At 69.8% G+C, this 54192-nt stretch carries 57 protein-coding genes; 18 read left to right on the top strand and 39 right to left on the bottom strand.

Annotated features, from left to right (window positions below):
• On the top strand, positions 1 to 457 hold a 457-nt coding region (locus Apa02nite_RS45675; RefSeq protein ID WP_203830723.1), incomplete at its 5' end, for a hypothetical protein.
• 261 nt (positions 458 to 718) lie between these two features.
• The gene (locus tag Apa02nite_RS45670; protein ID WP_203830722.1) at positions 719 to 1252 is read left to right on the top strand and encodes an ankyrin repeat domain-containing protein; all 534 of its coding nucleotides are present in this window, start codon (positions 719 to 721) and stop codon (positions 1250 to 1252) included.
• 119 nt (positions 1253 to 1371) lie between these two features.
• On the opposite strand, the gene Apa02nite_RS45665 is transcribed toward Apa02nite_RS45670, so the two are convergent.
• The 7 genes from Apa02nite_RS45665 to Apa02nite_RS45635 form a co-directional block, all read right to left on the bottom strand.
• Positions 1372 to 2007, bottom strand: a complete 636-nt coding sequence (locus tag Apa02nite_RS45665; RefSeq protein WP_203830721.1) for a hypothetical protein — start codon at positions 2005 to 2007, stop codon at positions 1372 to 1374.
• Positions 2008 to 2012: 5 nt separating this feature from the next.
• A complete protein-coding gene (locus Apa02nite_RS45660) occupies positions 2013 to 3338 on the bottom strand; it encodes a hypothetical protein (RefSeq protein ID WP_203830720.1) in 1326 nt (441 codons plus the stop codon).
• Positions 3335 to 4090 (bottom strand): ATP-binding cassette domain-containing protein, encoded by a 756-nt coding sequence (locus Apa02nite_RS45655; RefSeq protein ID WP_203830731.1) that lies wholly within the window; start codon positions 4088 to 4090, stop codon positions 3335 to 3337. Before Apa02nite_RS45655 ends, Apa02nite_RS45660 begins: the two co-directional genes overlap by 4 nt.
• Before the next feature lie 97 nt (positions 4091 to 4187).
• On the bottom strand, positions 4188 to 4547 hold the full coding sequence (locus tag Apa02nite_RS45650; RefSeq protein ID WP_203830719.1) for a hypothetical protein: 360 nt from the start codon (positions 4545 to 4547) through the stop codon (positions 4188 to 4190).
• 698 nt (positions 4548 to 5245) lie between these two features.
• A complete protein-coding gene (locus tag Apa02nite_RS45645; protein WP_203830718.1) occupies positions 5246 to 5491 on the bottom strand; it encodes a hypothetical protein in 246 nt (81 codons plus the stop codon).
• Positions 5492 to 6064: 573 nt separating this feature from the next.
• Positions 6065 to 6259 (bottom strand): DUF397 domain-containing protein, encoded by a 195-nt coding sequence (locus Apa02nite_RS45640; RefSeq protein ID WP_203830717.1) that lies wholly within the window; start codon positions 6257 to 6259, stop codon positions 6065 to 6067.
• A gap of 11 nt (positions 6260 to 6270) precedes the next feature.
• On the bottom strand, positions 6271 to 7113 hold the full coding sequence (locus Apa02nite_RS45635; RefSeq protein WP_203830716.1) for a helix-turn-helix domain-containing protein: 843 nt from the start codon (positions 7111 to 7113) through the stop codon (positions 6271 to 6273).
• A 422-nt stretch (positions 7114 to 7535) separates the two neighbouring features.
• On the opposite strand from Apa02nite_RS45635, the gene Apa02nite_RS45630 reads away from it, so the two are divergent.
• Both Apa02nite_RS45630 and Apa02nite_RS45625 read left to right on the top strand, forming a co-directional pair.
• The gene (locus Apa02nite_RS45630) at positions 7536 to 7823 is read left to right on the top strand and encodes a hypothetical protein (protein WP_373873097.1); all 288 of its coding nucleotides are present in this window, start codon (positions 7536 to 7538) and stop codon (positions 7821 to 7823) included.
• Positions 7820 to 7987, top strand: coding sequence for a hypothetical protein (locus Apa02nite_RS45625; protein ID WP_157441881.1), 168 nt, complete (start codon positions 7820 to 7822; stop codon positions 7985 to 7987). Before Apa02nite_RS45630 ends, Apa02nite_RS45625 begins: the two co-directional genes overlap by 4 nt.
• Before the next feature lie 43 nt (positions 7988 to 8030).
• On the opposite strand, the gene Apa02nite_RS45620 is transcribed toward Apa02nite_RS45625, so the two are convergent.
• The 11 genes from Apa02nite_RS45620 to Apa02nite_RS45570 form a co-directional block, all read right to left on the bottom strand.
• A complete protein-coding gene (locus Apa02nite_RS45620; RefSeq protein WP_203830715.1) occupies positions 8031 to 8900 on the bottom strand; it encodes a replication-relaxation family protein in 870 nt (289 codons plus the stop codon).
• Positions 8901 to 9055: 155 nt separating this feature from the next.
• Positions 9056 to 11329 carry a type IV secretory system conjugative DNA transfer family protein gene (locus tag Apa02nite_RS45615; protein ID WP_203830714.1) on the bottom strand — a complete coding sequence of 758 codons (2274 nt, stop codon included), beginning with the start codon at positions 11327 to 11329 and terminating at the stop codon, positions 9056 to 9058.
• A 35-nt stretch (positions 11330 to 11364) separates the two neighbouring features.
• Complete coding sequence (locus Apa02nite_RS45610; protein WP_203830713.1) at positions 11365 to 13116, bottom strand: VirB4 family type IV secretion system protein; 1752 nt, start codon at positions 13114 to 13116, stop codon at positions 11365 to 11367.
• On the bottom strand, positions 13113 to 13985 hold the full coding sequence (locus Apa02nite_RS45605) for a PrgI family protein (RefSeq protein ID WP_203830712.1): 873 nt from the start codon (positions 13983 to 13985) through the stop codon (positions 13113 to 13115). Before Apa02nite_RS45605 ends, Apa02nite_RS45610 begins: the two co-directional genes overlap by 4 nt.
• On the bottom strand, positions 13982 to 15106 hold the full coding sequence (locus Apa02nite_RS45600; protein ID WP_203830711.1) for a hypothetical protein: 1125 nt from the start codon (positions 15104 to 15106) through the stop codon (positions 13982 to 13984). The genes Apa02nite_RS45605 and Apa02nite_RS45600 overlap by 4 nt, the downstream gene beginning before the upstream one ends.
• Positions 15106 to 15447: a pilin gene (locus Apa02nite_RS45595; RefSeq protein WP_239165031.1), complete on the bottom strand. Its 342-nt coding sequence runs from the start codon at positions 15445 to 15447 to the stop codon at positions 15106 to 15108. Before Apa02nite_RS45595 ends, Apa02nite_RS45600 begins: the two co-directional genes overlap by 1 nt.
• Before the next feature lie 145 nt (positions 15448 to 15592).
• Positions 15593 to 16408 (bottom strand): hypothetical protein, encoded by an 816-nt coding sequence (locus tag Apa02nite_RS45590; RefSeq protein ID WP_203830710.1) that lies wholly within the window; start codon positions 16406 to 16408, stop codon positions 15593 to 15595.
• Positions 16409 to 16563: 155 nt separating this feature from the next.
• Positions 16564 to 16872, bottom strand: a complete 309-nt coding sequence (locus Apa02nite_RS45585) for a hypothetical protein (RefSeq protein WP_203830709.1) — start codon at positions 16870 to 16872, stop codon at positions 16564 to 16566.
• A 305-nt stretch (positions 16873 to 17177) separates the two neighbouring features.
• Positions 17178 to 17942, bottom strand: coding sequence for an ABC transporter permease subunit (locus Apa02nite_RS45580; RefSeq protein WP_203830708.1), 765 nt, complete (start codon positions 17940 to 17942; stop codon positions 17178 to 17180).
• Positions 17939 to 19408 carry an ABC transporter permease subunit gene (locus tag Apa02nite_RS45575; RefSeq protein WP_239165030.1) on the bottom strand — a complete coding sequence of 490 codons (1470 nt, stop codon included), beginning with the start codon at positions 19406 to 19408 and terminating at the stop codon, positions 17939 to 17941. Before Apa02nite_RS45575 ends, Apa02nite_RS45580 begins: the two co-directional genes overlap by 4 nt.
• A gap of 59 nt (positions 19409 to 19467) precedes the next feature.
• Entirely contained in the window at positions 19468 to 20403 is a 936-nt protein-coding gene (locus tag Apa02nite_RS45570; protein ID WP_203830707.1) for an ATP-binding cassette domain-containing protein, read from the bottom strand.
• A 183-nt stretch (positions 20404 to 20586) separates the two neighbouring features.
• Between Apa02nite_RS45570 and Apa02nite_RS45565 the strand changes: the two genes are divergently transcribed.
• Together Apa02nite_RS45565 and Apa02nite_RS45560 are read left to right on the top strand one after the other, a co-directional pair.
• Entirely contained in the window at positions 20587 to 21249 is a 663-nt protein-coding gene (locus Apa02nite_RS45565; RefSeq protein ID WP_203830706.1) for a response regulator transcription factor, read from the top strand.
• A 337-nt stretch (positions 21250 to 21586) separates the two neighbouring features.
• Positions 21587 to 22681 (top strand): sensor histidine kinase, encoded by a 1095-nt coding sequence (locus Apa02nite_RS45560; RefSeq protein WP_239165029.1) that lies wholly within the window; start codon positions 21587 to 21589, stop codon positions 22679 to 22681.
• A 26-nt stretch (positions 22682 to 22707) separates the two neighbouring features.
• Here Apa02nite_RS45560 and Apa02nite_RS45555 read toward each other — a convergent pair whose 3' ends face one another.
• The gene (locus Apa02nite_RS45555) at positions 22708 to 23136 is read right to left on the bottom strand and encodes a hypothetical protein (RefSeq protein ID WP_203830705.1); all 429 of its coding nucleotides are present in this window, start codon (positions 23134 to 23136) and stop codon (positions 22708 to 22710) included.
• A 63-nt stretch (positions 23137 to 23199) separates the two neighbouring features.
• On the opposite strand from Apa02nite_RS45555, the gene Apa02nite_RS45550 reads away from it, so the two are divergent.
• The gene (locus Apa02nite_RS45550; protein WP_203830704.1) at positions 23200 to 23547 is read left to right on the top strand and encodes a hypothetical protein; all 348 of its coding nucleotides are present in this window, start codon (positions 23200 to 23202) and stop codon (positions 23545 to 23547) included.
• On the opposite strand, the gene Apa02nite_RS45545 is transcribed toward Apa02nite_RS45550, so the two are convergent.
• The 3 genes from Apa02nite_RS45545 to Apa02nite_RS45535 form a co-directional block, all read right to left on the bottom strand.
• Complete coding sequence (locus tag Apa02nite_RS45545) at positions 23523 to 23942, bottom strand: NUDIX hydrolase (protein ID WP_239165028.1); 420 nt, start codon at positions 23940 to 23942, stop codon at positions 23523 to 23525. The genes Apa02nite_RS45550 and Apa02nite_RS45545 overlap by 25 nt on opposite strands.
• On the bottom strand, positions 23939 to 24148 hold the full coding sequence (locus Apa02nite_RS45540) for a hypothetical protein (RefSeq protein WP_203830703.1): 210 nt from the start codon (positions 24146 to 24148) through the stop codon (positions 23939 to 23941). The genes Apa02nite_RS45545 and Apa02nite_RS45540 overlap by 4 nt, the downstream gene beginning before the upstream one ends.
• Positions 24149 to 24241: 93 nt before the next feature.
• Positions 24242 to 25210 carry an NmrA family NAD(P)-binding protein gene (locus Apa02nite_RS45535; protein ID WP_203830702.1) on the bottom strand — a complete coding sequence of 323 codons (969 nt, stop codon included), beginning with the start codon at positions 25208 to 25210 and terminating at the stop codon, positions 24242 to 24244.
• 48 nt (positions 25211 to 25258) lie between these two features.
• On the opposite strand from Apa02nite_RS45535, the gene Apa02nite_RS45530 reads away from it, so the two are divergent.
• A complete protein-coding gene (locus tag Apa02nite_RS45530) occupies positions 25259 to 25654 on the top strand; it encodes a winged helix-turn-helix transcriptional regulator (protein WP_203830701.1) in 396 nt (131 codons plus the stop codon).
• A 123-nt stretch (positions 25655 to 25777) separates the two neighbouring features.
• Here the strand turns inward: Apa02nite_RS45530 and Apa02nite_RS45525 are convergent, their stop codons facing one another.
• Together Apa02nite_RS45525 and Apa02nite_RS45520 are read right to left on the bottom strand one after the other, a co-directional pair.
• Complete coding sequence (locus Apa02nite_RS45525) at positions 25778 to 26416, bottom strand: response regulator transcription factor (protein ID WP_203830700.1); 639 nt, start codon at positions 26414 to 26416, stop codon at positions 25778 to 25780.
• Positions 26413 to 27468, bottom strand: a complete 1056-nt coding sequence (locus Apa02nite_RS45520; RefSeq protein ID WP_203830699.1) for a sensor histidine kinase — start codon at positions 27466 to 27468, stop codon at positions 26413 to 26415. The genes Apa02nite_RS45525 and Apa02nite_RS45520 overlap by 4 nt, the downstream gene beginning before the upstream one ends.
• 87 nt (positions 27469 to 27555) lie before the next feature.
• Here Apa02nite_RS45520 and Apa02nite_RS45515 point away from each other — a divergent pair, with 87 nt between their 5' ends.
• A complete protein-coding gene (locus tag Apa02nite_RS45515; RefSeq protein ID WP_203830698.1) occupies positions 27556 to 28137 on the top strand; it encodes a hypothetical protein in 582 nt (193 codons plus the stop codon).
• 201 nt (positions 28138 to 28338) lie between these two features.
• On the opposite strand, the gene Apa02nite_RS45510 is transcribed toward Apa02nite_RS45515, so the two are convergent.
• Entirely contained in the window at positions 28339 to 28788 is a 450-nt protein-coding gene (locus Apa02nite_RS45510; RefSeq protein ID WP_203830697.1) for a hypothetical protein, read from the bottom strand.
• A 541-nt stretch (positions 28789 to 29329) separates the two neighbouring features.
• Here Apa02nite_RS45510 and Apa02nite_RS45505 point away from each other — a divergent pair.
• Entirely contained in the window at positions 29330 to 30997 is a 1668-nt protein-coding gene (locus Apa02nite_RS45505) for an ATP-binding protein (protein WP_203830696.1), read from the top strand.
• 12 nt (positions 30998 to 31009) lie between these two features.
• Here the strand turns inward: Apa02nite_RS45505 and Apa02nite_RS45500 are convergent, their stop codons facing one another.
• From Apa02nite_RS45500 to Apa02nite_RS45485, 4 genes are all read right to left on the bottom strand, one after another.
• Positions 31010 to 32122 carry an FAD-dependent monooxygenase gene (locus Apa02nite_RS45500; protein ID WP_203830695.1) on the bottom strand — a complete coding sequence of 371 codons (1113 nt, stop codon included), beginning with the start codon at positions 32120 to 32122 and terminating at the stop codon, positions 31010 to 31012.
• A gap of 231 nt (positions 32123 to 32353) precedes the next feature.
• Positions 32354 to 33004 (bottom strand): TetR/AcrR family transcriptional regulator, encoded by a 651-nt coding sequence (locus Apa02nite_RS45495; RefSeq protein ID WP_203830694.1) that lies wholly within the window; start codon positions 33002 to 33004, stop codon positions 32354 to 32356.
• 235 nt (positions 33005 to 33239) lie between these two features.
• Complete coding sequence (locus Apa02nite_RS45490; RefSeq protein ID WP_203830693.1) at positions 33240 to 33521, bottom strand: hypothetical protein; 282 nt, start codon at positions 33519 to 33521, stop codon at positions 33240 to 33242.
• Between the two features lie 99 nt (positions 33522 to 33620).
• Positions 33621 to 34475, bottom strand: a complete 855-nt coding sequence (locus tag Apa02nite_RS45485; RefSeq protein ID WP_203830692.1) for an NmrA family NAD(P)-binding protein — start codon at positions 34473 to 34475, stop codon at positions 33621 to 33623.
• 127 nt (positions 34476 to 34602) lie between these two features.
• On the opposite strand from Apa02nite_RS45485, the gene Apa02nite_RS45480 reads away from it, so the two are divergent.
• The gene (locus Apa02nite_RS45480) at positions 34603 to 35007 is read left to right on the top strand and encodes a winged helix-turn-helix transcriptional regulator (protein ID WP_203830725.1); all 405 of its coding nucleotides are present in this window, start codon (positions 34603 to 34605) and stop codon (positions 35005 to 35007) included.
• Between the two features lie 130 nt (positions 35008 to 35137).
• On the top strand, positions 35138 to 36109 hold the full coding sequence (locus Apa02nite_RS45475; protein ID WP_203830691.1) for a GNAT family N-acetyltransferase: 972 nt from the start codon (positions 35138 to 35140) through the stop codon (positions 36107 to 36109).
• 109 nt (positions 36110 to 36218) lie between these two features.
• Here Apa02nite_RS45475 and Apa02nite_RS45470 read toward each other — a convergent pair whose 3' ends face one another.
• On the bottom strand, positions 36219 to 38798 hold the full coding sequence (locus tag Apa02nite_RS45470; RefSeq protein ID WP_203830690.1) for a DUF6493 family protein: 2580 nt from the start codon (positions 38796 to 38798) through the stop codon (positions 36219 to 36221).
• Between the two features lie 418 nt (positions 38799 to 39216).
• Positions 39217 to 39372, bottom strand: coding sequence for a hypothetical protein (locus tag Apa02nite_RS45465; protein WP_203830689.1), 156 nt, complete (start codon positions 39370 to 39372; stop codon positions 39217 to 39219).
• 173 nt (positions 39373 to 39545) lie between these two features.
• Between Apa02nite_RS45465 and Apa02nite_RS45460 the strand changes: the two genes are divergently transcribed.
• Positions 39546 to 40802 carry an MFS transporter gene (locus Apa02nite_RS45460; protein WP_203830688.1) on the top strand — a complete coding sequence of 419 codons (1257 nt, stop codon included), beginning with the start codon at positions 39546 to 39548 and terminating at the stop codon, positions 40800 to 40802.
• A gap of 63 nt (positions 40803 to 40865) precedes the next feature.
• Here Apa02nite_RS45460 and Apa02nite_RS45455 read toward each other — a convergent pair whose 3' ends face one another.
• The 4 genes from Apa02nite_RS45455 to Apa02nite_RS45440 form a co-directional block, all read right to left on the bottom strand.
• Positions 40866 to 41081 carry a hypothetical protein gene (locus Apa02nite_RS45455; protein ID WP_203830687.1) on the bottom strand — a complete coding sequence of 72 codons (216 nt, stop codon included), beginning with the start codon at positions 41079 to 41081 and terminating at the stop codon, positions 40866 to 40868.
• A 45-nt stretch (positions 41082 to 41126) separates the two neighbouring features.
• Positions 41127 to 43601: a hypothetical protein gene (locus tag Apa02nite_RS45450; protein ID WP_203830686.1), complete on the bottom strand. Its 2475-nt coding sequence runs from the start codon at positions 43599 to 43601 to the stop codon at positions 41127 to 41129.
• 521 nt (positions 43602 to 44122) lie between these two features.
• Positions 44123 to 45787 carry an AfsR/SARP family transcriptional regulator gene (locus tag Apa02nite_RS45445; protein WP_203830685.1) on the bottom strand — a complete coding sequence of 555 codons (1665 nt, stop codon included), beginning with the start codon at positions 45785 to 45787 and terminating at the stop codon, positions 44123 to 44125.
• On the bottom strand, positions 45769 to 47610 hold the full coding sequence (locus Apa02nite_RS45440; RefSeq protein ID WP_203830684.1) for an Hsp70 family protein: 1842 nt from the start codon (positions 47608 to 47610) through the stop codon (positions 45769 to 45771). Before Apa02nite_RS45440 ends, Apa02nite_RS45445 begins: the two co-directional genes overlap by 19 nt.
• A gap of 469 nt (positions 47611 to 48079) precedes the next feature.
• On the opposite strand from Apa02nite_RS45440, the gene Apa02nite_RS45435 reads away from it, so the two are divergent.
• The 4 genes from Apa02nite_RS45435 to merT all read left to right on the top strand — a co-directional run bounded on the left by Apa02nite_RS45435 (position 48080) and on the right by merT (position 50311).
• Positions 48080 to 48778: a hypothetical protein gene (locus tag Apa02nite_RS45435; RefSeq protein ID WP_203830683.1), complete on the top strand. Its 699-nt coding sequence runs from the start codon at positions 48080 to 48082 to the stop codon at positions 48776 to 48778.
• A gap of 510 nt (positions 48779 to 49288) precedes the next feature.
• Positions 49289 to 49624 carry a hypothetical protein gene (locus Apa02nite_RS45430; RefSeq protein WP_203830682.1) on the top strand — a complete coding sequence of 112 codons (336 nt, stop codon included), beginning with the start codon at positions 49289 to 49291 and terminating at the stop codon, positions 49622 to 49624.
• A complete protein-coding gene (locus Apa02nite_RS45425) occupies positions 49621 to 50061 on the top strand; it encodes a MerR family transcriptional regulator (RefSeq protein ID WP_203830681.1) in 441 nt (146 codons plus the stop codon). The genes Apa02nite_RS45430 and Apa02nite_RS45425 overlap by 4 nt, the downstream gene beginning before the upstream one ends.
• On the top strand, positions 50045 to 50311 hold the full coding sequence (gene merT / locus Apa02nite_RS45420) for a mercuric ion transporter MerT (RefSeq protein WP_203830680.1): 267 nt from the start codon (positions 50045 to 50047) through the stop codon (positions 50309 to 50311). Before Apa02nite_RS45425 ends, merT begins: the two co-directional genes overlap by 17 nt.
• A 278-nt stretch (positions 50312 to 50589) precedes the next feature.
• Here merT and Apa02nite_RS45415 read toward each other — a convergent pair whose 3' ends face one another.
• The 4 genes from Apa02nite_RS45415 to Apa02nite_RS45400 all read right to left on the bottom strand — a co-directional run bounded on the left by Apa02nite_RS45415 (position 50590) and on the right by Apa02nite_RS45400 (position 53506).
• On the bottom strand, positions 50590 to 51117 hold the full coding sequence (locus Apa02nite_RS45415; protein WP_203830679.1) for a GNAT family N-acetyltransferase: 528 nt from the start codon (positions 51115 to 51117) through the stop codon (positions 50590 to 50592).
• A 292-nt stretch (positions 51118 to 51409) separates the two neighbouring features.
• On the bottom strand, positions 51410 to 51631 hold the full coding sequence (locus Apa02nite_RS45410; protein ID WP_239165027.1) for a helix-turn-helix transcriptional regulator: 222 nt from the start codon (positions 51629 to 51631) through the stop codon (positions 51410 to 51412).
• Between the two features lie 160 nt (positions 51632 to 51791).
• Positions 51792 to 52016, bottom strand: a complete 225-nt coding sequence (locus tag Apa02nite_RS45405) for a hypothetical protein (protein WP_203830678.1) — start codon at positions 52014 to 52016, stop codon at positions 51792 to 51794.
• Between the two features lie 353 nt (positions 52017 to 52369).
• Positions 52370 to 53506 carry a helix-turn-helix domain-containing protein gene (locus Apa02nite_RS45400; RefSeq protein ID WP_203830677.1) on the bottom strand — a complete coding sequence of 379 codons (1137 nt, stop codon included), beginning with the start codon at positions 53504 to 53506 and terminating at the stop codon, positions 52370 to 52372.
• A 107-nt stretch (positions 53507 to 53613) separates the two neighbouring features.
• Between Apa02nite_RS45400 and Apa02nite_RS45395 the strand changes: the two genes are divergently transcribed.
• The coding region (locus tag Apa02nite_RS45395) for a hypothetical protein (RefSeq protein WP_203830676.1) at positions 53614 to 54192 on the top strand (579 nt) is incomplete at its 3' end.

Raw genomic sequence — 54192 nt, 5'->3', positions numbered from 1 at the left:
CAGACGGTGCACCCCGGCGAAGGAGGACCAGATGGTCGTTCAACCACCACTCACCAGACCCGGACCACAGGGTTTTCTCCGGCGGCTCCTCACCGCGGCGGCGATCCTGGTAGCGCTCACCGTCGGCCTGCTCAGCCCGGCGGCCGCCGCGCAGGCGCAGGCGCAGGCGCCGTCCACTGTCGCAGCGACGGCCGCACAGCTCCAGATCACCCAGTTCGACTGCGACACGGGCGCAAGCCGGTTCTTCTGCGTCATGCACTACAGCGGCGGCACCGGACCGTTCACGATCCGGTGGCGGGTCAACAACGTGATCAACTCGAATCTGAACGACCGTGAGGTAGTTCAGTTCGGCTGTCGATCCGGCGCCGGCACGAGAATCGGTGTCGAGGTCAGGGACTCTCAGGGCTTCCTCGCCTCGATCACCGTGGCATGTCAGTGCAGCCTCAACCAACAGTGACACCAGGCCGCTGCCCCGCCCGGGGCAGCGGCCTGCCGGCGACACGACAAGGATCCACAACGATCACCGGGGGGGCATCGCTGATCCGCCGAGAATGCCCACCAGTCGCGAGCGGGCAACCGCACCCACCGGTCAGGTTCGAGGAACGGGCGAGCGTCAACGGGCCGTACCCCGGCATAGGCACAGCAGTACTCGACAGCGTGATGCTGGTACAGGAAATCGCGCAGGACCTCGCCGCTCGAGTTGTCGGCAGCCATGCCCGTGGCGCCGCCCGTCCCCCAGGCCCCGCCCGTCCGGCAGGCCCGGCTGCCGCGCCGCCTGCAGGAGCAACGCCGCGAACTGATGCGGTTCGCGCTGCACGGCGACACCGACGCCGTGGTGACGCTGCTCGACGCCGGAGTCTCCGCCCACACGCGCGACCACCGGGGCCGCACCCTGCTGCACTTCATGGCGCACCTCCGTGATCCCACCCTGCTGGAACGGCTGCTCGCCGAAGGCCTCGACATCAACGACGCCGACGTCGCCGGCGTGACCCCGCTGGTCGCCACCGCCTACGGCATGGCCGACATCCCGATGATCCGCGCCCTGATCACCGCCGGCGCCCGCCTGGACGCCACCCTGGAACGCACCGGCGAACCGATCACGTCCTGGCTGGAAAAGGCCCGACCGGACGTCTTCGCCGCGATCACCGACCTCCAGGACAGCGCTGTCATCACCGCCCGCCTCGACTGGAGACGCCAGGCGGACGAGGCAGCCCGCGCCCTCGACGAATGGCTCAGCAGCCGCAACCCTTGACCCCCTTCTCGAGCACGGAAGGCGAACAGTCCGGCCGACACAGCCGCACCCGAAGCGTCGGCTGGACGCCTTACGTGCTCCTGAAAGCTGAGGCAGCGGAACAACGACAAATGGCAGCGTCAGGAGGCATTCAACTCGCTACGCCATGTCCGCATTGTCGACCCGAGCGTCCGGATCTGCACCACGAGCGCAGCCGCGGCAACAATCCAGGCCAGTACCACTTTGCCCAGTGGTGCCCCGCTCACGGTCGGCCAGGTGACCGCGACCAAAGGAGACCAAAGGCGAACATCGTGGCTGATCTGTGAAGCGAGAACAAGCCCGACATAGAGCGTCAGAACAACACCGGTCGCCCGCAAAGCCCCGGTATAGGGCGCAAGCAGAAGCCCCAGACCGGTCAGGAACAGGACCGTCGTGGCTGACGGAGGCCACGTCCCGGCGGGCAGCGCCACCACATCGGCACCGGCAAGCACCAATTGCGGGCACACCAGGCTCAACACGGTCACGCAGGCCGTCGGGATCCACCGCCGTCGGGTCACACCGAGCCGGTCAACTGACCACAGTCGTGGCCTCATGACGATCAAGCCGGTGCACGCGAGCGCCAGCGCTGCCAGTTCGGCCAGCCCGACGACCACGACTGGGTTGCTCTGCGCCATTTCGATCTTCAGCGAGAACGGTGCGCACAGAGCGCCGGCGACGCCACACAATATGGCTGCCAGCAGATACCGAATCCCTGAACGCGAAAGGACAATGATCACCGGATTCACGGCAACAGGTCGTCAGTGATAGCGCAACCGCGGATCTGGTTCCGATGGGAGTTCAGCCACTGGTGGACCTGCTTGTCGGAGAGCTTGCCAAATCTCTTGTCAGCGCCGCTCTCGCGGTCCCCGGACAGACGCAGCGTCAGCATGAAAGCGTTATAACCTGGTGCGCTCTGCTCCCATCCCGGCCGCACGAAACACGTCTCGGAACCGGCGATCAGGTTGGCGATGATGTCACGGTCACCGGTTGCGCCGTACCGCGGCGACACGTCGGCGTAGTACACCGTCGGATCGAGGTGCGGATTTGCCCCGTCATGCAATGCCGTATCTTCGACGCGGGTGAACGGCAGGTTTTCCTGGCCCACAAGCACGACGATCGGTTCCACTTCGGCCACCAAGTCGTCAAGGTCGCGCTCATGCGCCTGGTGCACGCAGAAACTCATTCCGACCGCTTCCTTGCAGATCTTCGGCGGGTTTACCTCCCGCACCGCAGGGCTTGGCGGCCGCACCATTCCTACCGCCAAAAGGACAGCCGGCAGGATCCACCACGCAAATACTCGCACGGGTGGCAGGCGTCGCTGGAATCCTCTCGTGCGAAGAACGCCGGCTGCGGTTGCCAATGCGGCGACGAGGACAATCGCGAAGAATGCTCCACGGAAAAGTGCGAACGCGAGGGTCTCCACTCGGCCCGCCGTGCTGACATCTCCGACAACCGGTGTCACCGAATTCCAGGCTCCGATGCCATAACCACAGAGCGTTGCGGCAAATCCGGCAGCGAACGCGATCGGTGCGGCGAAGGCCGATTGCGCCACCACCCCGAACAGCCAACCGAGGACCAACAAGGTATTGAGGATGACAATACCGATCACAAATCCCAGCGGCGCGAGGGAACCTGTCGTCGCGGTGCTGTAGGTCTTCACCACGATCGGCACCAGACCGAGAACGTAGCCGGCAGTGACCACCGTGGCCGCGGGCAACAGATGATGCGCGAGGAACTCAGCCTTGCTCCTGGCGAAGCGCGGCAACGCATACGGTCGGCTCGGCGGGGTCAGCCGTCCGCTCAGGTAGGCACCGAATGCCGCAGCCAGGGGCCCCGTGATGTCCAGTGCCGACCGCTGGAAAAGGCCATTGGTGTGCGCCCATTCCTCATAAGCGAAGCTGAGCTCCAGGCTTGTCCGAACCAGGGTCACCCCGGCGATCACCACGAAGGCGGCGAGGAAGTACCAGACGCCCAGCGGCCAGAAGAACCCTGTTCGGGGTGCGGTCGATTTCGGTGCCCGAGGCAGCACCTGCTCGACAGAGTGACCCTCCCGCGCGGTGTCGGTCACGCCTCACGCCCCAGCCGCGCAACGATCCCGGCGTACGCCTGCTCGAACGCGGAGCCGAAGCCGTGGCCGGCATCCTCATCGACCAGTTTGGCCAGCTCGTCGATCGTGTCATCGAACGCCATCTTGCCCGCTGCCAGCACACCGACGCGGTCACACATGTAGGTCACGTCCTCGATCAGGTGGGTGGAGATCACCACTGTCCGACGTGCCCCGATCGACGTGATCGCCTCACGGAGCCTCAGCCGTTGCGCGGGGTCCAGGCCGACCGTCGGCTCGTCCAGAATGAGCAGGTCCGGTTCGTGCGCCAGCGCGGTTGCCAGGCCGAGACGTTGCCGCTGGCCACCCGACAACGATTTCACGCGATCGCGCGACTTGCTGTGCAGGTCGACCTGCTCCAGGGCCGCCCACGCGGCCGCCGGGCAGTCCCGCTTGGGAACGCCGTTGACCCAGGCCGCATAGGTGGCCGTGTCCAGTACCCGCATCTCCTCAGCAAACGTGAAATGCTGCGGAAGGAATCCGACGCGCCGCGAGTATTCCTTGCCGGTACTCAGAACCGACGCGGATCCGTCACGCGCGGTAATAGCCCCCTGCCAGGGCCTCGTGATCCCCGCCAACAGATGCAGCAGTGTCGTCTTTCCCGCACCGTTCGGACCAAGCAACCCGGTCACGCCGGGCGGAATCCTCCAAGACAACTCATCCAGCACCCGCACGTGGCCATAACCAGCTGAAACGCGTTCAACCGTGAGATTCATCAGATCCAAACTCCAAAAGGTGGGCCCGGGATGCGCATCCCGGGCCCACCGCAGGCAACCTTTAGGCAGGCAAAGCTACTACAAAATCAGCTGAAAATCAGCATTGCGTAACGCGCGGCGACTCAACCGCGCTGCTGCCATTCTGCAGGACCCAGGTGTAGTACTCACCGTTCCCGGCACCGCAGTTACCGGTGACCGAGAGGCTGCCGTTCTGGAAGGTCGTGTACGTGTACGCGACCGGCAGGTCAGGCAGGAAGGCCACGTCCTTCTCGAAGCGCACCTCGAAGTTGACGGCCGCACCGGCGCATCCACTACGCGTGCCCTTAGAAACGTGACCCGAGGTCGGCTTAGCGGCCGACACGGAACAAGCGGCCCAAGCAGGAGCGGAGACGACAAGAATGCCGCCAACCGTTCCCAGACCCATTGCTCCAACCGCGAGAGCTGCACGCAGATTCATAGAACCTCCCCGAATAGGTTCCGCGTTTCAAAACGGCGGAAGACGCAAAAAAATTGCCCACACAATAGGAGTCGCATGACACTCCATCGCTGGCAACGATCAAAAGCCTAATCGATCACCTTAAGTGCGTCAAACCTAGGTCCGAACGGTTACGTTTTCCCTGCTAGCACCTAGTGGACCATTCCAGGCAACGATGCCACGGTTACTGACCGTTGCCAGGAGGTCCAATCATGGACCAAACAGGGAATGACCAAGCAGCACCGGGCATATCCCCTGGCCCGGAAAGCGCTTCTGAGCAGGGATTTTCTGCGTTTCACCGACTGCTCGCGGACTGTTGCGGTCGTTGTTGACCCGCTGGCGGCAGTGACGTGCCCACCCTTTATGCACTCGGGAGTGCCCCCGGCCGACGAAGGGTACTTCGAACCGCGCACCGCAGCCGACGATGCTGGCTGCGATCACCCGGAAGACTCGGCCTCGCGCCGAACACCGTGGACTGGGTTCTCGGCTGATCCGCAGGCCACGGAGATCGTGCGCGCGGGTGCCGCCCGCGAGGCGTCTACCGATCGCTGCACCGAGCAGGAGAAGAGCCCCGGGGGTGCGGCGGCTGCCGATCCTGTAATCGCAACAGACGCTGGAAGTCGGTGCCTCCGGCTGACCGACGGCGCGCCCAGACCCGGGTGGCCCATCGTGTTTACAGCCTAAGAACCGGCCAGCCAGGCTTCCCCGGTGACGGCATCGAAGCGGTACGTCCACTCCTCATCGGTGACGAACAGCGCCCACCGATCGCCGACCGGCAACGCACAGATGTCCTGAACAGGGTTGTTCACGCCGAGGACCGGCAGCTCGGAGAGATCGGGCCCGCCGTACCGCCGGACCTTCTCCCTCTGACCCGCGACGACCAGCAGATCGGCGCCGGCCGGCACGGCGCACACGGCATACGGCATACGGCATACGGCATACGGCATACGGCCGGTAGTCCACGTCGGTCGTGGTGTCCGCCGACAGGTAGCCCGTCCCACCCAGGATCAAGCCGTCCCGGCCGGTACGCGGATCCGGCACCAACTCCCACACCCGCCCCGGCCGCGGCACGCATGAACGACCTCCACTGGCGGCTGTTCGACGGTGACATCCGCGCGGCGTACCCCGGCTCGTAGCACGATCCCCTCAGTCCCCCCGGGACCGATTTCCGGTAACATCCATTCCCACGTCGTCGCACGTAGGTGGGGTGCTCCGGCCCCACTCAACCGGATCGAGGCCGTGACGGCGATCGTCCCCACGCAGGTGGGGGTGCTCCGGGCGCAGGGAGCGCGCCTAAATTTGACCATCAGGTCGTCCCCACGCAGGTGGGGGTACTCCGGGGCCGGGCACCACGCAGTCGTTCTAGGCCCGAACCAGCCCGACGCGGGTGAGGGTGCTCCGACCGTGTCGATGCCGGACTGCTTCTTGAGCCGGCCAGTTCCACGTACGGGGTGCTCCGCAGTCCAACTACCACGCTGCGGTGATGCTGCCGGCTGCGATCAGGCCGGAAGGTCGAACTCGCCGTTCTTGGCGCCGGCCAGCAGCGCGTCCCACTCGCCGGGCGTGAAAGCGAGGACCGGACCGTTGGGGTCCTTGCTGTCGCGGACCTCGACAGTGTCGGCTACGAGCCGGACCTGGACACATTGGCCGTTGCTGCCGCTGCGGGTGCTGGTGCGCCACGTGTGATCGAGCATGCGAACTCCTCCTACGGTTGGTGCTCGGCATCGCGGATCTGTTGGATCATCTCGAGCGAGGCGCTGGGCGACATCGCCGACGATCTGAGGTTGGTGAAGACGGTCAGGCAACGACGCAGGTCCTCGCCCTCAGCGTAGAGGTCTCCGGTGAGTCCTTCGATGTAGACGACGCCGGGACCATGGGGAAAGTTCAGGATGGCGAAACTCGACAGCATCGAGGCGTAGGCGCCGTCGCGGAACGGGATCACCTGCAGGGTGACGTTGCGCAACGCCGCCGCCTGGAGCAGGGCGGCCAGCTGGTCCCGCATCACCTGCGGTCCGCCGATCTGGCGGTGCAGGACCGCCTCGTCCATGACCGCGACCAGCTGCAGCGTGCCCTGGCTGATCAGCTTCTGCCGCTCCATCCGGGCGTCGACGCGTTGCGCGATGGCCTCCGGCCCAGGGTCGAAGGCATCCTCGCTCGTCATCGCGTGGGCGTACGCCTCGGTCTGCAGCAGACCCGGGACCACGATGGTCTCGAAGTTGAGCATCTCGTCAGCCGCGGATTCCAGCCCGATGTACTGCCGGTAGACCTCCGGCAGGTCGCCGTATTTCGCCCACCAACCACGCCGTTTGCCCTCGCGAGCCATCGTCAGCAACGTCTCGCGCAGTTCCGTGTTGTCGACGCCGTACGCGGTGAGCAGCGCGTTCAACGCCGGGCCCTTGATGCCGACACGGCCGGTCTCGATCCGGCGCAGGGTGCTCGGGGAAACCTTGATGACGGCGGCGGCACGCTCGGTCGGCACCTTGATCGCCTCCCGGAGCCGGCGGAGCTGCGCGCCGAGCTGGAACCTCACGAAGGTCGGGCTGTCCACTCGCACTCCCCCCACCGATGGCCGGATGGTCTCAGCTACTTAACACATCCGGCGGAAAATTGGGCACCTGCCCAGCTTGACCGTTCAAAACTGCGCGCGCAGACTCGAAGCGCGAGCATGGCGACACGGTCACTGCCGGTCGCCCTTCCCTCCGGGGGAAGGAGCCGCATGCGAATTCACCGGCCAGCACCACCATGCTGCGGGCCGCAGCGAGAAAACCCTGCGCGTACCGCTCTACGCCGCGACATACCGGCCCTGGCGGTGCCGACGTTGACGGAACTCGACCACGCCGCGGCTGGTCCGCTGGGGCAGGAACCGGTCACGGATCTCGTGGAACCGTTCCTACGGTGGATCCCGGTACCGGGCGGTCGGCCATGACGCCGCGAGCGGGTGATGTTCTGCTGGTCGATCGACGGGCCAGTGTGCAGTTCTTGACGCCGATCGTGGTGCGGGTCATCCATGTGCACGACTGGACGACTCACCTCGGCTGGGTGTGGCTGCTGGTCTACGAGCTCAACCCCGCCGGTGAGGCGGTCGAGCAGCGGGACATCTTCGTCCAGGTCGACGGACTGCTGGTGATCGGCCGGGGGTCAGAGGTGCAGCCCGATGCGGGAGGCAGCCCTGACCGCCGGGCGGCGCACGCCTGCGGTCGATTCCGATCCGAGCGGCCGGCGCGGACGTCGGCCCCTACCTCGAGGAGCGTCCGGTGACAGAGATGACGTACGGGAGCATCGCTGAAGCGATCGCGGACATGATGAGCGATCACGGTTTCGCCTTCGTGGAGAACGACAAGCTGCCCGCGCTGGCGGTGACCCTGCGCGGCTTCTTGGAGGCTGCTGGGCTGCCGATCAACCCGCCGCAGGCGGACAGCTGACCGCACGACCCCGGGGCCCGGACGTCAGGAGGCCCCGGGGATCTCACGGCAGCAGCGGCACGCCCGTCATCAGGGCGAGCGGGTGGTGGTCGGGCATCGCGGGGCCCGGGTTGAGCGGACCGGCCGGGCCGTCCTCGGTGGCGAGCTCCGCCAGGCTGCGCCGCCGCGGTCCGTTGCCGGCCAGCCACCACACCCGACCGGCGGGGCTGACGCCCGGCCGGGTCACGCACGTGGCGACCGGCAGGCCCGCCAGCAGCTGGTCGGCGAGCTTGGCGTGTAGGTGTTGCTCGCGGGCCTGGTTGGGCAGGGCGAACAGCACCGGGTAGCCGGGGCCGCCGTCGGCGCGCAGGCGCCGGTAGGCGGCGAGTTTGTCGACCAGGCGGGTCAGGGATTCGGTGCCGCGGTCGAGTTCGAGGAAGAAGCCGGTCTCGGTGGTGCCGTCGGTCCAGATGCCGTGCCCGTCGGGGTGGATGCGCCGGCCGAACGCGGAGGCCGTGGTCCGTTCGGACCACCAGCGGATCAGGTCCGGTCCGGGTTGCCGGCGGGCGTGGGCCAGCAGGCTCACGAAGAAGTCGTTGACCCCCAGCAGGTGATCGAGGTACGGGCTGGTGTACGCGCGGTCCTGCCGGTCGCGCAGCGCCCGGGCGCTCGGCGGAGCCTCGCCGCGTGCCAGGGCGACGTACCGCGCGGACAGGAATCCGGCGACCCAGCAGACCGGGTAGCGGCCACCGGGCCGGTGGCGCACGAACCGGTCGATGAATCCGAGGGTTCGCAGGGTGTGCAGCCGGTGGCGGCAGGTGGTGCGGTGCGCGAACAGCATCGCGGTCAGCTGGTCGGTGGTCAGGGCGGTGTGTTCGTCGAGCAGCTGGGCGATCGTGTAGTCGCGGACCTGCAGGCGGCGGGAAATGGTCAAAAGGCTGCTCCCCCGTTCGGGAGCTTCCCCTACAGGAAGCTGTCGGGGTGGCATCGCTGCGCGCATGAGGGCCTCCTAGCTGCGGTGTTGGGCGGTTCAGGGCCTGCTTGGCCCGGTCTTTCGAGGCGGGGGTGGGGCCGGGGCGCGGGCCGGGGTCAGGGCCGAGGCGGGGCCAGGGCGGCGCGCAGTTCGGCAGCGCTGCCGATCACCGGTCGTGGGCCCGGGGTGCGCACCGTGAACGCCGGTGTCTCGCGGCCCGCGACGACGAGCCGGCACGCGGCGGTGAACGCGTCCAGGTGCGCCAGGTCGTGCTCGTCGAGTTCGGGGCTGGTGTGCCGGGCCAGCTGGCCGGCGTCCTCCGGCGCGCAGCTGAAGATCAGCTTGTTGCGGGCGTTGGCGGAGACGGCCAGCTGGGTCTCGCGGGGCATCTGCGACAGGTTCTGGTGCGCCAGGACCAGGCCGAGGCCGTAGCCGCGGGCTTCGGCGAGCATGTCGGCGATCGAGCCGGGCAGGTTGAGGAAGTTGTGCGCCTCGTCCAGGTACACGGTCGCGTCGCGGCGCTGCTCCTGTGGGAGCCGGGCGCGGGCGGTCGCCGCCTGCCACGCGCTGGCCAGCACGAACGAGCCCATCAGCCGGGCGGTCTCCTCGCCGATCTGGCCTTTGGGCAGCCGGGCGAGCAGGATGCCGCCGTCGAGGACGCGGCGCATGTCGAAGCTGGAGCGCGGGGCGCCGAAGGTGTGCCGTACGAAATCGCGCAACAACAGTGATCGCAAGCGGGCTAGGACCGGGCCGATCACCGTGGCCCGCAGCTGCGCCGGGGTGGTTTCGAACCAGGACCAGTAGCCGCCGAGACCTACCGGGTCGTCGAGGTCGCGGGTGTATTTGAGGCGGAACGCGCGGTCGTTGAGCAGTTCCGGGATGCTCGTCAGGGTCGCGCCGGGCTGGCGCAGCAGGGTCAGGCAGGCCACCCGCAGGGTGTCGTCGATGCGCGGGCCCCAGTGTTTGGCGAAGATCCGGCCGAAGATGCTGACCACGTTGTCGACGAGCAGGTCGTGGTCGTCGCCTTGGAGCGGGTTGAGGGTGGGCCCGTCGCGCTGGTCGGGATCGAGCAGGACCAGGCGCCGGGCGTAACCGGCCGGGATCCGGTCGAGCAGGTCGGTGACCAGGTCGCCTTTCGGGTCGATGACCACGGTGCCGCGCCCGGCGTGGATGTCGTCGAGGATCAGGTTGAGCAGCAGGGTGCTCTTGCCGGAGCCGGTGGAGCCGAGCACGTGCAGGTGGTGGCGGGCGTCGGCGGCGCGCAGCGCGACCGGGTGGCCGCCGACTTCGGCGCGACCGAGGCGTTTGGTGTCGCGTCCGCCGGTGGGCACGCCGACCGGGGCGGGGACGGCTTTGGCGCGGGCCCGGTCCAGGCCGGGCACGGCGACGTCCTGCGGCAGGGCAGCGAGCATGGCGAGTTCGATCGGGGTGAGCAGGAAGCCGTGCCGCAGCCGCCGCTGGTTGAGCAGCGTGGCCGGGTCGTTCAGGCGGCGGGCGCGCAGCCGGTTGCGGGCGGTGAACGGCCCGAACGCGGTGGTGATCCCGCGGGCCAGCACGGTCATCCGGGCTTGCACCGCGTCGCGGTCACCGCGCGCCTGTTCGCGCACGACCGCGGTGCGCATGGCGATCTCCCAGTGCGGGCCGGCGAGCTGGTCGAGGGCGGCCCGGGCGTCGCGGTCGCGCTGCGGGTCGAGGCGCGCGGCGGGCCGCCCAGTCGGCCGGGGCGCGGTGCCGACGAACAGGTCGAGGACGGCGAGCAACCAGCCGGCCGGGTCGAGCAGGCCGCGCGGTGGCGTGTCGCCGCGCAGGGCCCGCACGCCGTGGCGCAGCCGGGCCTGGGCGCGCGCGGTGGCGGGCCGGGCGAGGATCTGCACGCAGGCCTGCTCGCCGGTTTTCAGGCCGGCGGCGGCGCTGATCAGGGTGCGCAGCGGGTCGTTGCGGTGCTCGGTGCGCAGCGGGTACCAGGCCGGCAGCATCGGTGCCAGCGCGGAGCCGGCGGCGGCGGCCGGTGCGGGTAGTGGTGCGCTCGCCGGCGCGACGTGGCAGGCGGCGCCGGGCCAGGCGCCGCGGATCGCGGCGAGGACCGGTTCGACGGGCACGGTTCGCGGTAACCACACGGTGATCTGCAGCTGACGACCGTTCCACCGATATTCGTACGCGGTGAAGGCGCGGCCGTGCCGCAGTCGCTGGCGCCATCCGGTGCGCAGCACTTCGGCGAGCGTGGCCCAGAAGACCGCCGCGCCGGCCGGGTCGACCACGGCGGGCGGGATGATCAGTATTTCCCGGCCGCCGGTGGCCAGCCGGCGGCGGCGCCGTTCGCCCCACAGCAGCCAACAGCCGCACACCAGCGCGGCCAGCAGTACCAACAGCCCGACAATAAGAATGATCATGGTGGCCTCCTTGAGCCGATAGAGGGTGGCGGTGATCAGTCGTCGAGGTCGAGCTCGCCGGTGCACAGCCGATGTTCGGCGGGGGCGGCGACGATCTGGAACCCGACGCGGTGCGTGCCGGACAGCAGCAGCGCTTCGCCGCGCCGGGCGGTGAGCAGCGCGCGGGCCTCACCGGTGCTCAGGGCGAACGCGTCGGTGATCAGGTCGATCGCCTGGGGTGCCTGGCGCAGCAGCACCTGGGTGGCGGCGTTGGCGATCACGATCTGGCCGAGGTCGCTGCCGAGCACGTCAAGGACGTCCTGGGAGCAGACCAGCAGCCCGGCGCGGCGTTTGCGGGCCTGTTTGGCCAGCCGGGCCAGGAAGCGGGCGCCGTCGCCGTCGCGCATCAGCGTCCACGCCTCGTCGACGACGACCAGCCGGCGCGGCGGGTCGGCGGCCGGGTTGTCGATCTCGCGCCAGATCGCGTCGAGGGCGAGCAGCATGCCGGCGGCGCGCAGTTCGTCGGCGAGCGCCCGGGTCGACCAGCAGACCAGCTGCCCGGCCGGCACGGTGCTGGTGGGCCCGTCGAACAGCTCGCGGAACGAGCCGTGCGTCCATGGCGTGAGCCGGGCGGCGAGCATCTGTCCCGCCGGGCCGTCCTGGTCGGTGAGTGCGGCGGTCACGTCGCGCAGCAGCGGCGCGGGGCGCTGCCAGGTGTCCGGGTCGGTGGTGATGCCGGCGGTGTCGTAGGCGGTGAGCACCGCCCGGTCCAGCGCGGCGCGTTCGGCCGGTGGTGGCTGTTCGCCGAGCAGCACCGCGACCAGGGTGTGCAGGAACAGCGCGCGCCGGGTGCGGGCCTGGTCGCGGCGGTCACCGGCCGGGATGTCCAGCGGGTTGAGGCGTACGCCGCCGGTGCCGAGCACGATGGTGGCGCCGCCGACGGCGTCGGCCAGGCGCAGGTACTCGTTCTCCGGGTCGATCACCGCCACGTGCACGCCGTCGGACAGCTCGCGCAGGATGTCGAGTTTGACGAAGTACGACTTGCCGCTGCCGCTGCGGGCCAGCACGACGCCGTTGGCGTTGTCCTGCGACCAGCGGTCCCACCAGACGACGCCGTGCGAGGCGCGGTTGAGCCCGTACAGGATCCCGCCGGCGGGTCCGGGCCGGCCCGGCAACGGTGCGGGCAGGTCCGCGCCGGCCAGCGGGAACGCGGCGGCGAGGGCGTCGGTGTCCATGACCCGGCGGGTGTGCAGCCGGTCGGTGGCGAGGGGTAGCCCGGACTGCCAGCCCTGCAGGTGGCGCCAGGTGGCCGGTTGGGTGTCGAGCAGCACCGACGCGGCGGTGGCGCGCACGTGGGTGACGGCGTCGCGCAGCTCGGTCGGGCTCGCGGCGGTCACGCACAGGTACAGCCCGACGCGGAACAGTGTGGACTCGCCGCGGGCGACCCGTTCGGCGAGTTCGGCGGCGTCGTCGGCGGCCGCGTCGGTCAGCGGGTCACTGACCCGGCCGCGGCCGGCGTCGTCGAGCCGATGGGATTCGAGCCGGGCGCGCTGGCGGCGCAGCCGGGCCGCGGCCGCCGGTGCGGACAGCGGGTCGACGTAGAGCACCACGTCGAGGCGGCCCGGCCAGGACAGCAACGGTTCGAGCCAGGCCGGGCCGACCTCGGCGGGATAGCCGGTGACGATCAGCGTGGCGGTGTAGCCGTCGGCGACCTGCACGTGGTCGGGATGCGTGTGCACGGCGGCGGGGCCGGGCAGCGCGGCCATGGTCGTACCCTCGATGGGGTTGGGGTCTTGGCGCGGTCTCATGCCGGACCGCCTGCGGTGACCGGCTGATCCGGCAGCGCCCGCGGCCAGCCGGTGTCCGCCGGGGTGTAGGCGTCGACCGCGCAGGTCAGCACGGCGAGCGCGGCACCACCGTCGAGGACCGCGGTGCCGGCGCCGAGAGTGGCGAGCGTGGCGGCGGTGTGCTCGGCCTGCCGGCGGGCCTGTGCGGTGCGCGCGGCCGGTTCGCCCGCCGCCGGGTGGGCGACGGTGACGGTACGCCAGAGCGGGTCGCGGTGCGCGGCGAGATCGTCGAGGAAGTCGGCGTAGTCGCGGGCCAGCGCGGCCAGGCCGGGGTCGGTGATCGTTTCCGCGGTGTCGCTGACCCGCTGCGCCTGCCGGGACAGATCCACGCGGCGGGTAGACACGACGATCTGCACCGGGGTGGACAGGCTGTTGAGCCAGCGGCCGTAGCCGGCGATCTGCGCGGCCTGCTCGTCGGCGGTACGCAGTCCGATGTTGACGGTGGTGCAGGCGACCAGGGCGACCGCGTGGGTGCCGGTGTCGAGCACGCCGTCGTCGGTGATCGCGATGGCGGGCTGCAGGTCGGGGGCGGTGTGCACGCGCGGGTGACGGCGGTGGCGCAGGGCGGCCCAGAGCCAGGCGTCGAGGCTGATCCCGTCGCGGCGGCCGATGGCCAGGGCGATCGCCGCGCCAGCCGGTGGGATCAGGATCGCGATGGCGACCGGGGTGGGCAGCACGGTAGCCAGCAGCGTGAACAGGCCGTAGCCGAGGACGGCGGCGACGGCCAGGATCGCCAGTTGGCGGGCGGTCAACCCGTAGGCGATCTTGTCGGGGGTGTCGATGTCGGCCGGGATCCGCGCCCGGACCGGCATCTCGAAGTCCTCTCTCATGGCTGGCCTTTCCTCTTCATTGCCTGGGTGTAGAGGTCGACTCCGTCGCGCAGCTGGTCGGCGGTGTACGGGCTGACCGGTGCGCGGCGGCTCGCCGGGCGGCGGACGCTCGGCGGCGTGCCGCCTGGGCGCGGGGTGCTTCCTGGCGGGAGCGGGGTGTACCCGGGTGCCGGGCTGCGGCGCGCCGCCGCACCGCCTGCGGCTGCCCGGCCCGCTTTCGCCGGCACCCGCAGCATCCGGGCGAGCTGTTGTACGGCCACCACCCGCACCAGACCCGACATCCGGCCGGGCCGGGTCTGCATGACCAGGCGGCCCACCAGGCCCGGGATCCGGATCACACCCCACAGCAGGCACGCGACGACCAGCAGTTTCATCGCCGCGCCCGGGGTGCCGGACAGTCCCAGCGCCGGGAACGTGGTGCGGGCCTCGATCAGGATCTGCAGGGTGGTGTGCAGCGCGACCGCTTGCAGGACCACGGTCGCAGGCGCCCCGAGCACCACCCGCCACCACAGTTTCGCGATCGGTTCGGTCAGCGGGGTGCCGTGCAGGGCCAACGCGATCGGGGCGAGCCCGACCAACAGGATCAGCAGCCCGGCCCGGCCGATCCACTGGTAGACCAGCAGCACGGCGAGGATCGCGACGAACACCCCGATGATCAGCAGCAGGAAGTCTTCGGGCCGGCTGGTCGCCCACTGACCGCGTGCGTCAGCGGTCGCCGCTTGCAGCCCGCGCACCGGCGACGCCCCGCGCGGCCCGGTCATCGCGACCGTCAGCGCGTTGGCCGTCTGGGTGATCGCCGAGCAGATCGCCGGGGCGCTGTTGGCCGCGATTAGCCCGATCACCAGGCGCGGGATCAGTTCGCCGAGCTCGGCCTGCGACGCCATCCACTCGCGGTTCATCACCAGCACACCGGTCCACAGGAACGCGAGCACGTAGCAGGTGTTGACCACACCGAGCGCGGTGCACATCACGTGCTGCACCTGCGGTAGCCGGGTCACGTCCGGCACGACCAGCACGGTCAGCGACAGCAGCCGCCACGCCAGGTCCAGGGCCGCCTCGACCAGGTCGGCGATCCAGCCCAGCAGCGGCCCGAGCAGCGCGTCGAACGCCCAGCCCATCATCAGGACGCCCCGATCAGAGACTTGAGGACGCTCATGAACACCGGGGCGAGCAGGGCGATCGCGTAGCCGAGCAGCGCGCACCGGAACGCGGTCTTGGCGCGTTCGACCTCGCCGACGTCACCGTTGGCCAGCATGTAGCGGATCCCGGCGATGCTCAGGAACAGCGTGGCGTTCGCCGCAGCGATCCCGATCACCCAGTTGCGGATGTTCGTGATGATCCGCGGCAGGGTGTAGACCGCGAGCACAGTCTCCTGGGCGGCCCGCGCCGGTTCGGCGACGATCAGCAGGAGGAGGACGGCGGTCGCCGCGAGGGCGAGACGGCCGATGGGGCGCGACAGCATGGGCACCTCCCGGGCCCCGCTCACGGCGGGGCCCAGCGATGGGAACGGCACCGGTTGATGCCGCACCTCTCTAAGGCCTGCTGTTGGGTACCGAACATCGCCGGACACCGGCCCGACTGCACCCCAACACGGGGTCCCGGGCGATCTACGACCGGCGGGTGTTGGCCAACAGATTCCCGCTGCTGGCCGAGGGTGTGGCCTCGGCGATGGCTTTGGTGAGACGAGGGTTCAGCGTCACGAAGGCGAGGTCGCCGTCCTGGATCGCCGCCCGGAGCCGGGCCTCCGCCTGGGTCCGCCAGGTCGAGGCCAGCTGCGGCGAGATGCCGCGCTGCTCCCCCGCCTGGGCCAGACTCGCTCCTTCGAGGCGGGTCGCGCCGATCAGGTACGCCTCGTCGGCGTCGACCACGCCGACCGCGACGGCCCGGGCGAGCACGAAGTCGGGGTGGTCGGCGGGCCGGGCCGGCAGGGCTGGTCCCGGTATCCCGGCGATCCGGGCGACCTGCTCCGCCGAGGCGTCCCGGACCTTGCGGGCCGCGCGCACCCCGGCCTCGATCAGCCGGCCACAGATCCGGGGGCTGTCCACGTCCACGGTGCGCAGCGCGGCCACGAATCCGGTCAGCAGTTCGGCGTCCAGGTCGTGGACGTCGCCTGGCCAGCCCGTTGCCAGCCGTCGCGCGGCGCGGCGCAGTCCGGGCATCGCGACGCCGGCCGCCGCGATGACCCAGCCGGGGCCGTCGCGGCGGGCGCGCATGACCAGGTCGCGCCAGACGATGTCGCGGTCCTGCGGGGTGGTCCGGGCGCACAGCAGCAGGCCGCGCAGCCGGTCCAGCGGGACCGGGCCGCAGGCGAGCGCCTCGATCTCGCTGGTGTCGTAGGTGAACGCGGTCGGTGGGGTGAGCAGCAGGGAGAAGGCGCGCTGTGCTGCCTGCAGGGGCGATGACGGCCACGATGTCGCGGACATGGGCACCTCACGGAGGACGACCGGGCACCGGCCGGGCGCCGGTGCGAGGTGCTCATCCGCTCACGGGCGCCGGACAGTCGGACCGAGCGCGCCAACAGTTGCCCCAGTGTTGCCCGACAGCGGTGCCCTTGTTGGCCAACCTCGGCCGCTGCCGGTCACTTCCTGCTGGCTGCCGCCACGTCGGGCCAGCGCTTTCGCGCCGCTTGCCGGCTGATCCCGCAGGCCGTGCCCATCTGCACGTAGGTGGCACCGGCGGCACCTGCCCGGTGGGCGGCCTCGCGCTGCTGGTCGGCGACTTGCTCTTCGATGAAGACCGTCGCCGCCAGGACCGCCAGTCGCACCCGGTGCTCGTCCATCCAGTCCGGCGAGTCCTCGCCGGCCATCATCCACTGGGCGATCCGCACCGTCATCTGCGCGAGTTCGTCCTGCACGAGATCGTGCTGGGCTTTCGTCAGCGCCGCCATAGCTGCTCCGTCGCATGCCGGTGGCGACTCGATGCCCTGCCGCCGGGTTGACGGGAGGTTGCCTCGAGTCACGGGTGACGAAGCACTGGTGGGAGCGGTGGTGACAACTTTGGTTGTCAACGCCAGCCTCACCGTGACAACCAAAGTTGTCAATGCCGATGCGGTTGCGGTTGCGGGGATGCTCATGGCGTACCCGAAAGGGTTTTGATCATCGCGGGTGGTGTCCCTGAGCCGCACGCGCCCAGAATCCTGAGCGGTGACACTCGAGCGCGTGGGCTGGGCAGCAACCCGGTAGCCGGAGTGCTTCAGGCGTCCCGTGTGCGTATCAGCAGGCCGCCCGCCACGAGCGCGGCGGCGGCCCACCCGGCGGTGACGCCGAGGCCGGCCCACGGGCTGAGGGGCAGGCTGCCGAGGTCGGTGGTGGCTTGGACGGTAAGCCCGGCGCTCATCGGTGCGAACTGCTCGAGCCGGCGCTGCCAGTGTGGATCGCCGATCGCCTGGGCGAGGAGGGGAAGCAGGTAGAGCAGGCCGAGGATGACCCCGATGCTGGTCGCGGAGTTGCGCACGACGGCGGCGATGCCGAGGCTGAGCAGGCCGATCAGGGTCAGGTAGAGGATCGACCCCGTGGTCGCGCGGAGCGTCAGGGACAGGGCCGGACGGCCGGGGGCGGCGGTGAAGCCGTGGTGGGACAGGATGAGCCGGCCTGCCAGCAGCGATCCGAGAACCGCGATTGTCGCGGCGGCGGCTACGACGCCGGTGAGCGTGATGGCCTTGGCCGCGAAGGCGGTGACCCGGTGCGGCACGGCCGTCAGCGTTGTGTGGATCATGCCGGAGCCGTATTCGCCGCTGATGACCAGCACGCCCAGCACGGCGGCCGGCGCCTGGCCGAGCACGACGCCGACGAGGCTGAGCTTGGTCGGGTCACCGCCGCAACCGTCGGCCGCGCAGGTCACCACCGAGGCCGCCGCGGCGCTGAGGGCCACTGTCGCCGCGATCATGCCGAGCATCAGCCACCCGGGGCCGGCGACGGTCCGCAGCTTCGTCCATTCCGCGTGCAGGGCCGGTCTCACGCGTCCCTCCGGTGGAGAACGACGGCCGCCACGGCCAGTCCGGCCACGGCGTAGCCGGCCAGGACGGCGAGCCCGACCCACGGCACCAGTGGGTAGTAGCCCTGGTACGGCGTGTAGTGGCTGGCGACCTGGGGGTACTGCACAAGCGTCTGCTGGACGGCGAAGGCCGCGACCGGCGTCACCCTGGTCAGCCAGTTCGCCACGCTCGCGGGCATGAACGGGTTGGCGATCAGCAGGTACGGCAGCACGACGGCCCCGATGACGGAGGTGACCGCGGCGGCGCTGTCGCGGACGATGGCGCCGATGCAAAGGGCCAGGATCGAGGCGGTCGCGAGCAGCGCCCCGGTGCCGAGCGCCACTCGCATCTCGGTCCAGGGCGTCACGGGGAAGATGAACACGCCGTTGGCCCGGGCGAGCCGGGCGCCGAGTGGAACCGCCAGAACCGCTCCCACCAGCCCGGCGACGAAGGCGACGGCGCCCAGCACGATCGCCTTGGCCAGCAGCACCCGGCCGCGCCTGGGGCTGGCGGCCAGGGTGACGTGGATCAGGTTCTTGCGGTATTCCGTGGTGATGAACAGCGCCCCCACCACGATCACGGCGATCAGCGCGGCGAACGTGCCGGTGGTGAGGATGTCGTTGAGGGTGCCGCCGGTCGGCAGGGTCTCGCGGACAGCGGGCGCTATGTCACCGGCGCCGGTCACCGTGAACCGGCCGCCGGACTGGGTGAACGAACCCGATCCGTTGCCCGGGAAGCCGGCGAAGGAGGGCGAGTGATCGCCCAGCAGCTCTCCGGTCCACTCACCGCCGGTCCAGCCCCCGTGGAGACGAAGGTCCCCGAAGGCGGCCGTCGACACGCTGCCGGTCGTACCCATGCCGTCCACGACCTGCGGAGACGCGACGAACAGCCCGACCTGCACGCTCGATCCGAGCCCGCTCAGCCGCGCGGTCCCGACTTCGGCCCAGTTCGTACCGTCGGTGCCGGCGTAGCCGGTGATCGTGTCACCTGAGCGGTCCAGCCGTAACCAGCGCACCGACGCGGCGGAGACCGGGCCCCGCAGTCCGGCCCTGTCGTTGACGTAGTTGTCCTGCATCCGCACACCGTGGCCGCCGGTGATCATGATTGCCGCGTAGGGCGATCCCTGGCGGGTGCTCTCCTTGACGATGAGCCCGGCCTTCGCCCACGGCACCACGCCGGGCCGCAGGTCCCCGAGGCCCTGGGGAATGCTGCTGTCGAGCGCGGAGACGGCGACCGTGACGCTGCCGTCCCCGGCCAGCGGCTGGTGCACGAAGTAGCAGGTGTCGGTGACCGCTTCGCCGCCCGGTCCGATCGGGACCGGCGGTGAGCCCTTCTGGTCGCTGCTGACTCCGGCGAGCAGGGCGACCAGCACCACCAGCAGTGTCGCCACCCCCATGCCTGCCACCCAGCCCAGGACCGTCCGGAACTTGGTCCATTCCGCGTGCAACACCTGGCGGAACCCGTCGCGCGTGGTCCTTCGACCCGCCGGGTGGGCAGTCGTCACGGCGGTCACCGGGTGACCTCCGTGGGCGTCGCGGCGCGGAACTCGACCGCGTCGCGGGTGAGTTCCAGGTAGACGTCCTCCAGGGTGGCGCGGTGTGCTGACACCTCGGAGAACGGCACCACGCTCCGGTTGAGCAGCGTCACGATCCGATCCGCGGGCAGGCCGGAGACGGTGATGGTGTCGCTGCCGGTGGCCACCACGGTCGCGCCGGCGTGTGCGAGCACCGCCATCGCGTGCGGGCCGGCTGTGGTCCGCAGGGCCACCCGGCCCGACGAGGTGGCCGCGATCAGGTCGTTCACGCCGGCGTCCGCGATGGCTTTGCCGCGCCCGACCACCACGAGATGATCGGCGGTGTCCTGCACCTCGCTCATCAGGTGGCTGGACACCAGCACGGCGCGGCCCTGCGCGGCCAGCGACCGCAGGAAGCCCCGCATCCAGATGATGCCGTCGGGGTCCATGCCGTTGAACGGCTCATCGAGCATGACGATCGGCGGGTCGCCCAACAGCGCCGCGGCGATCCCGAGCCGCTGGCGCATCCCGAGCGAATAGCCGCCGGCCTTGCGCCGGGCCGCCGAGGTCAGCCCGACCTGCTCGATCACCTGATCCACCCGCCGCGCGGCCAGACCCTGTGAGTACGCCAGCCAGAGCAGGTGGTTACGACCCGTTCGGCTGGGGTGCAGCGCCGCCGCGTCCAGCAGTGCACCGACGTGATTCAGCGGGCATCGAAGGCTGCGGTAGGGCTTCCCGCCGACCAAGGCGGTGCCCTCATCGACCGCGTCCAGGCCCAGGACCACCCGCATCGTGGTGGACTTCCCGGCCCCGTTCGGCCCCACGAAGCCGGTCACCACGCCCGGACGGACGGTGAAAGACATGCCGTCGAGCGCCAGGGTGGCCCCGTACCGCTTACGCAGTCCGGTAAGGACGATCTCCGGGGCGCTCATCGCGACGCACGCGAGGCTGCAAATGGACTCATGCCGGCAGTTGTACGCGGCACCAGGTTCCAGCCCGGTCGCAGCGGCTGCGACCCGGCGGGAACCTGGGGTCTGGCATCGTTGCGGCATGGCACCTCGAACCGGCGGCCGATTCTGCCGCCCTGCGCGCACGCCGATCGCCGGTGAGTGGCGGTGAGGGTCCTCGTCGTCGAGGACTTCGAAATCCTCGCCCGCTCCATCGGCACCGGGCTCCGCCGCGAGGGCATGGCCGTCGACGTCGTCCTGGACGGAACCGACGCCCTCGACAGCCTCGCCGTCACCCGCTACGAGGTGGTGATCCTCGACCGCGACCTGCCCGGTGTCCACGGCGACGAGATCTGCCGGCGACTCGCCGACGACCGCCGCGACACCCGTGTACTGATGCTGACCGCGGCCGACACGATCGAAGACCGCGTCGACGGACTCAGCCTCGGCGCGGACGACTACCTACCCAAGCCGTTCGCCTTCGCCGAACTGGTCGCCCGCGTCCGGGCGCTGGCCCGCCGGGCCACCCCGTCGCTTCCTCCCATCCTCTCCTGCGGGGACATCACCGTGGACCCTGCTCGCCGGGTGGCGTTACGCGCCGGGCGGCGTCTCGAGCTCAGCCCGAAGGAGTTCGCGCTCCTGGAATGCCTGCTGGCCGCACCGGGACTGGTGCTGCCCGCGGAGGAACTCCTCGAACGCGTCTGGGACGAAGCGGCCGACCCCTTCACCTCCGCGGTCAAGCACACCATCCACCGGCTGCGCGCCAAACTCGGTGACCCCCCGGTGATCCAGACCATCCGCGAAGGCGGCTACCGGATCGGGCCACCTTGACATCTCCCCCAGCTGAAGCAGGGGGATTCCACCCTCGCGGGTTGAGCTTTCTGCTTCACCGATCGCTGCCGACCCGGACTACCGGCGAGGGACGGTGGACCGCCCATCGGTCTTCTGCAATCTCCACAGACGTAACTTCCCGCCAGCCCGGCGGTAGGCCCGACCGGCTTGGTTATCACCGGCCGGGCCCGACGAAATTAGCACACCTGTCCACTCGCGCACCACGGGTGTCCGACGCCGGATTCGCCCTGGCGGCGAACCCGCTGCCCCTGGCCTGCTCCGCAGGGCATCCGTTTCCTCTCCGGCCTGAAGGCCGGAGTATCCACGGAGGTATCCGATGACCAACCCCCCGTTGATCCACCGGCGTTCCCTGCAGGCCCGGCTCACGCTGTTCTACGCCGCAGGCATCTACGCCGGCGGGGTCGTGGTCCTCGCCACCGTCACCCTCCCGCTGACCGGCATCCAGTCGACCATCCCCGCCGACAGCTCAGCACCGGCCACGGTGACCGGCACCGGGGAGGGGATCGGCCCGCACCAGCTTCTCGTCGGCTCCGCCGTCGCGCTCGCCGTCCTCGTCCCGGTTGCCCTCGCTGCCGGATGGTTCGTTGCCGGTCGATTCCTCGGGCCGCTGCGGGCTATCACCGCCACCGCGACCGCGATCTCCGCCGGGAACCTCCACCACCGCCTCAACCTCGGCGAACCCGCCGACGAGCTGACCGAACTGGGCGCCATCCTCGACGACCTGTTCGCCCGCCTGCAAGCCTCCTTCGACGCTCACCGGCACTTCGTCGCCAATGCCTCCCACGAGCTACGCACCCCCCTGGCCGGCCTGAGAACCCTCCTCGAAGTCACCCTCGCCGACCCCGAAGCCGACGCTGACGCCCTGCGCTCGGCCTGCCAGGAAGCCCTCGCTCTCGGCGGACACCAGGAACGGCTTGTCCACGCCCTGCTCGCCCTGGCCACCAGCGAGCGCGGCCTCACCCGCAGCGACACCGTCGACCTGGCCCAGGTCGCCACGGGAGTACTCACGTCCCGCCGCGGCCGAGCAACACGAACGAATATTGAAATCACGGAACACCTGGCGCCCGCGGTGATGGCCGGGGACCCGAGACTGGTCGAAAGCCTCATCGCCAACCTCGTCGACAACGCCATCCGCCACAACCATCCCGGCGGGCACATAGAGATCACCACGCAGACGTCCGGCAGGCAGGCGACCGTCACGGTCACCAACAGCGGGCCGGTCATCCCCGACAACCAGATCCCGCGCCTCTTTCAACCCTTCCAGAGACTGGCGCTCGACCGGCACAGCCGCCGCGACGGCTACGGTCTCGGCCTCGCCATCGTCAACGCTGTCGCCCAAGCCCACCACGCCACCCTCACCACCAGCGCACGCACCGAAGGCGGCCTGGCTATCACCGTACGGTTTCCCTAACCGGCACAGCAGGGTTCACCGCTGCTTCACCGCTGCGAGTAATCCCGCCCGAGCCGCTGGTTGACCTCGGCGAAATCAGCCTCGAACCTGGTCGAACCACAGAGCGTGACGAACTTCGCCCGCGGCGCCTGCTGATCCTCCATGAGGTTCACGATCGGTGAACCGGAGATGCTCGCCGCCGTGGTCGCCGATCTGCGCGCGGCCGGTCTGACGATGCCCTGGTGGACCTGTACCGGTACCCGAGCGTGCGGGAACTCGCCACGGCGTTCGGGCACGAGGCCCGGCGGGAGCCGTCCGTACCGCCATGGCTGCGTGGCCGGACCCGGGACTGACTCCGCTCCGTCCCGGCGGACCACGCCGTCGATGCGTGTCATCCACCATTGCGAAAGGGAGAAACTGATGAGGTCACACCTCGCGAGGACGCTCAAGGCACTGGCCGGGATCGCCGTCGTCACCGGCTCCATGGTGGCGGTCGCGTCGCCGGCCAGGCCGCCAGCTGCAGCAGGGGCAGCATCTCGTTGCGCTACTCGACCGGGAACGCGTACTACGCCGAGATCGCCGCGTTCAGCGGAACCTCGTGCAGCGGGGCGGCGGCCGTGGTCGGGCAGACGCACGGCGAGGACGGCAAGTATCTGCTCTCGGCGTTCGACAACAACTACGGCTTCAACGTCTACACGGCCGTGAAGTCGGTGGCGTCGAACGGTTGCCACGGCTCCCCGTCGACGACCGTCACACGGGCTCAGCTCAGCGGCCACAACTTGCGCTTCTGGATCAATTTCCGGGGCGTGAACTCCGACGCCCACAACCTGCCGGCTCCCGGCAGGCGGGCGGAAAGTTCGGGTCAGTCCCGCAGCAGGCCCGCGTGATGCAGATGAGCAAAGATGATCTTGTCAACGGGTGACACCCGGTCCCGGTCCCGCAGCGTCAGCCAGACGAGCTCCGCGATCTCGCTCGACGCGGCCAGTTCACCGGCGTAATCGGCGGTGTAGCAGGTCATCCGTACGGTGATGCCCGCGGCGTGCCCTTCGGCCTGCGCCTCGAAGGTGCCCAGATGCGTCGCGCTCGCCGCGTCGATCCGCACGGTGAGCTCCTCGCGGATCTCGCGGACCAGCGTGTCCAGGTCGGACTCGCCGGCCTCCCGCTTACCGCCGGGAAGGTAGTAGACCTGTTTGCCGGCGGATCGGGTGCTCAGGACCCGGCCGCCGGTCAGGTGGATCCAGGCGATCTTGTCAATCAGCGTTGATCGGCTCTGCTCGGTCACCGCTGCGATGGTAGTGCCGGTGCGGGGTCGGGCGCCGCGCTCGGGCCGGCCGCCGGCGTGACGATCACGCGACGCCCGATGCGGTGCGCCTCGGCCAGGAGACGATCACCCCAGCGGTCCCGCAGCCCGTCCAGCCGGGAGGTGACCACGACGAGGTCCATCGACTGCGGCGGCAACGGCGTCCGCAGCCCGATGGCACGATGCACCTGATAGCGGCGCCCGCCGGTGTCCGGCTCGAGGGTGTCGACGGCCCTCGCCTTCGAAGAGCCGCCGTGCCGGAATCGACGTGTTGGCCACGTCTACCAGTTCTTCTGCCTACCGTCCCAGTTCGTCGCGCGCAGCCAGGCATCCCACGTCAGCAGCTGCGGGTGCAGCTTTCGCAGAGCCTCGATGTCGCGGTCGCAGACGGCGATGTTGCGACTCTGAAAGAACCGGAACATGGCCGCGAAGTCATGGCCGATCCCGGGGATGGCGTCACGCAGGGTGGTGAGTGGCAACGGCTGGTAGGCCGAGGGAACTCCGGTGACGCGTTCGAAGACGGACGCAATCTGCTGCCCGGTGAGACTGTCGCCCACCACGGCAAGGTCCCGCTCGCCCCAGCCCTGCCAGGAATCGAACATGTGGCTGACGAACCACGCGATGTCGTCCAACGCGATCAGCGGCCAGGTGCCGTCGCCGAGGGCGAGCGAGAACAACAGGCCGTCGCGGCCGTCGGGCAGCGGTCCCTCCTGCGGCGCGAGCAGATACAGATTCTCGAAGTACGGTGCCGTGACGAGCACCGACACGTGCTCCGTGTACCAGCCGTCCTCGTCCTGACGCATCATCTCGTGTGCCCGCATGAGATTGATGTGGGCAGCGACAGCCGCCTTCGCATCGTAGTGAGGAACCGGAATCGTTCCCCCGGTCAGCGTGGCCGCCGCGTCCAGCGACGACCAGATGAAGCGGTCCACGCCCGCCGCGCGTGCCGCCTCGAGCAGGTCAACCCCCTGCCGGTACTCGGTCAGCACATCGGCAGCGGCGAAGAAATTGGTGTTGGCGAAGACACGGTCGACGCCGCGCATCGCGGCCGCGTCCAAGGCGCCGGAAACCAGGGTGACCCGGCCGGCGCCGAGTTCGGCCAACCGTGCCGCCCGCGGCGACGCGGGATCGCGGGTGGGGACGACGAGCAGATCGTCGGAGGTTGCCAGCAGGCGGCGCACCACGCTGCTGCCCATCGCGCCGGTACCACCGACCACCAGAACCGTGCGTGCGGAGTTCGAAGATCGCATGACGACCAAGTTAGAAGGGCGCCCGGTACCTGTTGGTAACGTCGAGCGATGTACGGATGCGCACCCAGCGGCTTCGTGTCGGACTGCCCGGCCCGGCTCGCCGTCGAGATTCTCAGCGACAAGTGGGCGGTACCGGTCGTCTGGTCACTCAGCCAGGGTCCGCTGCGTCACGGCGAGATCGCCGACGTGATCCATGGCGTCTCCCGCAAGGTGCTCACCCAGACGCTGCGCCGCTTGCAAAGCTATGGTCTCGTCGCCAGCGAGACACGACCGCAAGCCGGATATCGCCTGACGGAGCTGGGTAGCACCCTGATCGAGCCGATCCGGGTCCTGACCGACTGGTCCGCACAACACAGCGAGGCCGTCATCGACTCTCAGGAAACGGCCGCGGTCCTTCCCTCAACGACGGCATTCAGGACCCGCCGCAGCGAGCAAGCGTCCTGATCTGCGCCTGTAGAGCGTCACTGAACAACCATGTTGCGACCTCAACCGCGCTCCGGCCATGGTCAACAAGTGGCGCTCGTTCTCACGAACATCCGGCTCCCGTTCGCCGGCCCGGCACCGGGCTCAGCGGGTGCCCGGGAAGACGATGCCGAGTTCGTAGGCGAGAACCGCCGCCTGGGTACGGTCGCGGGCGCCGAGCTTGTCCAGGACGTTGCCCACATGCGTTTTGACGGTTTCTCTGGTGACGTGCAGGGCGGCGGCGATCTCCGTGTTGTTCTGCCCGAGCGTGATGTGGCGTAGGACGTCCAGTTCGCGCGGGGTCAGCCCGGCCATCGTGCTGGATCGGGCCGGGCCGGCGTGTGGGGCCGCGATTCGGCGCAGCGCGTCCGGAAACAGCACCGCGTCGCGGGTGTGCACCATCCGGATGGCGTCGACCAGTTCTCCCGCGGGGGCGCGTTTGAGCACGTAGCCGGCGGCACCGGCGCGGAGCGCACCCCAGACCAGGTGGTCGTTCTCGAAGGTGGTCACCACGATCACCCGGGTCGCCGGGGCGCGGCGGGCGAGTTCCCGGGTGGCGGTCAGGCCGTCCATGCCCGGCATGCGCACGTCCATCAGCACCACGTCCGCGCCGGCGCCGGCCTCGACGGCTTCGTGTCCGTCGGCCGCGGCGCCCACCACCTCGATGTCGTCGTGCAGGGACAGGATGGTGGCCCATCCCGTACGGATGAGCTTCTCGTCGTCGGCCAGCACCACGCGGATCACCGCGGCAGCCTCGCCTGGACCTGCCACGTCGCGTCCACCCGCTGCCAGGTGCAGGTACCGCCGGCCAGGCGGGCGCGCAGGCGCATCCCGGTCAGGCCGCGGCCCGGTCCACCGGCCGGGCCGTCGGCCGCGTTCCGCACGGTCAGCACCAGGTCGGTGCGGACGGCGAGGTCGAGGGTCACCGGGCCGTGCCCGTGCCGCAGCGCGTTGGTGAGCGCTTCCCGGGCGATCGCGAAGGCCGCCCGCGACGTGGCGACCGAGACCCCGTCCACGTCGCCGACGCTGGCGTGCACGTCGAGGCCGCCCGTGAGCGTGTCGAGTGCATCCAGCGTCGGCGTCCGGGTGGTGACGTCGTCGTCGAGCACGCTGAGCAGCACGTCGAGTTCCTCCTGGGCATGCCGGGCGGTTGCCGTCAGATGCTCGAGGGACTCCATGGCAAGGGCAGGTTCGGGCCGCTGCAGCGCCGCCTGAGCGGCCATGGCCTGCACCAGGACGACACTGAGCGCGTGGCCGACCGAGTCGTGCAGCTCCATGGCGAGCGCCTGGCGGCGGCCGAGCTGGTCGACCAGGCGGGACGGCTCGGCGCGTAGCAACCGGCGCGCCGCCCAACGCTGGCCGAGTCCCGCGCCGACCGTCGCGGCCAGGACCGCGACGGCGGCCAGGAGCACCTCGGCCGAATCGCCCGGCGCGCCCCGCCACAGCCCGGCTGCGCGGACGAGTTCGGGCGACAACGCCACCAGACCCGCGCTGAGCGTGGCGCCCCCGTACAGGTGCAGGGTGGTCAGGACAGCCAGGTAGACGCGGTCCACCCGGTCGGGCACGTCGACGCCGAGCAGGTCGGACAGCGCGACCACCTCGAGCCGCCGGATCAGCGGTGTCACGGCGAGGAGCACCGCGGCCGGCAGGCACGCCGCCCACCACACCAGCACGCGCTGCGGAGTCGGCTCGACCAGGATCGGCAGACCGAGCGCCACCGCCGCCGGTGTCAGCAGCGCGGCACCCAGCAGCTGGTAGAGCACCGCCCGCACGGCTCGGAACACATGGCGCTTCACGACGACCGACGCTAGCCCACGCCCCGCCCGGCGCACTCCCTCGCCAGGGGGAGGTGACCCGGTCCGGCCGTTCCTACCGTCGTCGGCATGACCATGATGGATCGTTCGGGCGGCGCCGCGGCCCCGCCGCCGGCTCACACCGGCCGGCTGCGTGCCGCCTGGCGGACCGCGCACGCCCCTGTCGCCGGGGTTCCCCGCTGGGCCACCGTCGCCGCGTACGCGGTGCCGTTGGTCGTGCTGCCGTCCGGCCTCTGGCGGCTCCCGGCCGCGTTCCTGCACGGCGGTGGCCTCGGCACGAAGGTATACGTCGTCTGCCTGTCCATCGTGGCGGAGCTGGTGGCGTTCACCGCCGTCGGCCTGATCGCCTCTTGGGGCGAACGATTCCCGCGCTGGATTCCCCGGCTACGCGGCCGGACCGTGCCGCCGCTGGCCGCCGTCATTCCCGCGACGGTTGCCGCCGTGGTCCTGACGGTGCTGTGGACCACCGCCTTCGTCACCATCCTGCGCGGAGTCACGCTGCACGGTGCTCCGGCGCCGTCGAACTTCCCCACCCGGCAGGGCGCCTGGTCAGCCACGGTCTTCGCCCTCTGCTACCTGCCTCTGCTGCTGTGGGGGCCGCTCCTCGCCGCCGCCACCTACGCCTACCACCGACGGCGCCGTCCGCACTGACCCCGACACCGATGCGGGTCGCGGCCCGCCGACCACGAGCGGTCGCTGCCACGAGACGTGCCACTTCCCGGGTACGGGGTGAGCAGCGCCCAGCCGGTCCTCTCCCCGGTCGACGAGCTCCCCCGCCGGTGAGCGGTCGGTGCGGCTGGGCACCGGTGAGCTCGGCTCCTGTCGCATGGCCGGCGTCTTCCGTGAACGTGATCAGGTCTGCGGCGAGCGAGGCCAGCTGTAGTCGAACGAGAGCGAGAAACTCCGTCGGATCCAGTCCTTGGCTTCTTCTCCGTGGGCTGGCCCGGGGTCGGTGTCGGCGAGGCGGTCACGCACCACGGCGAGGTCTGCGGTGCGGTCATGGGCGAGCTCGAGGCGGCCCTGATCGAAGCGCAATTCCCACACCCGCGCGAAGCCGTAGGCAGGACGAAGACCCATGTGCAGCCGGCCGATGTCGGTAAAACCGGCGCCGATCAGCAATCGCCCGGTGAACTCCACCGGAAGGGCGAGACTCCGGTACTCCTGCGAACCTCGCGTCGTGGCCGCGGCGTTCACCCCGAGGTACGCGCCGTCGTAAGCTCGACCGGTCTCCAACGTGGCAAGAACGAGCCGACCGTCATCCATCCGGTACCAGGCCACGTATCCGCGGCGCAGGTCGTTCACATCACCTTCGAGGGATCCCACTCATCAGTTGCGTGGTCGCGAGGAGTCCGTGCGCCTGGCCGGTCGACGCCCGGGCCGCGCAGCGCCACCCGCCACGCTGCCTGTGCGATGAGCCGCAGGTCTGGCATCCGCGGTCGCTGCGACCCACCCCCCTCGGGAGTCCGCCATCGGTACGAGCCGATCGTCCAACAGCCGGCGCAGCGTGACACCGCAATCCGTGCAACGGCCGTGCTGGACGACGACACCGCACGGATGATCCGACTCGGCGGTGACGACCACCGGGCCACCGCACCCAGCACATACGACGTTGCGAGCTACGGTCACGCACCCACGGTAGGCGTGGAACGTCCTCGGCGCGACCGCTGAGCGGCACGCGTGACCCCTCGAGCCCGCGCCGGCCGACGTCGCGAGCTATCGGCGCCCCGGGGAACGCACGCAGGACCCCAACCATCTACTCGTGCAACTGGTCCCGCGAACCCCACCAAGGCACTGAGCCTGTTTTCCTCAGTTGCGGCGGTGGCCGGTCGATCAGGGATTCGCGATGGCTGACAACATTGCTGAGCTGAGCGTGCAGGGCCGGGTCGACGACCCTGTCCGACTGCAGGCGTTGCGCGCCACCGGGCTGCTCGACGCGGACTCGGCGACAACGCTGGACCGGCTCACCCGGCTGGCCACCCGTCTGGTCAACGCCCCTGTCGCCCTGGTCTCGCTGGTCGACGCGGATCGCCAGGTGTTCGTCAGCGCGGTCGGGCTGGACGAGCCCTGGGCGTCACGGGGACAGACCCCGTTGTCGCACTCGTTCTGCCAGTACGTCGTCACCGACCAGGCTCCCCTGGTCATCACCGATGCCCGGGCCGATGGCCGGCTCTGCGGAAACCTGGCCATTCCCGACCTCAACGTGATCGCCTATGCGGGCTTTCCGCTGCGTTCGCCGGACGGGCAGGTGCTCGGCTCGTTCTGCGCGATCGACGGCCAGCCCCGGCAGTGGTCCGAGACCGAGGTGGAGATCCTGCAGGACCTGGCGGCCAACGCCGAGTCGGAGATCGCCCTGCACACGGCGCACGGCGAGCTCATGCTGTCCTCGGCACGGATGCGCTCGGTGCTGGACACCGCCCAGGACGCTTTCGTGTCGATGGACCGCAACGGGCAGGTCACCACCTGGAACGAAGCAGCCGAGCGGCTGTTCGGCTGGTCGGCCGCCGAAGCCGTGGGCCGGCCGGCGACCGCGCTGATGATCCCGGAGCGCTTCCACGACGCGCATCTCGCGGGCCTGGAATTGACGCGGCGCACCGGTACGTCACGCCTGTCCGGCCGGCGGGTGGAGCTGACCGCGACCGACCGCACCGGTCAGGAGTTCCCGGTCGAGATGACCATGCAGATGTGCCTGGAACGGGAAGCACCGGTCTTCCACGCCTTCCTGCACGACATCACCGAACGCCGGCGCCTCGCCGACCGGCGCGAACACCTGCTCCAGCAGGAACAACTGCAGGTACGTCAGCTGCGCGAGCTGGACCGGATGAAAGACGACCTCGTCGCCGTGGTCAGCCACGAACTGCGCAACCCGATCGGCGTCATCTGTGGATACACCGAGATGATGGCGGCCGACCCGGCACTGCCCGACAAGCTCCGCAAGAACCTGGCCGTGATCGACCGCACCAGCGGCCGGCTCACCAATCTGGTCGACGACCTGCTCGATCTGGCCCAGCTCGACGGCGGCCGCAACACGCTCCACCCGGAGCCCGTGGCACCTGGACCTCTGATCCACGAGGCCGTACAGAACCATCGAGGTGCCGCCGACGCCCGGCAGCTGACGCTGACCGCCGAGATCGGGCCGCTGCCGGTCATCTCCGGCGAGGCCCGTCGCTTGCAGCAGGTCCTGGACAACCTGCTGTCCAACGCCGTGAAATACACCCTGCCGGGCGGCACCGTCACCGTCACCGCCGGCCATGACGACGCCGGGATCGTCGTGACGGTCACCGACAACGGGATCGGCGTGCCAGCCGAGCAGTACCCACTGTTGTTCGACCGGTTCTTCCGGGCCAGCACCGCCACCGGGAGCAACATCAAGGGGACCGGCCTCGGCCTGGCGGTGAGCAAGGCGATCGTCGAGGCACACGGCGGCACGATCACTGCCGGGCCCGGGACCGACGGCGGCACCCGGTTCACGCTCACCCTGCCGGCCGCGATGGCGACCGCCGGAGCCCTCTGAGATCGACATGGCTCATTGCAGAAGAAACTCGTTACGTTTCTGAATCTCGTTCTCGGTTGCCGGGAAGAAGGTCGCAAGCCCGAAGCTGACGACGTCCGCCTGAACGTCTTCAACGAACGGACGGAGATTGCGGTCGTAGGCCTCGAAGGCAGCGTCGATGTCCGTCCCGTGCTGCTCGAGTGCGTCGCCCAGTGCGGTGGCACCGATGATCGCGAGGGACCCACCCATGCCGGCCGCGGGAGAGGCGCAGTAGGCGGCGTCGCCGACCAACGCGATCCGCCCTTCGGACCATCGGGGCATTTTGACCTGGCACAGCTTGTCGAAGTAGAAGTTGTCCGCCGTCGCCATGTCTTCGAGCAGGTCGGCCGAGCGCCACCCGTGGTCTTTGAAGCGGTCGATGAGGATCTGCCGCTGCTCGTCCTGGTCCCGGTAGTCATAGGGGATCTCGGTCTCGGAGCGAAAGAGGAAGCAGATGTCGGTCTTGTCCACGTACGAATTCAGCATGACTGTCTTGCCGGGGACGGAATTGATTACGGTGGTGTTCGGCTCGACGATGCCCTTGCCCACGATCGAGATCGCGAAGTAGGCGCCGAGGAAGTGACTGAACTCTGACTCGGCTCCGAAGCGGAGCTTCCTGACGAGAGAATGGTTGCCGTCGCAGCCGAAGACCATGGCGAAGTCGCGGTCCTCGGCGGTACGAAACGTTGCACGCACACCGTCAGGGGTATCGGTGAGGGCGGTGATGGAGTCGCCGAAGATCACTTCGACGTCGTCCTTGATGTTGTCGAACAGAATCCGGAGCAGGTCGTCGCGGGGGACCTCGTAGCGGGCCTGATCGCCGTCTTCGTCGAGGGGTTCCGCCTCCATCCGCGCCTCGACGGTGTCGTCTACACGCTTGAACTCTGTTGACCGGGGCGGCAAGGCATGCGCCCGCACCTCGTCGAAGATGTTCATTCGCTTCACGATGTCTACCGTCTGGTCCACGATGTCGACGGGCGTGCCGCCCTTCTTCAGGCCTTGGGCGACCTCCACCAGGGTGACCTGGTGGCCCTGCTTGTTCAGCCAGTAGGCGGTCGTGAGACCGGCGAAGCTGGCTCCTGAGACGAGTACGTTCGTGCCGCTCACGATGGGCTCCTTGCGTGATGGGTGGGATGTCGCGATGCCGGGTGCTCAGCCCGGCGGAGCGGCCCCGAAGACGACGGGACGGCCCTCGGGAGTGATTTCGAGGGTCGCCTCGGTGATGACCTGGGCTTGGCGCTCTCGCTCAGCGCGTGGAAGCGGCCGCCCGCGGGCACGCCGCTGAGGAACCGCTGGTCCGGCGATGCTGGCGCCGGAGACGAGGGACTCGGATGTTCTTCATGACGTGGCTCCTGGGGAAATCGTCGTGACGCTGCGGAAGGTGCGGTCGAGATCGTCGAACGCGACAGCGGCGGCCCGTGTCATGTCGGCTGCCAGGGCGGCAGACGGGCCTGAGTCCAGGAGGCTGGCACCGATCCGGTCGGTGATCGTCTGGACGACGCTGATGAGCGCCGCGGCGTGTGCTCTCGCGACGATCGGTTCCAAGGCCGGGCAGGTGCTGGTGATCGACTCCGCCACCGCGTCGACCTGCCGCTCCCGGAACTCGAGGGCGAACCGGCGCAGAACAGCGCTCTCGACGCATTGCGCCGGGAACTCGCCGCGCGCCAACCGCGGGTCGGCGTGACGATAGCGGTCGATGTCAGCCTCGACGAGTGGGCGCAGTGCGTCGGCGGGGCTCACCCCTTCGGCCCGTTCGAGCACGGCGTGCCGGTACAGCTCAAGGAACTCGTCGACCCGGTCGAGCACGAGGTCCTGCTTGGCCGGGAAGTAGTTGTAGACGGTCTGATCCGACACGTTCGCCGCACGAGCCACATCCAGGATCGACACCGCTTCATAGTCGCGCTCGGCGAACAGGGCGGCAGCCTCATCAGCAATCCGCTCCCGCGTCTGCGCCTTCTTGCGGCCCCGGAGACCTAGTTCTCGACCCACGACCTGACGCTAGCAGAAAGTTTGGTCGTGCCAAACTTTTGTGACGACCAAGTCCTTGCTTGCAGCGAGTACGCCCACCTGACCGACAGCGCCGCGGCCGGCGGCGTGCGGTCCAGGCGATGGCTTTGTTCGTGAGTTCCGGGCTCTGACGCAAACTCCGTGATTGACCTTGACGGTCATGTTGTTTGAGCGGGTTTTCGCCGGCTCCTGACGTAATCGATGTAGTCCTCGCCGGTTACCGCGTGTGGTTGACCCAGCGGTCCGGGCGGGCGTCCGTGAGGTGTTCGGCCAGCGATATCGCTTCAGCCTCGTCTTCGCTGAGACCCAGCTCCCGGCCTTCGCCGACATACGCCTCGTCGACCGGGTCAAGCGAGATGCGGTACCGCTTGTTCATGGGGCTGATCGCTACCCGCCGGATGGCAGGCTCGCCGTCGATCTCGGCACCGCCGAGGAACTGCTCGATGCCGTTCCCACGGCTCAGGGCTCCGAGGGCGGACCGCCGGGTGAGGTAACGCATCCGGAGATGCGTAGCGCCGAGCGACTTGACCGTCGATCAACCCGCCAGCAGGACGCGTTTCCGCAGCAAATCGAACGGGCCGCGAGCAGCGTCGGCCGGTTACTGCAGTGCGGCGGCGATGGCCTCGGCGGGGGTCGTGGTCGGACGTCCGATCAGGCGCCGCAGGTCGCCGGAGTCGGTGTAGAGCTCGTCGCGGCTCATGGCGCGGTCGGCGTCGGCGAGGATGTCCGCCAGTGCGGCGGGTACGCCCACCCCGGTCAGCAGCCGGGCGAACGCGTCGACCGGGAGATCGGTGTACTCGATCCGCTTCCCGCTGGCGGCCGAGATCGCCGCGGCCAGCTCCGTCAGGGTGAAGGCGTGGTCCCCGCCCAGCTCGTACGCCGTGCCGGCGTGTCCGTCGGTGGTCAGCACGACCGCGGCGGCGTCGGCGTAGTCGGCGCGGGTCGCGGCGCTGATCCTGCCCGGGCCGGCGGCCCCGGCGAGGACCCCGCTCTGCAGCACCTGGGGCAGCTGGGCGGTGTAGTTCTCCAGGTACCAGCCGTTGCGCAGCATGACGCTGGGCAGGCGCTCGCGCAGGTACTCCTCGGTGGCATGGTGGGTGCGAGCAAGGATGGTGGTGGACGTGTCCGCGCGCAGCATGCTGGTGAACGCGACCAGCTGCACGCCCGCAGCCACTGCGGCGTCGATGGCGCGGCGGTGGTTGGCGACGCGCTCGCTCGGGGTCGTGGTGGAGATCAGCAGGAGCCGGTCAGCACCCGCGAAAGCGGCGGGGAGGGTTTCGGGTTCCGCGAAGTCGGCGCGGCGGACGTCGACACCGCGGTCGGCGAAGTCCTTGATCGTGGTGACGTCACGGCTGGTCGCGATGATGCCGGCGGCCGGCACCCGGCGGGCCAGCAGCGCTTCGACGGTGAGCCGGCCCAGCTGTCCGGAGGCGGCGGTGACGACGATCGACATGATGATCTCCCTTGTTGCCGTGGACCTTCCGCGGCATGTCCATCACGATGACCTGGTCACTCTCTTTCCGTAAGTACGCACTTCCGGGTAAGGTGGCCACCCGGACGAAACGATCGAGGTGAGCACGGTGCCGACCGGCCAGAAGGTGAACGAGCCCACATCGTCGTGGGATCCCTACGCACGTGGCTGCCCCTCGCGTGACGTCCTCGACCACATCGGCAGCAAGTGGTCGGTGCTCGTGCTCGGCGAGCTCGGCAGGCACGGGGCGTGCCGGTTCACGCGGCTGCGCCAGGAGCTCGCGGGAGTCAGCGAGAAGATGCTCACCCAGACGCTGCGCACCCTCGAACGCGACGGGCTGATCGTGCGGACGGTCTACCCGGAGGCGCCGATCCGCGTGGAGTACGCGCTGACGCCGCTCGGCCAGACACTGCGAGGCCCCCTGAAGGCACTCACCGAGTGGTCGGTGCAGCACATCGAGGAAGTGCTCGACGCCCGCGAGACGTACGACGACCGCACCGCACAACGCCGATAGGCGTCCAGAACGGCGCATCCAGCAAGCGATCACTGATCACCGATGACCACTGGCCAGTCCGAATATCGGACTCCGTCACCGGGCCGAAATCGGGATGACATCCCCCGCCGGGCTCCATAGGGTCGCGATCATGACTGTCGCATCGCAGAACCTCGTGTGGCGCCCGATGGCCGTGTCCGACGCCGCGGCGATGGCCGACCTCCTGAACGCGATCGACGCGGAAGACCACGTCTGGGGGCAGTACACCGCGCAGGACGCGGCCGAGGAACTGGACTCACCGGTCGACGACCTCCCGACGTCCACTCTGGCGGTGTTCGACGGCGCGACGATGCTCGGCTTCTCGGCGGTCCACTACAAGCCGACAGCCGAGATCGTCCACCGGGTGCATGCGGCCGGCGCCGTCCGCCCCACCCATCGTCGCCAAGGACTCGGGACCAAGCTCATGCAGCACGGGCTGGCGACCGCCAAGGCGCTGCACGCACGGCATCACCCCACGCTCGACCTGGTCGTCGAATCGATCTACGGCGAGCATGCTCACGGAGCCGTCGCCCTGTACCGTGCGGCGGGCATGACGGCGACAAAGTCGAGCCGGCACATGAGGCATCCGCTCGGCACCGCCGCTCCGCACGCCCCTATTCCCGACGGCCTGCGGATCGAGGGCTACACGGCCGAGACCGACGAGGAGTTCCGCGCGGTCCGCAACGAGGCCGCCCAGCACACGGGCGGGTCACGGCTCAGCGCCGAGGAGTGGAAGGTCTGGGCCGTGAACACGAACTTCCGGCCCGCGTTGAGCTTTCTGCTCCGTGACGTCGAGACCGGGACGGCAGCCGGCATCCTGCTGGCCGTCTCGTGGGAGGCGGAAACGGTGGCGACCGGCATCCGTGACGCGTACTTCAGGGTCATCGCCACGCGGCCCGCGTACCAGGAGCGCGGCGTGGCCGAAGCCCTGATCTCACACACGCTTCGGGCCGCGCAGGACCAGGGCTACGGACGGGCCAGCCTCAGGGTCGACGCCGATAGCTCGAGCAAAGAGTTCGGCGTCTACGAGAGTGCCGGGTTCGTCACCCAAGACACCCAGGTCCACTACTCCATCGCACTCTGAGCTTTTTCCACCTCGAGAGATCGGGTTCTCGGAATAGTGCAGGACGGTGCCGCTTGAACGGCGTGCGCACGCTGCGGCGTCACCGACCGAGCAGCAGGCGGATGCCCCTTCAGCCGGGCCCTGCCATGCCTGCGGTCAGCGTGCTTCGCAGCCGCCGCGCCTGCTTCACCGCCTGTGAACCGGCCTTGCTGTCCGCCAGCTCGTCGAGGCCGGGCAGGTCGCCGGTCGCGCCGAGCTGGGCGGCGCAGTCGGCGGCCAGCATCAGCACCCCGCCGAGCGTGCGCGGGCGGCGCGGCCGGGCCAGCAACGCGGGCAGAGCCACCGACAACACATTCCACACCATGCGGTACGCACCGGAGCGCGCCGCCTCGGCCAGCACCGGCGCGAAGTCGTACGGCTCGTCGCGCCAGGTCGTCCAGCGGCCCAGCAGCTCGCCGCACCACTGCTCGTCCAGGTCGCCACGTACCGTCGCCTGCAGCAACGCCTCGGCGACGGCCGTGCGGTGCGCCCGCTCGGACCGGGCCACGGCACAGGCGAGGACCGCGGTCAGCCGCCGCCCGGCCGGTCCGTCCGCCTCGACCAGCAGCGGCAGGTCGGGGAAGTACTCGTACAGCGAGTCGGGATGATCCAGCCAGTGCGCCAGCCCGTCGGCGAGATACTCGCGGAACACCGGCGCCACCGCGATCCACTCGGCCAGCGACGCGTCCGGGAATTCCGTGCTGTGATGCCAGGTGGCGTCCAGCCGCTGATCGAGGTTGCGGAAGGCCGGGGTGAAGTCGTCACCCAGCGACGGCAGCCCGGGACCGGATCCCACGGTGTCCAGCCAGTGCGCAAGCCGAGTGCCGTCCGCGGTGCCCAGCGCGGCCGCCGCGGCGCAGAGCCGTTGCCGTTCCGGTGGCTGCGGCACGCGGGTGCGCAGCAGTGCCTGGTCGAGGTCGGCGGGCCCGGCCCGCAGGCCCAACCGCGCGTACTCGGTGAGTCGTTCCACCAGCACGTCGGCGTCCAGCGCGCCGCTGCTCCAGCCCGGCGTGGCCAGCAGGAACGGCACCGGCTCGGTGAGCAGCCGGCGCGCGGCCTCGTACCAACGAGCTTCCAGCAGATATTCGTACAGGCAGGGGATACAGCGTTTGTGGTCGAACCTGCCGGCCATGTCGGGTGGGGCGGCCGGCACGTCGTCGACCGTCACCTCGCCCAGCACGGCCCGCAGCAGTTCGGCGAGCCCGGCGGGAATCCAGTCCCGCCGGCGGATCACCGGCGCGAGCACCTCGGCCAGGGCCACCCTGTCCCGGTACGCCGCCCGGATCAGACCGTCGACCGCGCGTTCCCGATCAGTGGGCACCGGTGTGCGTGCGGCGAGTAGCGCGGCGATCTCCTGCACCGCCTCGCTCACGCTGTGTGGGGCGGCGGACGTGGGATGTGGCGCGGACACCGGGGGCAGTTGCGGTTCCGCGGCGACCGCCGGGGGCTGTTCGCCGAGCGCGGCGGCGGCTTCATCACGCAGGTCCGGTGTCAGCAGTGGCAGCGCCTCGGTGAGCTGCGCCCGTACCGTGGGGTCGATCGTCGCAAGATGCCGGGCGGCGAGCTTCCACGCCTGCTGTTGCACCGCGCTGTCCTGGTGACCGAAAGCGGCGGTGACCGGCGGCAGCAACTCGGCCGCGCACTGCGGAGCGCGGCGCAGCGCTTCGGCGACCAGCTTCAGGTGGGTGCGCACCAGCGTCTTCTCCGGCCGGGCCAGCACCGCGTGCGACGCCTCGGCCAGCAGGCCGGTGTCGAGCCGTCCCGCGGCCAGCAGCCGGCGCAGCATCTCCACGGCACGTCCCGCGACGGGTGCGTCGGCGCGCCCCGCCAACGCGGCCCAGTCGGGGGCGTGCGCGGCGAGTTCGTCCTCGGTCGGCGCGACGTCGTCCAGCAGCGCCCAGAACCCGCGCGGTTCGATCAGCCGCCCGCCGCGGATCAGGCCGTCGACACACCGCTCGATCAGCATCGCGCGGTCCAGCTCCCCGGTCAGCGTCACCGCGATCAGGTCCGCCCGCCAGTGCCACGGATGATCCAGAAACGTCCCGAACCCCACGAGTCCGAAAACCCGGGGCAAAAGCAATGACGTGTACGGATCAGCGCGCAACGCCGTGGCAGCCGATTCCTCCTCTCCGGACCTCGGATTCGTGCGCACGATGTCGTCCAGCGTTCGTTCCCGGTGCCGCCGCCACTTGGTCAGCGCCCACTCCAGGGCGAAGCCGTCATCAACCGGCGGCTCGGCTCCCGCCATCCACACCAGCCCTCGAGCCAGCCGGTAGAGCTCTCCGTTCGCGTGGCCGCTGAAGGGCCAGTCCGCCGGTCGCCGCACCGGCACCGCCGCGGCCACCCGCCGTCCGACATCGGCGAGCCACCCGGAGTCTCGCCCGGCGAACGCCTCCAGCTGCGGACCCGCCCACTGGGATGCCCCACGCTGCCCGCGCCACAGCGAGATCAACGCCTTCGCGGCCTCCGACGGGGCGGTGACGCAGCCGAGCACGGCGAGCGTGACGCAGTCACGCAGCTCCCGCGGCGCGCCGGCATCAAGTCCCCGCTGCACCACGCTGAGCGGACGCCGCGCGGCTTGACGCGCCGCATCGTCCATCCCACCGAGCAGCTCCAGAACCCGGCCCCGGTCACCCGCCGCCGCGACCTCCACCAGCGCAGCAGCAGTCATCGGCGTCCCTCACCGGCCGGCGCGAACCCGCTCGCACCACCGCGAGCAGCACCGGAGCGAACACCTGCGCCCACATGTCGGCTATTGATCACCCGCGCGAGCGTAGACGACCCGGCACACCCATCCAGAGCCGACGGTCCACCCCCCTGGCGGTCCTCACCGGCGAACCGGGTGATCGGATCACCGGGCGCTGACGGTCGCGGCACGACACCGCCGCACCGAACGTTGCCACAACACCGAGTGGCTTCGGTCGTGGGAACCGGACCCGGACAGGCGCCCTTTTCGGGCCTAGGATTGCGCGTTTCGTGTTGACCAATGTGCGCGAGTTTGAGCCCCATTTGCAGACGCTGGCGGGTGACCGCGAGCCCGTCGATCAGGCAGCCGGGGCCAACGTCGAGCTGGCCGCGTAAATCAGCAGCTAAGGGAATGGCGTCGGCGGTCGGAAGTCCACCATGTCGGCGAGCAGTTGCACGGCCGGTTCCGGGTCGAGATAGCCGGCCGAGTCGGCGTCGCAGAACGGCGCCCACCAGGCCCAGTGGGCTGCCTGCTGACCGAAAGGGTCAGTGTCTGCCATTGATCACCTTCACCTGAGGCGCGGACGGGTGACAGGTTCCACCACCGGTGTGTCAGAACCCCCACCGCCCGGCGGGAGTCGCTAGGTTGCCCCCTTGACCCCAGCCCGCCGGGTGCCGGACCGGGATCGCTTTGCCCTACTCCAACGAACCCGATTGTGGAGGTGTGGCGCGCGTGGGGTACTTACGACTGCTGCGGCAACGGCCGATCCTGGTGCTGTGGAGCTCGGCGGCGCTCAGCGTTCTCGGTGACCGCCTCTACGGGCTCGCGATCATGTGGGTCGTGTACGAGGCGACCGGCTCGGCGGTGTGGATGGGAATCGCCGCGGTGGTCGAGTCGCTGCCGTACATCCTGATCGGGACGTTCGGCCGAGGCTTGATCGCCCGCTTCTCCTCGTTCGGGGCGCTCGGCTGGCTGGATGCCGGCCGGGCCGTGGTGGCGTGCGCGGTCCCGCTGTTGTGGTCCCCCGGGCAGGGCGGGATCACGGTCCTGCTGGTCCTGGTCCTGCTGCTCGGCACACTCGGTGTGCTGTTCGATCCGAACCTCGGTGGCCTGGTCCCGGACCTGGTCCGCCCGGACCGGGTCCGGGAGGTGACTGCGCTGCTCGACCTGACCAACCGGATTGCCGTGATCGCCGGGCCCGGCTGTGTCGGCCTGATCCTGATGGTCGTCTCCGAGGTGCAGTTGTTCGCCATCGACGGCGTCACGTTCATCGTGTCAGCGGCCGCGATGTGGTGGCTGCGTGCCCACACCCACAGGGTCGCCCGCGCCGCCGCGCCGGGCGCTGTCACCGCCCCGGCCAGGCGAGCCGAGCCCGTCGCCGCGTGGCCGGTGCTGCGCCGCCATCCGGACGTCGCCGTCGCGGTCGGCCTGCACGGCATCGGCTTCTTCGTCGCCGCGGTGTCCGCCGTCGGTTTGCCGACCCTGCTCGCGGTCCGGCTCGGCCAGGGCGCGGCCGGGTACGGACTGGCGCTCTCCGCCGTCGGCGCGGGTGCACTCGCCGGGAACCTACTCATCGGAAACCTGCGAGCGGGCCGGTGGCTGACGGTGTACTGCAGCGCATGGACGGTAACCGGGCTGGCGCTGATCGGATACAGCACGGCACCGACGCTTCCGGTGGTGCTCGGTGTCGGGTTCGCGGCCGGACTGGCCGCTCCGGCAGCCGCGGTGACGCTGCGGACCAAACTGGCCGGGTTCGTCCCCGCCCAGCGGCTACGCCTGATCACCGTCGACCAAACCGTGATCCGGACGGCTGGCACCGTCGGCATGCTGACCCTCCCCGTGGCCGTCGACGCAGCCCCGGCCACCACGTTCGCCGGGGCCGGCCTGCTGCTGATCGCCGCCGCGGCAACCGCAGCTGCGACCGGCCGACGGGTGACGGCCGCGGCGATCATGTCCAGCCGGGAGCCGGCGGGGAGCCAAACTTCTTGAACCGGCGCCCGTCCCGCAACCTTCCTTCAGCAGGACGGGCGTTTCACCGGGTCAAGCATCCCGTTAAGCCGTCGCGCCGGCGGTCAGCGCCGCCGCCGATTCTGGCGCCGCCTCAGCCGCGGTGAACTGAGCGACGTCGGCGGCCAGGAGGTGCGCGATGGTGATCGCGTCTTGCGGCACCCCGATCAGCTGGTAGCTCTTCTGGTGCATCCGGCTGAAGCCCGCGCCGCCGCGCTCGACGAAGAACTCCTGGTCGTACCAGGCCACGCCCAGGTACATGACGGTCTAGTTCGAGTCGGCTGTGCACTTCAGCACCGACGCCTGCTACTCGGCTTGCGCCAACGCCGGATGATCGAGATCACCAGCATCTGACGCCGTTCGCCCCATGCTGCTTTCCGCCCGGATGGCCCAGGATGCTGCCAGGGCGCACCATGGTTCCGCCGCGAGCCCACCGGCGTCGAGACCATACTTCCGGATCTTGTCAGCACTGTCGTTGTCCCCGCCCTTTTCGCTCAGCCGAGCCAGGTTGACGACGGCGTTGAGGTTGCCGCGATTGGCTGCCTCGCGGTAAAGGTCGGCAGCCCCGTCCGGGTCGCCGACGAGTTCCCGTCGCCGCGCCAATTGGCTCAACACGATCGGGTTCCCGCCATCGGCGGCTTCGTGGGCCAGGTCGACAGCACCGTTCAGGTCCCCGTGCTGCTCGACGTGCAGGGCGAGATTGCCAAGAACGCCGGTATGGCCACGTTCCGCGGCTTGCCGGGCGGCCGCTATCGCAGCGTCGAGGTCGCCGGCCCGCCGGCTGTCGTGCACCCGCTTGATCAAGCTGCTGGTGGCGGTCCTGTCGGCGGCCTGCCGTCGCACCCGCGCGACCGGGATGGTGCCGCTGTCCCGCGCGGTGGCAATCCGGGACCGGTCGATGGCCTGAGGATTGAGGTCGGGGGCGCGATCGAGGTCGCCGGCCCGTTCACCCCGCTGGGCGAAGGTAAGACGAGTGGCGTCGTCGGATTCCGCGGCGGCGCCGTCGAGGCGGACCGCAGCGTCCGAGTCGCCCGCCTCAGCACTGAGCCTGGCCAGGGCATGCAGAGCTTGCGGGTCGCCACGGTCGGCGCCCTGGCGATAGAGAGAAGCAGCGCGCCGGAGATCACCAGCCCTCTCATGTGTGAAGGCCAGGACATTGAGTGCATCGGTATTGCCCAGTGCAGCCGCGCGCCGGCAGAGCTCCGCCGCGCTGTGTGGCGCGTCTACTTGTCGCAGCAGCCGGAGCAACGGCCGGAAGGCTCCCAAGGTTCCCGTGAGGACGCTGGCACGATAGAGGCAGAAGGCATGCTGGTACCGCCCTCGTTGTTCGGCCGCCCAGCCCAGGACCTGCAATGCGGTGGCATCGTCGATCGTTGCGGATGCGGCTTGCCAGAAGGACGAGGGCGGATAGCACCTGGCGCGAAGCTTGATGCCGGTCTGCTCGATGTAGTCGGCGAGTCGGTACACCGGGTCACCGGACAGCGTGGGCTCACCGGGGCGAGGTCGTACAGGGGTCAACAACCCTCGGGTGCCGTTGCAGGTCGCGGCGGCATACGTCAGGGCGTGTTCGAACCAGTCAGGTCCGAGCCGGTCCCACTCGTCGTCGTCGAGGTAGCCCGGGGCCGCCTCCTGCAGCAGCGCGTAAGGAATCGCGGGAAGGAAGCCGAGCCGTCGGGCGTCTATCGCGACGTCCAGCACAGCTCGGGCAGCCGGTGGCGCTTTCTGGTACCGATCAAGCAGCTGAGGTGCCCCGGCCAGGTACTGGGTGATCCGACCGCCTGCGGCGCACATGCCGGCATGACGCAGACGTGGGTCGTCGTGCTTGTTCAGGTCCGCCAGGTCGGCCGAGGTGAAGGCCCCCGGGACGTCGATGTCGGTGCCGTCGAGCAGTTCCCGGGCCTGCCCATGCGGGTCGACGAGTCCGTCCTCGTCCGGTCGCGTCCTCAACGTCGTCCAGGGCTCCGGCCACATCGTCGCCAGGATCAGCACCGGACGCCGCAACCGATCAGTGAGCAACGTGCGCAGGCCGGCCGCGACGCGCTCGCCGAGAGGCTGGTCTGACGGGGCCAGATAGGACTGCGCCTCGTTCAACCAGACGATGGAGTATGCGCCGACCTCACTGATCTCCTCCGCGGCGGCCTCGGACCGGCTCGGATCGTACGGATGCCACACCCGCCATCGTCCGGGTTGCTGTCGTTCGATGTATTGCACCAGTTCCCAGCAGGCACGGGTCTTGCCCGTCGACGAGCCGCCCACCATCGTGATCATGCGGCTGGAGCCGTTCAGTGATTGATCAGCGATGGCGCGCATCTGTCGATCGTGAGGGCGTTCGACATAGAGCGGCAGTGGCGGGAGCCGGCCACTGTCGGCAGAGGCGTCGATTGCACGGTGGACCTCGAGCGCGAACGGATCGCACGCGCTGATGGGCCGCCCGAGCGACGACAGCGCCTCGCCGGAATCCGCGGACGTGGTAGGCGCGGTTGCCAGCCGGGCGGCGATCCACAGCTCGTGCACCCTGGCCGACACAGCGGCGGTGTCCGCCCTGCCCGCCTCCTGGGCCAGCGCGACCGCGATCGCGATGCAATCTCGTTTCGTCGCCAGTGAATCACCACCGATGACCTTACCGATCACATCCTTCTTCGGCACTGCCGGAAGGCTGTCGTCGGCGGCGATCACCTTGGCAAGCTCCTCCAGACGGGGACAGTCCGCCTGGGCGTAGAGGTGATAGATCGCATCACGGAGCTCACGGCTCGGTCCCGCGGACAGCACGGCCCGTTCCACCGGGCGGCTACTCGACGGAAGTGGTCTGCGCTCGTCGGTACTCATCCTGCCGTCAAGCATCACTCATAATGTCGAAATCGGCGCTCATCGGCACTGGTCGGGTTTGAGTTTCACCCTCTGGCAGTGGCCTCACAGTGGAGTTCGAGTCAGCCGGCTCGTATCCGCCTCCGCAGTAAAGGGCGAACACCATGCTCCAAGCGCTCCAGGCCGATGATATTGACAATCCGAAGAGTCGACGCCGCGTCGACCATCGACTCCCCACCATGACGAAGCGACTCCTTCTCGCGGCAGTCACCGGCATGACCTCCGGCCTGATGCGCGCCGTGATCGATTGGCTGCTGCAGGTCCTGGGCTCCTGAGCACGACCAAGCAAGACACGGCGACACTTCGGGTCGCGGCGGCGCTACTGCATCGAACGATGCGGACCAGCCTGTGATCGAGGCGTTGATCGCTGGGTAGTTCCACGTCGGCGCCGAGCAGATGCATCCACTGGCCTTGGCAGATGTTCAGGTCATGGAGACTTACTGCTGCAGGGCCCGCACCGCCGCCTCGTCGCCGAGCTGCGCGAGCACCGCGATCGCCCGCTCCCGGACCATCGCGTTGTGCGGATCCACCACCATCGCCGCCCGCAACAGTTCGACCGCCACCCCCGGCTCCGCGCCCTCGGCGAGATCCACATACCCGGACAGCACCACACGCCGCAGCGCCTCACGGGCAGGCACGATCCACGGCCAGTCGAAGCCGGCCGCCACCTCCCCCGCATACCCGTCGACGACCACCTGCTGCGCCCGCCGCCGCTCCGCTGTCGTGATCGCCCGCTGCGCCCCGGCGACTGCGGCCTGCAGGTGCCGGACGTCGACATCCACCGCCTCGGTCAGCCGGTACCGGCCGTGCTCGTGACGGATCAGCTCACCCTGCGTACAAGAAAGGAAATCCTTCTTGAGTTCGCTGACCGTGATGTACAAGCGGTTGGTGATGGTGGCCGGCCGCAGGCCCGGCCAGATCGCCGCGATGATCTCGTGCGCCGTCGCGCCGCCGGGGTGCAACCCGAGGTACGCCAGAACCTGCAGCCCCGCACTGCGCCGCACGATCACCGGGTGCCCACCGACGGTCAGTTCGCACCCACCGAGCAGCCGCAGCCGCGCGGAAGCCGGTCGCGGCCGGGGCCGCGACTGCGCCGGAGCCTCCTCCGGCCGCACCGCGGTGAGCAGTCCGAACAGGTCGGCGGCCGCGCGCGCGTTCAGCACACACAACCGCCGCACGCCGGCAATCGTCCCGTCTGCGCCGACTTCCCACCGGCTCGCCGCGGCGTCGGCGCCAAAAGCCACCCACCTGCCCGTGCCCGGCGTCGCGTGCACCGAGAGCGCCACCTCGTCCGCGCCGGCATCGGTCAGCTCGTCCACCGCGCGCAGACCGGCGGGCACCGGTCCGCTCAGGTACGGGTCCTCCAGCAGCTCCCCCAGATCCGCCCAGCTCACCACGACCCGGCGCCCAGCCAGCAGCAGAGAGATCAGTAGCCCGCGCAGCGCGTCGCGGGCACCGGGTCCGCTCAGCGTCACGCCACCGGGTGGCACGTGCTCGACCAGCGGAACAGCCGACCCACCATCGGTGCGCACTGCGGTGAGAGCGTTGACGGTGACAGGCAGCGGCTGCACATCGGAGCCGGGCGACAGCGGCCGGTACTCACGGCGGCGGCGCAGCCAGAACGCGGCGGCCGTCGTCGCCACCGCCTGCCCCACCGCGACCGGCACCCAGCCAGCACCGTCCGGCAGCTCCACCCCCGAAGCGACCACGTCCCCGGCCGAGCTCGCCGCGACCGCGGGCGTCGCCGGCGCCACCACCGCCACCATGGCCGGAGCGCCCAGCACCACCGCACCGGCCATCGACCCTGCGGTCAGCTGCACCGGGCTCGGCATCCGCAGCTGCGCCCGCGCCCGCCGCACCCCGCCCCGCAGCAGATACCCGCTGGCCACCAGCCACAGCAGCGTGATCGGAATAGCCGCCAGCACCACGATCTGACCCAGACTCGGCGGCCCGCCGTCGACCAGCTCGCTCAGCGGCGGCAGGCGCGGCGACCAGTGCAGCACCGCGAACCCGGCCACCACCGGCGGCCCGGCCACCACCGCGATCGCCGCCAGCACACTTCCCGCCGCCCGGACCGCGCGGATCACCGGAGCAGAGCCCACAACCGCTGCGCCCACCACCCGGCCACGGCCACCGCGACGGCGACACCGACACCGTTGTCCAGGCGCCAGTCGGAGAGCAGGAATCCGGCCGTACCCAACGCGATCGCACCGATCAGCCGCAGCACGGCGACCCGGGCCAGCAGCACCGCGATCCCGACCCCGACCAGCGCGATGCCCGTCCGCGACCCGAGGTGGATGTAGACACCCATCCACGCCGGATAGGCGAGAAACCGCAGCTGCGACGCGACCAGCATCCCGGCGCCCATCATCAGCACCGGCGCCAACGGGATCGCCAGAAACGCCTCCCACCCGCCGGGCGGCCGGTCACGGCGATGGCGGATCTGCCAGGCAACGGCGATCACCAATACCGCGGCGGGCAGGATCGGCAGCAGCGTCCAGCGCAGCGGAATACCGAACGGGTACAGGAAGTACAGCGCCGCCGACGCCCCGTACAGCGCGGCGACGATCCCGCCGAGCGCCACCCCGGTCAGCAACCCGGCTGCCAGCTGCCCGTTGGCATTCCACCGATCGTGCAGCCGCTGGTCACGGGCCAGTGCGGCGCCGAACCACGGCCCGGCGCTCACCCCGACCACCAGCGCCAGCACGCACCCGGTCGCCAGTTCACCCCAGTGCGCCATCACCCACCAGGGCCGCTCGTGCAGCAGCCGGGAACCACTGAAGACCGCCGAGTAGAGGGTGTGAGCGAACAGTGCGAGCGACAGCACGCCCGGCAGCAACAACCCGAGCACCCGACGCAGGGGCGGCAGCGGCTCCTGCTGCACGGTGTCCGCTGACCCGTCGAGCGTTCCGGCCGCTTCCACGGCGCCGAGCAGAGCCGTTGCCGCCGGCATCGGCACGACCTGCACCGGCACGCCGAGCCGCTGCTCGAGCGTTGGGCCCACGGCGGGCATCGCGGCGGCCGCGCCGACCACATAGATCGCCGCGAGATCCGCGGGGGTCAGCTCCGCCGCCACGACCGCGGCCGACGCCAGGTCCGCGACCCGATGCAACACCGGCAGGGCGGCACTCTCGACCATGGCCGCGTTCAGGATCACCGCTGGTTGCGGCTCCGGCAGGGGTACGGTCACCGCCGGCTGCACGGAGACCGCTTCCTTGCCCGCCCGCATGCTCGCCAGCACCGGCCATGACGGGGTGCCGTCCGGTACCGGGACGGCCGCGACCAGCGCCTGAGCCAGCAATCCGTCGATCGCCTGCCCACCGGCGTCGGCCGCGTGCAGGGTGGAGAGCACCTCGAACCCGCGCGGGCCGCGCCGCAGCACGGTCGCCTCCGTCGTCGCCCCCACATCGCAGACCAGCACGAACGCGCCGACCTGCAACTGCGCCCCGTCGAGCAACCGCTGCCCGGCGGCCGCGACCGGCGCCTCCACCAGCTGCGGGAGCCCAAGCCCGGCCTGGTGCGCGGCCCGGCGCAGCCAGGTACGCCGCCGCGGCCCCCACCCGGCGGGGACGGTCATCCGTACGTCCGCGGGCACGGCCCCGAGCAGCCGGATCGCTTCCGCACTGACCAGCAGCAGGGTCGCCGTGACCAGGTCGCACACCTCGACCTCACGCCCATGCCGGCTCACGGTCCCGGCCCCTTCGGCCAGCGGAGCACCGACGAACCCGTCCGGGTCGACGGCAGCCAGCCGCCAGGCGGCGCTGCCCACGGTGATCTGCCCGTGCGCGTCGACGTGGGCGGCACTGGACGGCTCCGCACTCCCGTCGATCATCAATGGCTGCCAGGACTGCCCGGGGACGACAACGACAGCGCGGGTGCAGGCGGTGCCGTAATCGATCGCCAGACGCGGCGCTCCGATCTGCATCGCCACATACAAACAGATGATCGCCAATACGTCAGCCCTGTTTCAGAAGCTTTCCATCACCCCCTCTCTCCTATTCAAGATCGTAAGTCGGTTTTCGATCACCTGTTCCGTCCGAAGATCGCACCACCCCACTTGTCGCACGTCAGGCCGTCCACCGGAGCACCGCCGCCAACGCACAGCCGGTCGAACAAGATCCGATGATGCGTTCGGAGGGGCACGCCGGACATACGCGCGGACGGTTGCCGCGCAATCCCGGCCGCACACCAAAAAGCATTGCCCACTGTCCGGCGAATCAATAGGTTCTCCCGAGGCCGCGGCCGAGGCCGAGGCCGAGGCCGCGGCCGCGGCCGGAACTGCCGCACTCCCGGCGAGCAACACCGCGCGGCAGGTACTTACCGAGGCGAATGCCACGCGCACGGAAGCAGCTCGGGAGACGCGCAGCCGCCTGAGCTCGTCGAGAGGAGTCGCCGTGACCTACCCACCACCACTCCCGCCCCGGTTGGGGGCGAGGGAGCTGGAACAGCTCGCCGGGGACAACCGGCACAAGGATCCGGGACCCTACGAACCGGAACCGGTCGGCAGGCCGACGACGGCGATGCCGGATGACCCGCCCACGAACCGCGCCGGGATGGCCCAGGTGGTCCACTCGCTGGCTGCTGCCGACAAATGGCTGGTCGATGAGGAACACTGGCCACCGCTGGCGGCCGCCGTCGTCGGCATGGGAGGTCACTGGCAAGCCGCAGTCGAGGTGGCGACCACGGCGACGACCGACGAAGCGGCGATCAACGCCGCACTGGCCCGGCTGGCGCAGCAGACGATGGGCGACATGGGCGACCTGCCGCCGATACCGATCATGGATGTAGGCGTCGGCCTGCTGGCCAGAGGCGCCCGGTTGGGCGTTTTCCATCCCGAGTATTTCGAGAGCGACGTCGCCGGGAAGCTGAACCAGTGGTGGTGGGAATACAGCGATGTCGACGAACTCGACGGGGATGGCTTCACCGCGGTCTGGTCGGCCATGCATCTGCTGGAGATCGAAGAATTCCAGCCGATCTACGGAGCGCTGATCGCGCTGGTCGCGGAGGCGGACCGGCTCCTCCCCCCGTACGCGGTCAACGCACCCTTCTGCACCGCCTTCGTCCTCGCTTCCTTCTGGGAACCGCCTCGCTGACCGGCGAGCGAATGCCGGCCCAGGGCCCACCGAACCGCGCTGCCCACCGTCGCTCATCTGCGATCTCAGGACTCGGCGCGACCCGGCCGGAGCGCCAGCCGGCGCCGAACCCCCGGTACTCGCTGCGCCCCGGCCCTCCGGGCTCAGTAGGTGTCGAACGGGCCGGGCGAGTCCTCAGCTTCCGGTCGTCCACAGCCGCCGGGACAGCGTCTACCTGCCGGATGGGTCCATCGTTCGCATGAGGTCGGCAGAGCCTCGCACCGCGCAGGTCTACTGCCGCCTCACGGTCACCGTTGAGGACCTGGTTTTATAAGCGAAGCTGAGGTTCTGTCCCGCCAAGAGAGCCAGAGATTGGCGGGTTTCAGAGCCACCCGGCTCGGGCCGAAAGTCATGTCTGCCAGTTCGAGAGCCACCATTCCAGGGCCCTGCCCGGAGATCCGCAGGCGTTCGTGGATCGGCGGAGCGTTTGGGGTTGCATCCGGTACCTGGGTACAGGCTTACCGTCATGGCATGACCACTACTGGAGAGCAAGCGTGGGTGCCTGCGGCGTGCACCCTGCCTACCGTCGAGCGGCCGCTGCGGCTGGCCGAGTTCGATGACCTGTTCGCCACCACGTTGCGGAGCCAGCATCGGCTGTCGGCCACGACGCTGCGTTGGGACCTCGATCCGGTCTGTGAGGCGACCGCTCGAGATCTGACCGCGCAGGAGAGTAGCTGTTGCTCGTTCTTCACCTTCGTCTTCGAGCCGAGCGACGCGGTGTTGCGGCTCGACGCCGAGGTGCCGGACGCGTACGTCGAGGTCTTGGACGCGTTGCAGCAGCGCGCTGCCGACCGGATGCGGCCGTGAGTGGTCTGCGTAGCAGCCAGGTCGCCGATGCGGCCGGCGTCAATCTGCAGACCCTGCGGTACTACGAACGCCGTGGGCTGCTGGCCGAGCCGGACCGCAGCCTCGGCGGGCACCGGCTCTACCCGGCCGAGGCGGTCACCGTGCTGAAAGTGATCAAGGCGGCGCAGCGGCTCGGGTTCACGCTCGACGAGGTCGCCGACTTGCTCGCCACCGGCGGGCATCGGCACGGGCGTCCGGACGCCGGCCTGCAGGAGCGGGCGAAGACGAAGCTTGTCGAGGTGGAGGCGAAAATCGCCGACCTGCAGGTGATCGCCTCGACGTTGCGTGCGGCTGTTGCCGCCGGCTGTGACGATCTGGTGGCCTGCGCCGGCCAGCAGTGCTGCCCGATCCCGTTCGCCACCATCGCGCTGGGAGCACCTGATGCCGATCCTCGCTGACCGCGCTCGCCGTCTGCTGCCGTCGGGGCTGACGGGCCTGGCCGGAGTCGCCTGCGCCGCCTGCTGTGTCATCCCGTTGTTACTGGGCGCCGGGGTGTTGTCCGGTGCGGGGTGGGCCGTCGCCGGTTCCTGGATGCCCGGTATCGCTGTTGTGCTGGCGGTGACCGCGGCCGGCGCCTGGTGGTGGGTGTCGCGGCGCCGGCATCGCTCCGGATGCGCCGGTGACGGTTGCGCGTGCAGCGCGCGGTGACGCCGGTAACCCCGCCTGATGATCACCAATGGGTAGGTTGCCGGGCATGATGGTCGGTGGGGCCTCATCGGCGCCGCGATCTGCCTGATCGGCGTCGCCGTGATCATGTATGCGCCCCGGGCATGCAGGGTGGTCCCTCGAAGTTGTCGCGCTTCGCCGCCGTCGTGGTCTGCTCCCTGCGCATGCGGGGATGACCCGACGCACACGACCAGCACGGTGTCCCTACCGAACTGCTCCCCGCCCATGCGGGGTGATCCGGAACGGGCGCCGTCTCGGACTCATGACCGCATCTCGCGAGCGATGTGCAGGTTTGGCATCAGCTGGGCCCGGCGGGCCAGCCCGGTGACCGTGAAGCCGTCTCTGGTCTTCTCCCGGACCACATGCCAGCCCTGCACATCGCGGTAGTAACGGACGAGTCCGGATTCGGTAGTGCCACGGCGTACCCACTGTTTGCCGGTACGGGCGGCATGGTCGAGGACCCACCAGGCGACCTGACAGCCGATCTGCTGGCCAGCATGCGCCGGGTCGGTGACGGTGGTCGCCATGAACACCGCCGGTTCGGCCCGTTCCTGTTCGGTCCAGAACCAGGCCGGGGACTCCTCGAACAACGAAGTACAGCCGATGACTCGGTCGGCGTCGATCAGTACCCAGACCGGGAATCCCGGCTGGGCGGCTTGCGCAGCGAGCGCGTCGGCAGCTTCGTCCCAGCCGGGCATTCCGCGTTCTCGGAGCCACACAGATCGGGCGCGGATCATCTGCGCGATCGGCTCCTCGTCGGCCGGACCCGCTGGGCGCATGGTCAACATTGGGTACTCCACGGCATGCATGACGGACGACGCACCCACCCTAGACCGGGTCGGGCGCCGGGACTGCTACGGCGCGGGTGATTCCGCAACGCCCGCAGGGCGGCTTCGACCGCGTCGGCGAGGGTGATGCGCTCGTCCTCGGAGAGGTAGCGGACAGAGACATCCCGCTTCGGCGCAGCGAGCGGTGGGTAGCTCCTGGACTCGTTGTCCGCGCTGGTGACGGTTCGGCCGTATCGCCAGCGGATGCCGGTGCGACGGTTGATCCCGACTCCCCGGCAGGCTGCCGAGTTGTTCATGCCCGGCGCCATGGCTGTTGCCCGAGGGACCAGTTCTCGATGTCTTCCTCCAGCCACACGCGCCCCATGGCCAGCTCTTGAAATGGCTTCGGAAAGTCCGGGCGATCGGCCAGTTGGTGGATGCGCTGGCGGGATAGGCCAAGAATCAGGCGGATCTCGAAGACACCCACCAGCCGGGGCTTGCCGGACATATCAGACCGCATCTCGTGATCGCTCATGAGCAGTCCTGCCACTGTGGCGGGCGTTGCAGGCTGGCGACGGAGCGCTCCCCCTCAAGCGTGCTCGCGATGTCGACGCGGAGGATCGGGATCCGATCGCCGGAGGACTGCACGCTCGGGTCCGCACCGAAGTGCAGGATCTCGCCACGGCCGCGCGGCATCATCGCGACACCGGCCCGGCCAACGCCATCGCCGTCCGGAGCGGTCGACGGATGCATTGCTGGTAGAGGGCCAGGAACGGCACGGCAGGCGCCTCGCGTGCCGCCTGGTCGAACAGGTCCCAGAGCTTCGCGGCGACCAGTTCCTCGAGGCCGGCATCGCAGGGGTACCGGCGGCCGCAGTCAGCGCAGAGCGCGTACGGCCAGATCGGCTCGTGGCGGGTCACCAGAACCACCTGGTCCTCGCGGCCGGCATCACGACACCCAGCCGGACCGGGACACAGGGATAGACCTCGAAACCGCACGTGCAGTCCACCCGCCATGGCCGGTGCACACGGCGCCGGGGTCCGTGCGTGATCGTGTAGTGGGTCATGCCGATCGCCTTAGCCCAGAGGTCGAGGACGACGGCGGGTGGGGTCTGCTGGACACCCGGTACCCGCCGCCGCCGAGTCGCGGCGAGTGCCTCGTCTACAAGGCCGCGCCGTGCTCGCATCCGATCGTGGCCGAGCGATCGCTGAACAGGAACGGCCGCTACGTCCCATTTCGCAAACCCGATCATGGGTACGTGGGACGAAACGTCCTACCCGACACCGAGCCGTCGAGCCAGGCCCCGCACGCCGGGCGACGGTCGCCGTGCCGAGAGCAGTTCGCCGACCACCGACCTCGGGAACGTCTGGTACCGCATCCACTGTGGCACGGTCCGCTCCACCTCGAGCAGAACCCGTTCCGCGTCCCGGGACCGGCCCAGCCGCGCATGGGCGTGCGCCAGGTCAACCTTGTGCCGGGCGCGAGCCGCGAGCGGCAGTCCCGTGCGGCGCGGCATGTCCGCGGCGACGTCGAGCGCCCGCGCGTAGTCACCCGCGACGACCGCCACGTCGACGCGTTGCATCACCACCTGACTCACGCCGAACGCGGTGTTGTAGTCGTTGCGATCCTTCCCGAGCCGGACCGCCGCACCGTGCGCCGCCCGCAACAGGTCCTGGGCCTCGTCGTCATCGCCGGCCCGGGCCGCCGCTGTCGCCCCGGTCACCAGCAGATTGCCCCACATGCTGACCGCCTCCGGCGCCGCCTTGCGCCGCGGCTCCATCGCGTCGGCCGCTCGCACCGCGGTCGCCACCGCGTCGTCCGACCGGGCCTGGTTCAGCAGCACCCACGACTGGGTGCCGATCACCGCGGCGCGCAGCAGCGGATCCTCCGCAACGGTCAAAGCCTGGTCGACGGCCACCAGGGACAGATCCGCGTGTCCCAGGTGGACCAGGGTCGCCGCCGCGATCTGCGCCGCCTCGGCGAACACGGCGCCGGTGCCGGCACGGCGGGCACCCGAGATGACGCCCGGCAGCACGGTGGAGAGCAGGTCGTAGTCGCCGCGCCAGTAGGCGTCCCACGCGTCGACGACAGTGCCGCGCAACTCGTCGGCGGGCACCGGATCGCCCTGCTCGTCGACCACGGGCGTCAGAGCGCGGCGCAGAGCGAGCAGGCCACCACCGGCAGGAACGCTCTGCAAGTGAGTGGGTTTGCCGACGAGGTAGGCCAAATCGACATCCAGAGCGGTGGCGATGGCGGTCAGGGTCGGCAGCCGGGCGGACGACTTGCGGCCCTGCTCCAGGCGCTGAACCACGTCGATGCTCACGCCTGCCCGGTCGGAGAGTTCGCGCTGCGTCAGGCGGGGCATCCGCTCGCTGCGCAGTTCGTAGATCCGGCTACCGATCTCGTTCATCGTGGGCTCCCCTGCTTGCTATCAGGGCGGAAGCGGCCCAGCCGCCGACCTTCGACGCTACGCCCGCAGGGCATAGCCGTCGCCCCCCACAAATGACTCAGAGACCGTTGAGCAGCATCGCCGCATTGCAAGGCCAGGTGGGTCGCCTGGTGGCGGTCACGGATGAGCGGACATCCACGACGGCTCCGTCAGCCTCGCCTGCATCCTGGTCGCAGCGGTTCAGCGACCTGACGAACACGATCGAGGCGCGCTTCACCCGCCCTCAACCCTCGTCGCCGGGTCCGGGATTTCGTCGCCGGGCTTGTGCCTACACCGGCCATGACGCGGTGCCGATCATTGAGCAGTACACCGTCCAATCCGCACGAATCACCCGATACGTACAGGTCACGACCTGCCCGGCCTCGTCCAACGTGCCGGGGATCGCGGCGAACAACAGATCGTCGAAACCGGGAACGAACCGGGCACCTTCAAACGGATTCTCGGCCCGCGACACCACCCACCCCCGGACCGTGATGTTGATCCGCAGCGGCGGCTCACATTCCTGCACCCACCAGCTGATCCACCGATCGAAGTTACTCAACAGCCACGGGTGCCCACCGTCAGGCACTGAGCTGAGCCTGCAGGTCAGCCAACTGGGCCTGCAACAGCGCCGTCTCATCCCGCAAAGGCTCACCGGCAGCAGGACT

The sequence above is a fragment of the Actinoplanes palleronii genome, assembly GCF_016862315.1.
Lineage (GTDB): Bacteria > Actinomycetota > Actinomycetes > Mycobacteriales > Micromonosporaceae > Actinoplanes > Actinoplanes palleronii.
This window is presented reverse-complemented; position numbering and strand designations above follow the sequence as displayed.

Excerpts from the sequence above, each read along its gene's own strand:
- Apa02nite_RS45655 (WP_203830731.1), bottom strand. The coding sequence starts at position 4,090 with ATGAATCTCACGGTTGAACGCGTTTCAGCTGGTTATGGCCACGTGCGG.
- Apa02nite_RS45650 (WP_203830719.1), bottom strand. The coding sequence starts at position 4,547 with ATGAATCTGCGTGCAGCTCTCGCGGTTGGAGCAATGGGTCTGGGAACG.
- Apa02nite_RS45645 (WP_203830718.1), bottom strand. The coding sequence starts at position 5,491 with ATGCCGTATGCCGTGTGCGCCGTGCCGGCCGGCGCCGATCTGCTGGTC.
- Apa02nite_RS45640 (WP_203830717.1), bottom strand. The coding sequence starts at position 6,259 with ATGCTCGATCACACGTGGCGCACCAGCACCCGCAGCGGCAGCAACGGC.
- Apa02nite_RS45615 (WP_203830714.1), bottom strand. The coding sequence starts at position 11,329 with ATGATCATTCTTATTGTCGGGCTGTTGGTACTGCTGGCCGCGCTGGTG.
- Apa02nite_RS45610 (WP_203830713.1), bottom strand. The coding sequence starts at position 13,116 with ATGAGACCGCGCCAAGACCCCAACCCCATCGAGGGTACGACCATGGCC.
- Apa02nite_RS45605 (WP_203830712.1), bottom strand. The coding sequence starts at position 13,985 with ATGAGAGAGGACTTCGAGATGCCGGTCCGGGCGCGGATCCCGGCCGAC.
- Apa02nite_RS45600 (WP_203830711.1), bottom strand. The coding sequence starts at position 15,106 with ATGATGGGCTGGGCGTTCGACGCGCTGCTCGGGCCGCTGCTGGGCTGG.
- Apa02nite_RS45595 (WP_239165031.1), bottom strand. The coding sequence starts at position 15,447 with ATGCTGTCGCGCCCCATCGGCCGTCTCGCCCTCGCGGCGACCGCCGTC.
- Apa02nite_RS45590 (WP_203830710.1), bottom strand. The coding sequence starts at position 16,408 with ATGTCCGCGACATCGTGGCCGTCATCGCCCCTGCAGGCAGCACAGCGC.
- Apa02nite_RS45585 (WP_203830709.1), bottom strand. The coding sequence starts at position 16,872 with ATGGCGGCGCTGACGAAAGCCCAGCACGATCTCGTGCAGGACGAACTC.
- Apa02nite_RS45570 (WP_203830707.1), bottom strand. The coding sequence starts at position 20,403 with ATGAGCGCCCCGGAGATCGTCCTTACCGGACTGCGTAAGCGGTACGGG.
- Apa02nite_RS45560 (WP_239165029.1), top strand. The coding sequence starts at position 21,587 with ATGACCAACCCCCCGTTGATCCACCGGCGTTCCCTGCAGGCCCGGCTC.
- Apa02nite_RS45535 (WP_203830702.1), bottom strand. The coding sequence starts at position 25,210 with ATGCGATCTTCGAACTCCGCACGCACGGTTCTGGTGGTCGGTGGTACC.
- Apa02nite_RS45530 (WP_203830701.1), top strand. The coding sequence starts at position 25,259 with ATGTACGGATGCGCACCCAGCGGCTTCGTGTCGGACTGCCCGGCCCGG.
- Apa02nite_RS45515 (WP_203830698.1), top strand. The coding sequence starts at position 27,556 with ATGACCATGATGGATCGTTCGGGCGGCGCCGCGGCCCCGCCGCCGGCT.
- Apa02nite_RS45505 (WP_203830696.1), top strand. The coding sequence starts at position 29,330 with ATGGCTGACAACATTGCTGAGCTGAGCGTGCAGGGCCGGGTCGACGAC.
- Apa02nite_RS45490 (WP_203830693.1), bottom strand. The coding sequence starts at position 33,521 with ATGCGTTACCTCACCCGGCGGTCCGCCCTCGGAGCCCTGAGCCGTGGG.
- Apa02nite_RS45485 (WP_203830692.1), bottom strand. The coding sequence starts at position 34,475 with ATGTCGATCGTCGTCACCGCCGCCTCCGGACAGCTGGGCCGGCTCACC.
- Apa02nite_RS45475 (WP_203830691.1), top strand. The coding sequence starts at position 35,138 with ATGACTGTCGCATCGCAGAACCTCGTGTGGCGCCCGATGGCCGTGTCC.
- Apa02nite_RS45470 (WP_203830690.1), bottom strand. The coding sequence starts at position 38,798 with ATGACTGCTGCTGCGCTGGTGGAGGTCGCGGCGGCGGGTGACCGGGGC.
- Apa02nite_RS45465 (WP_203830689.1), bottom strand. The coding sequence starts at position 39,372 with ATGGCAGACACTGACCCTTTCGGTCAGCAGGCAGCCCACTGGGCCTGG.
- Apa02nite_RS45455 (WP_203830687.1), bottom strand. The coding sequence starts at position 41,081 with ATGTACCTGGGCGTGGCCTGGTACGACCAGGAGTTCTTCGTCGAGCGC.
- Apa02nite_RS45440 (WP_203830684.1), bottom strand. The coding sequence starts at position 47,610 with ATGCAGATCGGAGCGCCGCGTCTGGCGATCGATTACGGCACCGCCTGC.
- Apa02nite_RS45430 (WP_203830682.1), top strand. The coding sequence starts at position 49,289 with ATGACCACTACTGGAGAGCAAGCGTGGGTGCCTGCGGCGTGCACCCTG.
- merT (WP_203830680.1), top strand. The coding sequence starts at position 50,045 with ATGCCGATCCTCGCTGACCGCGCTCGCCGTCTGCTGCCGTCGGGGCTG.
- Apa02nite_RS45415 (WP_203830679.1), bottom strand. The coding sequence starts at position 51,117 with ATGTTGACCATGCGCCCAGCGGGTCCGGCCGACGAGGAGCCGATCGCG.
- Apa02nite_RS45410 (WP_239165027.1), bottom strand. The coding sequence starts at position 51,631 with ATGAGCGATCACGAGATGCGGTCTGATATGTCCGGCAAGCCCCGGCTG.
- Apa02nite_RS45400 (WP_203830677.1), bottom strand. The coding sequence starts at position 53,506 with ATGAACGAGATCGGTAGCCGGATCTACGAACTGCGCAGCGAGCGGATG.